General features: G+C 70.2%; 59 protein-coding genes and 2 pseudogenes (1 of these 61 only partly in view). 33 read left to right on the top strand and 28 right to left on the bottom strand.

The window, feature by feature from the left end; genetic code table 11:
* The 4 genes from OG562_RS34880 to OG562_RS34865 all read left to right on the top strand — a co-directional run.
* Positions 1–428, top strand: partial view of a hypothetical protein gene (locus OG562_RS34880; protein WP_266405265.1) — the 3' portion only. It extends 199 nt beyond the left edge of the window; 428 of the gene's 627 nt are visible here — the last part of the coding sequence; the start codon falls outside the window, past its left edge; the stop codon is at positions 426–428.
* Entirely contained in the window at positions 425–2167 is a 1743-nt protein-coding gene (locus OG562_RS34875) for a relaxase/mobilization nuclease domain-containing protein (RefSeq protein WP_266405263.1), read from the top strand. Before OG562_RS34880 ends, OG562_RS34875 begins: the two co-directional genes overlap by 4 nt.
* A gap of 431 nt (positions 2168–2598) precedes the next feature.
* Positions 2599–3042: a hypothetical protein gene (locus OG562_RS34870; protein WP_266405261.1), complete on the top strand. Its 444-nt coding sequence runs from the start codon at positions 2599–2601 to the stop codon at positions 3040–3042.
* Between the two features lie 80 nt (positions 3043–3122).
* Entirely contained in the window at positions 3123–3815 is a 693-nt protein-coding gene (locus OG562_RS34865; protein WP_266405259.1) for a hypothetical protein, read from the top strand.
* An 89-nt stretch (positions 3816–3904) separates the two neighbouring features.
* Here the strand turns inward: OG562_RS34865 and OG562_RS34860 are convergent, their stop codons facing one another.
* From OG562_RS34860 to OG562_RS34845, 4 genes are all read right to left on the bottom strand, one after another.
* On the bottom strand, positions 3905–4309 hold the full coding sequence (locus OG562_RS34860; RefSeq protein WP_266405257.1) for a hypothetical protein: 405 nt from the start codon (positions 4307–4309) through the stop codon (positions 3905–3907).
* 274 nt (positions 4310–4583) lie between these two features.
* The gene (locus OG562_RS34855; RefSeq protein ID WP_266405255.1) at positions 4584–5402 is read right to left on the bottom strand and encodes a DUF317 domain-containing protein; all 819 of its coding nucleotides are present in this window, start codon (positions 5400–5402) and stop codon (positions 4584–4586) included.
* A 15-nt stretch (positions 5403–5417) separates the two neighbouring features.
* The gene (locus OG562_RS34850; RefSeq protein WP_057608360.1) at positions 5418–5708 is read right to left on the bottom strand and encodes a hypothetical protein; all 291 of its coding nucleotides are present in this window, start codon (positions 5706–5708) and stop codon (positions 5418–5420) included.
* An 81-nt stretch (positions 5709–5789) separates the two neighbouring features.
* Positions 5790–6161: a DUF317 domain-containing protein gene (locus OG562_RS34845; protein ID WP_057608361.1), complete on the bottom strand. Its 372-nt coding sequence runs from the start codon at positions 6159–6161 to the stop codon at positions 5790–5792.
* Positions 6162–6667: 506 nt separating this feature from the next.
* Here OG562_RS34845 and OG562_RS34840 point away from each other — a divergent pair.
* Positions 6668–7300, top strand: coding sequence for a DUF2461 family protein (locus OG562_RS34840; protein WP_266405253.1), 633 nt, complete (start codon positions 6668–6670; stop codon positions 7298–7300).
* A gap of 2 nt (positions 7301–7302) precedes the next feature.
* On the opposite strand, the pseudogene OG562_RS34835 reads toward OG562_RS34840, so the two are convergent.
* The 4 genes and pseudogenes from OG562_RS34835 to OG562_RS34820 form a co-directional block, all read right to left on the bottom strand.
* Positions 7303–7613 (bottom strand): annotated as a pseudogene (locus tag OG562_RS34835) (hypothetical protein); the annotation flags it as partial.
* A 318-nt stretch (positions 7614–7931) separates the two neighbouring features.
* Positions 7932–9719 carry a serine/threonine-protein kinase gene (locus OG562_RS34830; protein ID WP_266405249.1) on the bottom strand — a complete coding sequence of 596 codons (1788 nt, stop codon included), beginning with the start codon at positions 9717–9719 and terminating at the stop codon, positions 7932–7934.
* Positions 9720–10113: 394 nt separating this feature from the next.
* Positions 10114–10941 (bottom strand): sugar nucleotide-binding protein, encoded by an 828-nt coding sequence (locus OG562_RS34825; RefSeq protein ID WP_266405246.1) that lies wholly within the window; start codon positions 10939–10941, stop codon positions 10114–10116.
* A gap of 11 nt (positions 10942–10952) precedes the next feature.
* Complete coding sequence (locus OG562_RS34820; RefSeq protein ID WP_266405243.1) at positions 10953–11774, bottom strand: bifunctional 2-polyprenyl-6-hydroxyphenol methylase/3-demethylubiquinol 3-O-methyltransferase UbiG; 822 nt, start codon at positions 11772–11774, stop codon at positions 10953–10955.
* A 2104-nt stretch (positions 11775–13878) separates the two neighbouring features.
* On the opposite strand from OG562_RS34820, the gene OG562_RS34815 reads away from it, so the two are divergent.
* Together OG562_RS34815 and OG562_RS34810 are read left to right on the top strand one after the other, a co-directional pair.
* Positions 13879–15192: a hypothetical protein gene (locus OG562_RS34815; protein WP_266405240.1), complete on the top strand. Its 1314-nt coding sequence runs from the start codon at positions 13879–13881 to the stop codon at positions 15190–15192.
* A 151-nt stretch (positions 15193–15343) separates the two neighbouring features.
* Entirely contained in the window at positions 15344–16867 is a 1524-nt protein-coding gene (locus OG562_RS34810; RefSeq protein ID WP_266405238.1) for a gamma-glutamyltransferase, read from the top strand.
* On the opposite strand, the gene OG562_RS34805 is transcribed toward OG562_RS34810, so the two are convergent.
* The 18 genes from OG562_RS34805 to OG562_RS34720 form a co-directional block, all read right to left on the bottom strand.
* Entirely contained in the window at positions 16833–17642 is an 810-nt protein-coding gene (locus tag OG562_RS34805) for a hypothetical protein (RefSeq protein ID WP_266405236.1), read from the bottom strand. The two genes, OG562_RS34810 and OG562_RS34805, sit on opposite strands and share 35 nt — an antisense overlap.
* Positions 17639–18157: a hypothetical protein gene (locus OG562_RS34800; protein WP_266405234.1), complete on the bottom strand. Its 519-nt coding sequence runs from the start codon at positions 18155–18157 to the stop codon at positions 17639–17641. Before OG562_RS34800 ends, OG562_RS34805 begins: the two co-directional genes overlap by 4 nt.
* A 47-nt stretch (positions 18158–18204) precedes the next feature.
* Positions 18205–18693: a hypothetical protein gene (locus OG562_RS34795; protein ID WP_266405231.1), complete on the bottom strand. Its 489-nt coding sequence runs from the start codon at positions 18691–18693 to the stop codon at positions 18205–18207.
* 29 nt (positions 18694–18722) lie between these two features.
* Positions 18723–19595 (bottom strand): DUF317 domain-containing protein, encoded by an 873-nt coding sequence (locus OG562_RS34790; RefSeq protein ID WP_266405229.1) that lies wholly within the window; start codon positions 19593–19595, stop codon positions 18723–18725.
* Complete coding sequence (locus OG562_RS34785; RefSeq protein WP_266405227.1) at positions 19592–20821, bottom strand: ATP-grasp domain-containing protein; 1230 nt, start codon at positions 20819–20821, stop codon at positions 19592–19594. The genes OG562_RS34790 and OG562_RS34785 overlap by 4 nt, the downstream gene beginning before the upstream one ends.
* Positions 20822–20873: 52 nt before the next feature.
* Entirely contained in the window at positions 20874–21176 is a 303-nt protein-coding gene (locus tag OG562_RS34780) for a hypothetical protein (RefSeq protein WP_266405225.1), read from the bottom strand.
* 32 nt (positions 21177–21208) lie between these two features.
* Positions 21209–22444, bottom strand: a complete 1236-nt coding sequence (locus OG562_RS34775; RefSeq protein ID WP_266405223.1) for an MFS transporter — start codon at positions 22442–22444, stop codon at positions 21209–21211.
* On the bottom strand, positions 22441–22920 hold the full coding sequence (locus tag OG562_RS34770; RefSeq protein ID WP_266405221.1) for a regulator: 480 nt from the start codon (positions 22918–22920) through the stop codon (positions 22441–22443). The genes OG562_RS34775 and OG562_RS34770 overlap by 4 nt, the downstream gene beginning before the upstream one ends.
* Entirely contained in the window at positions 22917–23759 is an 843-nt protein-coding gene (locus OG562_RS34765) for a winged helix-turn-helix transcriptional regulator (RefSeq protein ID WP_266405219.1), read from the bottom strand. The genes OG562_RS34770 and OG562_RS34765 overlap by 4 nt, the downstream gene beginning before the upstream one ends.
* Before the next feature lie 43 nt (positions 23760–23802).
* On the bottom strand, positions 23803–24216 hold the full coding sequence (locus OG562_RS34760) for a hypothetical protein (RefSeq protein WP_266405217.1): 414 nt from the start codon (positions 24214–24216) through the stop codon (positions 23803–23805).
* 10 nt (positions 24217–24226) lie between these two features.
* Complete coding sequence (locus tag OG562_RS34755; protein WP_266405215.1) at positions 24227–24670, bottom strand: hypothetical protein; 444 nt, start codon at positions 24668–24670, stop codon at positions 24227–24229.
* Positions 24667–25149 (bottom strand): hypothetical protein, encoded by a 483-nt coding sequence (locus OG562_RS34750; protein ID WP_266405213.1) that lies wholly within the window; start codon positions 25147–25149, stop codon positions 24667–24669. The genes OG562_RS34755 and OG562_RS34750 overlap by 4 nt, the downstream gene beginning before the upstream one ends.
* 98 nt (positions 25150–25247) lie before the next feature.
* A complete protein-coding gene (locus OG562_RS34745) occupies positions 25248–25562 on the bottom strand; it encodes an SH3 domain-containing protein (protein ID WP_266409677.1) in 315 nt (104 codons plus the stop codon).
* A gap of 181 nt (positions 25563–25743) precedes the next feature.
* Positions 25744–26487, bottom strand: coding sequence for a hypothetical protein (locus tag OG562_RS34740; protein ID WP_266405211.1), 744 nt, complete (start codon positions 26485–26487; stop codon positions 25744–25746).
* An 18-nt stretch (positions 26488–26505) separates the two neighbouring features.
* Positions 26506–26874, bottom strand: coding sequence for a hypothetical protein (locus OG562_RS46075; RefSeq protein ID WP_323187586.1), 369 nt, complete (start codon positions 26872–26874; stop codon positions 26506–26508).
* A gap of 338 nt (positions 26875–27212) precedes the next feature.
* Complete coding sequence (locus OG562_RS34730; RefSeq protein ID WP_266405210.1) at positions 27213–27698, bottom strand: hypothetical protein; 486 nt, start codon at positions 27696–27698, stop codon at positions 27213–27215.
* Positions 27695–28237 (bottom strand): DUF4913 domain-containing protein, encoded by a 543-nt coding sequence (locus tag OG562_RS34725; RefSeq protein WP_266409676.1) that lies wholly within the window; start codon positions 28235–28237, stop codon positions 27695–27697. Before OG562_RS34725 ends, OG562_RS34730 begins: the two co-directional genes overlap by 4 nt.
* 249 nt (positions 28238–28486) lie before the next feature.
* Positions 28487–29242, bottom strand: a complete 756-nt coding sequence (locus OG562_RS34720) for a site-specific DNA-methyltransferase (protein ID WP_112438327.1) — start codon at positions 29240–29242, stop codon at positions 28487–28489.
* Positions 29243–29757: 515 nt separating this feature from the next.
* Here OG562_RS34720 and OG562_RS34715 point away from each other — a divergent pair.
* The 9 genes from OG562_RS34715 to OG562_RS34675 all read left to right on the top strand — a co-directional run bounded on the left by OG562_RS34715 (position 29758) and on the right by OG562_RS34675 (position 38871).
* Positions 29758–30882: a C40 family peptidase gene (locus tag OG562_RS34715; protein ID WP_266405201.1), complete on the top strand. Its 1125-nt coding sequence runs from the start codon at positions 29758–29760 to the stop codon at positions 30880–30882.
* Positions 30883–31018: 136 nt separating this feature from the next.
* Entirely contained in the window at positions 31019–31333 is a 315-nt protein-coding gene (locus tag OG562_RS34710; protein ID WP_011031268.1) for a DUF6112 family protein, read from the top strand.
* The gene (locus OG562_RS34705; RefSeq protein WP_266405199.1) at positions 31333–32022 is read left to right on the top strand and encodes a hypothetical protein; all 690 of its coding nucleotides are present in this window, start codon (positions 31333–31335) and stop codon (positions 32020–32022) included. The genes OG562_RS34710 and OG562_RS34705 overlap by 1 nt, the downstream gene beginning before the upstream one ends.
* A gap of 36 nt (positions 32023–32058) precedes the next feature.
* Positions 32059–33429 (top strand): ATP-binding protein, encoded by a 1371-nt coding sequence (locus OG562_RS34700; RefSeq protein WP_266405196.1) that lies wholly within the window; start codon positions 32059–32061, stop codon positions 33427–33429.
* Between the two features lie 81 nt (positions 33430–33510).
* The gene (locus OG562_RS34695) at positions 33511–34983 is read left to right on the top strand and encodes an SCO6880 family protein (protein WP_266405193.1); all 1473 of its coding nucleotides are present in this window, start codon (positions 33511–33513) and stop codon (positions 34981–34983) included.
* Positions 34984–35083: 100 nt separating this feature from the next.
* Complete coding sequence (locus OG562_RS34690; RefSeq protein ID WP_266405190.1) at positions 35084–35545, top strand: DUF6238 family protein; 462 nt, start codon at positions 35084–35086, stop codon at positions 35543–35545.
* Between the two features lie 28 nt (positions 35546–35573).
* A complete protein-coding gene (locus OG562_RS34685; RefSeq protein ID WP_266405165.1) occupies positions 35574–37088 on the top strand; it encodes a VirB4 family type IV secretion system protein in 1515 nt (504 codons plus the stop codon).
* Positions 37089–37144: 56 nt separating this feature from the next.
* Positions 37145–37675 (top strand): hypothetical protein, encoded by a 531-nt coding sequence (locus OG562_RS34680; RefSeq protein ID WP_266405162.1) that lies wholly within the window; start codon positions 37145–37147, stop codon positions 37673–37675.
* Between the two features lie 278 nt (positions 37676–37953).
* The gene (locus OG562_RS34675; protein ID WP_266405160.1) at positions 37954–38871 is read left to right on the top strand and encodes a hypothetical protein; all 918 of its coding nucleotides are present in this window, start codon (positions 37954–37956) and stop codon (positions 38869–38871) included.
* Between the two features lie 1377 nt (positions 38872–40248).
* Here OG562_RS34675 and OG562_RS34670 read toward each other — a convergent pair.
* Positions 40249–42336 carry a hypothetical protein gene (locus OG562_RS34670; protein ID WP_266405157.1) on the bottom strand — a complete coding sequence of 696 codons (2088 nt, stop codon included), beginning with the start codon at positions 42334–42336 and terminating at the stop codon, positions 40249–40251.
* Between the two features lie 396 nt (positions 42337–42732).
* On the opposite strand from OG562_RS34670, the gene OG562_RS34665 reads away from it, so the two are divergent.
* The 11 genes and pseudogenes from OG562_RS34665 (at position 42733) to OG562_RS34615 (ending at position 50134) form a co-directional block, all read left to right on the top strand.
* Positions 42733–43191 (top strand): hypothetical protein, encoded by a 459-nt coding sequence (locus tag OG562_RS34665; RefSeq protein WP_266405154.1) that lies wholly within the window; start codon positions 42733–42735, stop codon positions 43189–43191.
* Positions 43188–44057 (top strand): annotated as a pseudogene (locus OG562_RS34660) (hypothetical protein); the annotation flags it as partial. The gene OG562_RS34665 and the pseudogene OG562_RS34660, both read left to right, overlap by 4 nt.
* Positions 44058–44251: 194 nt before the next feature.
* Complete coding sequence (locus OG562_RS34655) at positions 44252–44749, top strand: hypothetical protein (protein WP_266405151.1); 498 nt, start codon at positions 44252–44254, stop codon at positions 44747–44749.
* Between the two features lie 99 nt (positions 44750–44848).
* Positions 44849–45277, top strand: a complete 429-nt coding sequence (locus tag OG562_RS34650; protein WP_266405148.1) for a hypothetical protein — start codon at positions 44849–44851, stop codon at positions 45275–45277.
* The gene (locus tag OG562_RS34645; protein ID WP_266405145.1) at positions 45274–46119 is read left to right on the top strand and encodes a relaxase/mobilization nuclease; all 846 of its coding nucleotides are present in this window, start codon (positions 45274–45276) and stop codon (positions 46117–46119) included. The genes OG562_RS34650 and OG562_RS34645 overlap by 4 nt, the downstream gene beginning before the upstream one ends.
* 12 nt (positions 46120–46131) lie before the next feature.
* Entirely contained in the window at positions 46132–46827 is a 696-nt protein-coding gene (locus OG562_RS34640) for a hypothetical protein (RefSeq protein WP_266405143.1), read from the top strand.
* Positions 46828–46850: 23 nt separating this feature from the next.
* On the top strand, positions 46851–47606 hold the full coding sequence (locus tag OG562_RS34635; RefSeq protein ID WP_266405140.1) for a hypothetical protein: 756 nt from the start codon (positions 46851–46853) through the stop codon (positions 47604–47606).
* A complete protein-coding gene (locus OG562_RS34630) occupies positions 47603–48253 on the top strand; it encodes a hypothetical protein (protein ID WP_266405137.1) in 651 nt (216 codons plus the stop codon). The genes OG562_RS34635 and OG562_RS34630 overlap by 4 nt, the downstream gene beginning before the upstream one ends.
* Positions 48254–48267: 14 nt before the next feature.
* The gene (locus OG562_RS34625) at positions 48268–48477 is read left to right on the top strand and encodes a hypothetical protein (RefSeq protein ID WP_266405134.1); all 210 of its coding nucleotides are present in this window, start codon (positions 48268–48270) and stop codon (positions 48475–48477) included.
* Positions 48478–48950: 473 nt separating this feature from the next.
* Positions 48951–49334 (top strand): hypothetical protein, encoded by a 384-nt coding sequence (locus OG562_RS34620; RefSeq protein ID WP_266405131.1) that lies wholly within the window; start codon positions 48951–48953, stop codon positions 49332–49334.
* Positions 49331–50134 carry a DUF317 domain-containing protein gene (locus OG562_RS34615; protein ID WP_266405128.1) on the top strand — a complete coding sequence of 268 codons (804 nt, stop codon included), beginning with the start codon at positions 49331–49333 and terminating at the stop codon, positions 50132–50134. Before OG562_RS34620 ends, OG562_RS34615 begins: the two co-directional genes overlap by 4 nt.
* A gap of 38 nt (positions 50135–50172) precedes the next feature.
* Here OG562_RS34615 and OG562_RS34610 read toward each other — a convergent pair whose 3' ends face one another.
* Positions 50173–50355, bottom strand: coding sequence for a hypothetical protein (locus tag OG562_RS34610; protein ID WP_266405126.1), 183 nt, complete (start codon positions 50353–50355; stop codon positions 50173–50175).
* A 148-nt stretch (positions 50356–50503) separates the two neighbouring features.
* Here OG562_RS34610 and OG562_RS34605 point away from each other — a divergent pair, with 148 nt between their 5' ends.
* The 6 genes from OG562_RS34605 to OG562_RS34580 all read left to right on the top strand — a co-directional run bounded on the left by OG562_RS34605 (position 50504) and on the right by OG562_RS34580 (position 56784).
* Positions 50504–51322, top strand: a complete 819-nt coding sequence (locus OG562_RS34605; protein ID WP_266405124.1) for a DUF317 domain-containing protein — start codon at positions 50504–50506, stop codon at positions 51320–51322.
* Positions 51323–51395: 73 nt separating this feature from the next.
* Positions 51396–51908, top strand: a complete 513-nt coding sequence (locus tag OG562_RS34600; protein ID WP_266405121.1) for a hypothetical protein — start codon at positions 51396–51398, stop codon at positions 51906–51908.
* Positions 51905–52300, top strand: coding sequence for a DUF317 domain-containing protein (locus tag OG562_RS46070; RefSeq protein WP_323187585.1), 396 nt, complete (start codon positions 51905–51907; stop codon positions 52298–52300). Before OG562_RS34600 ends, OG562_RS46070 begins: the two co-directional genes overlap by 4 nt.
* A 307-nt stretch (positions 52301–52607) precedes the next feature.
* Positions 52608–54398: a type IV secretory system conjugative DNA transfer family protein gene (locus OG562_RS34590; protein ID WP_266405119.1), complete on the top strand. Its 1791-nt coding sequence runs from the start codon at positions 52608–52610 to the stop codon at positions 54396–54398.
* The gene (locus OG562_RS34585) at positions 54395–55666 is read left to right on the top strand and encodes a DNA cytosine methyltransferase (protein ID WP_266405116.1); all 1272 of its coding nucleotides are present in this window, start codon (positions 54395–54397) and stop codon (positions 55664–55666) included. Before OG562_RS34590 ends, OG562_RS34585 begins: the two co-directional genes overlap by 4 nt.
* Positions 55666–56784: a DnaB-like helicase N-terminal domain-containing protein gene (locus OG562_RS34580; protein WP_266405113.1), complete on the top strand. Its 1119-nt coding sequence runs from the start codon at positions 55666–55668 to the stop codon at positions 56782–56784. Before OG562_RS34585 ends, OG562_RS34580 begins: the two co-directional genes overlap by 1 nt.
* Positions 56785–56803 lie beyond the last annotated feature (19 nt).

The following is a 56803-nucleotide window of genomic DNA, read 5'->3' as shown; positions in this document are numbered from 1 at the left end:
CGACCGAGAGCCGCAGCCACCGCGAGCGCGCTGTGCGCGCTCGTCAGCGTCCGCGTCAGCCTCGCGCCACGAAGCGCCTGCACCAGCCCAACACTCGTTTCAACGAAGAAGAGTTCGCGCTGATCAAGTCCGCCGCCGCCCGATGCAACCTGTCCGTCGCCGGGTTCCTCGCCCGCGCCGCGCTCGCCGCAGCCCGCGACCTCGACCGAACCAGCGCCGAGATAGCCGACGAACGCGAAGTGATCACAGCCCTGTTCGACAGCCGGCGTCGGCTCGGCTGGGCCGGCAGCAACCTCAACCAGGCCGTCAAGGCACTCAACTCCGGCGCGGACGCTCCCCAGCTCGATGCGGCCGTCGCCGCCGTACGGCGGGCCGCCGACACCGCGCATGCAGCCGCCACACGCCTGATCGAACGCCACGGCGCATGATCCCCAGCGTCAACAACGTCGGATCACGGACCTTCGGCCTCCTCAAGTACCTCTACGACACGGGCAAGTACGAGGACCACACCGACCCCCGCCTCGTGGCCTCCTTCGACGGCATGGCCCCCGACCCCGGCCGCGACCCGAACGCCACCCTCGAAGACCTGCAGCAGCTCCTGGACCAGCCCGTGATGGCCCTGCCGAAGCATGCCCGCCCGGCCAAGCACGTCTGGCACACCTCCGTGCGCGCGACGGCGGACGACCGGATCCTGTCCGACGAGGAATGGGGTGAGATCGCCCGGCGGATCGTGGCCGCCACCGGCATCGACCCCGGCGACGGGCAGCCCGGCTGCCGCTGGGCCGCCGTACGCCACGCCGACGACCACATCCACATCGTCGCCACCCTGGTGTGCGAGGACGGCAGCCGCCCCGACGACTTCCGCTCCGGCAAACGCGCCCAGGCCGAGTGCCGCCTCATCGAGAAGGAACTCGGCCTCCACCAGGTCGCCTCCGGCGACGGCACCGCCGCCCAGCGGCCCACCAGCGCCGAACGCCACAAGGCCGAACGCCAGGGTCGCGAGCGCACCGCCCGCGAGGAGCTGCGCGAGACGGTACGGCGCGCGGTGTCCGGTGCGAGGAGTGACGAGGAGTTCTTCGACCGGCTCGCCGCCGCCGGTCTCCTGATCCGTAAGCGCGCCGCGCCCTCCGGAGACCTCCTCGGATACAAGGTCGCTCTGCCCGACGACCTGAACAAGGACGGCGAGCCGGTGTTCTACCCCGGCGCGCGCCTGGCCCCCGACCTGTCGCTGCCCCGGATCCGGGAGCGCTGGTCCGGCGGCACCGGGGCCGAGCCGACTCCACGGAAGGAGGACATGGTCCGTACGGGGCCCGGTGCACCGGCCTCCGCCCGCCGCGGGACGGCATCGGCCGCGTGGCAGGCCGTGCTCATCGTCGAGCACGGCGACGACGCGGTCGCCGCCGCCCACATCGCCGCCGCCGGCGAGGTCTTGGACGCGCTCGCGAAGACCTCCGCCGCACACACCCGCCGCGAACTGCGAGACGCCGCAACAGCATTCGAGCGGGCCTCCCGCTCCCACGTGCGCGCCGTACGCGGGCACGACCGCGCGATGCGGCAGGCCGCCCGCGACCTCGTCCACGGCGGGCCCGCCCTCGGCCGTGGTGAGGACGGTGCCACCACCGCGATGGCGATCGACATGCTGTTCTTCCTCATCACCGCCGCCGCCCACTGGCACGCGAGAAAGGGCCATGCCCAGCAGGCCGAAGCCGCCGCCCAGGCGGCCGGGCATCTGCGCACCGCCTACCGGGCCGCCGCCGCTCAGCCGCTCGGCGTGCTCTACCAGCGGGGCCGACGTCTGAGCCGGCCGGTGCTCCAGCGGCAGACCGTGCTGCTGCGCGAAGCGCTGCCGGGGCTCGCGGAGCGGATCCTCGCCGAGCCCGGCTGGTACGCCCTGGCCGCGACCATCGCGGAAGCCGAAGCCGCCGGCCACGATCCCGCCGCTCTTCTGTCCGCTGCGGTCGGGCGTCGTGAACTCGGCACCGCGGAGTCGGTGAGCGACGTGCTGGTGTGGCGGATGCGGCGGACGGCCGATCTGCCCGCCGACGCCTCGCCCCTGTCCGAGAGCGGCACCGCTGGGGTCCAGTCCGCAACTCGCAGGACGGCCACCCAGACTTCCGCGCCCGGCCGCCGCCGCAGCGGGGAGGAGACATCGGGCAAAGCCCGGTGAGCTCTGCCAGCCGGGGTGCAGCCTCAGCGCACGACCGGGAGCAGGCGTACCGCCACCGCCCCGCTCGCGACCCAGCATGGCCGTACGCCACAGCGGACCCCGGCGGCGTTCAGGCCCGCGTTGTGGGTCACGGGCGCTGTGCACACTCAGGAGGAACGCAAGGGCGCAGGTGCGGCGACTCGAGCCAGTTGGCGACGCGAAGTTGGGCGGTCGAAGCCGACGTGGCGTGTTCGGGCACGCCGAGGGGACAGCACTCATCCGCTCGGAGACACGCGCCGTGCCCACTCGTCATCCGCGCCCCCAGGAGGCGGAAAACGCCTGATGACCTGCTCGAAGGCGACTGTGGACTTTGTGAATTGAAACCGCCGGGGGCGTGGGGCACGATCATGAAGCGCGCATGACGAGGTGACGAGGTAGAGGAGGACGCCAGGGTGTTTCAGCGAATACGCCGCCGGGCCAAGGAGCCCAGCGAGGAACAGCGCCGGTTCTTCGAGCTGTCGGCGCGGCTGCAGAACGAGGTCCCGCCCGGGATCGGGGTGCCGCCGGCCGAGCCGGAACACATCGAGCCGACCGCGGTGGTGGACGACTTCCTTCCGCCGGAGTTGCGGGTACCCAGCCACGACCAGGTCGACGGCACCATGATGCCGTGGAAGCAGCCGCTCGTCCTCGACGGCGAGATGGTCGCCTGCGCCGAGTGCGGCGCGTACCGGGACTGGCTCATCCTCTCCACCCGCGACCAGATCTGGCTGCGGTGCCGGGTCGGTCACCAGCAGCAGGAAACCCGCCTCGACACCGCCTGGTTCAACCGGAACCGCGGACCGGCGGACGCGACGCACGCCACGTTCGAGGACTGCCTGCGCCACCTCGGGCACTGACCTCCACTCCCTACGACCCCACCGGGCCCGCGGGCCCGCACTGACCACCCGTCGTCCAGCACCAAGGGGTCAGTTCCGTCATGCGCGTTCGCGTCGCCACCACCGTCCTCGGCATCACCGCCGCCCTCCTCACCGTGGCCGCCTGCTCCACCGACACCACCGGCGCCAAGCACGCCACCGCCGCCACCGCTCGGACCGGGTCGCCGGCCGACACAACCCAGGCTGCTCCGCTGACGTCGGCCGCGCTGGAGACGCGCCTGCTCGACCAGCGCGACCTCGGCAGCGGCTACCTGCGCAATCCGGAGCGCCCCGCCCACCACGACGACGTCACCGTCATCGGCTGCCCAGCCCTGAGCGAACTGGGCGGCGACGCGGCCACCGGCGCCACGCTCACCTTCCCCCGCAAAGCGAAGACGGCCTTCACCTACGGCGGCAGCTCCTCAGAGTTCTCGGAGGAGTTGTACAGCGACGGCGCGACCAAGCTGTCCGACGGCATCGGCCGGATCTTCGACGCCATGACCGGATGCCCTACCTACCAGGTCGTCGCGGGCGGCACCCCGATCGACATCGCTTCGCAGAAGCTGCCCGCGCCCCACGGCCTCGGTGACGAGCAGTGGAGCCAGCTCCTGACGTTCTCCGCCGGAGGACGGAGCACCGTGGTCAAGCAGACCGCGATCCGCGACGGCAGCCTGCTGCTGATCGTCTCCGGCTCCCCGGCCCTCGTCGACCGCCACCTCGACAAGGCCCTCACCAAGGCCACGGCAGCCAGCTGACCGGCCTCGACATACTGCTGCCCCCGACCAGGACGGTCGGGGGCAGCAGTGCTGTGCTTGTTCCGCTTTGACGGACACCAGTGCGGTGGTCAGGCTGCGGTTCCGTACATCCAGCGGCGAACCACGGTGTAACCGTCAGGAAGCTCGTTCCCCGTCAACTCCCTATACCTCGCCTTGGCCTCTTCGCTGGCGTGCTGACCGGGAGGGAGCCTTCTGAGGAAGGGGTCGCGGTCAGGGGCAGGCGAGGACTGGCGAGGCTGCTCCGTAGCTTCATCGTCGGAGGCCGGTTCATAATCCGCGATGTCCTCGACCTCATGCCTTGTGGAGCCCTGCCTTGCGAGGTAAGCGACCACGGCCAGACTTACGCTCAGAGTCACACCGCCGATGACGCGGATCTTCGGCTTGTGCTTCGCGTACCAGCTCTTCGACTTCTCGTCAGAGGGCGCGGGCTCGCCATCTGCGGGAGTGCGTTCACCAGGCGTGGAGTCGTCCATGTGCACACATCTATCGGACCCAGCCGCTACCTGTCAGGCAATCAACCGACATCACCCGATCCGCTTCAATACACCGAGCAGACCCCCGCTTCACCGCACTTCCCCGCCTTGGGGCCGGAGACGATCACCGGGCAGGCCCGACACCCTGTACTCGTCGCCCCGGTCGCCGTCCTCCGACTCGATGGCTCGCCCGAGCCCCGGAGGGAAATACCAGAAGCCCGGCCCCTGTTCGGGGACCGGGTTTCTTCCGTCTGGTTAGGTGCGCCGTCGATGGCTAGGCCGGCGCCCGCAGCAGTCGCTCCCGGGTGGCCTCGGGCAGCACCTGGCGCAGGACCGGTGCGGTCGAGCTGAGGGAAGTGGCGAAAGCTGCCACGAGGTCGTGCGGGGCGCTGGCTCCGAAGGAGGCCGCCCACAGGCAGGGGGCGCCGAGCGCGGGCTCGGCCCATGCCTGCCATCCGACTGGTCCTGGCTCGTCGGCCTCGGTCGTCAGGGCGCGCGGGTCGGCGTCCTGGATGAGGGGCGGTACCTCGCCGAGGCTGATGTGCGAGGTGAACGTCGGGTCCGTCGCTGCCGCGTCGGGCTGGTCGATGTCGCGGAGCCAGCCGTGTGCGGCTACGGCGTCGAGGACCAGTTCGGGTCCGGCGAACGGCACGGCGGGCTGGTCTCGGGCGTCGAGCGCGACGAGGAAGTCGGCCACAGCCTCGCCTGGGACGTCGGTGGTGAAGTAGCACGACCACGACGCGAGCGGGCTGCTGGTGTCCGCGCGGGCGGAGATCTGCCAGGCGATCGGCAGGTCTCCCAGGTGGAACGGCTCGTCCGCCAGGCTCCACTGCGCCCATCGGAGGGTGTCGGAGCTGATGTGCAGAACGGTGCTGCGCAGGACCTGGCGGTCCTGGGGTTCCTCGTCCGGCTCATGACGTCCGCGGACAATCGTCAGGCTCGTCCAGCCCAGACCGGAGAGCGTGTCGGCAACGCCGTCGTAGAGGCATCCGTCGTCACCGGCCAGATGCCGGGGGCCGACCCAGAACGCGGGCTGGCCGCCGGGCGGAATGGACGGGTCGGGCGGGAAGTCGGGGTACAGGGGCGCCTCCAAGGGGTCGGTGCGGGTCTAGTTGCCGCCGGCACGGCGGCGGGGGCGGCGCGGGGGTGCCTGGACGGGGCCCTGCCAGGTCAGGGCGATGGCGACCTCGGGCGGCAGATGTCCGAGCTGTGCGTCCTCGTCCCGCCCCTCGGCGAGGTAGACGACGGTCCGGCCGGTCTCATCCACGGACTGCACGACCTGCGCCAGGCGGTGCGCCATCGGAAAGAAGGGGTTCATGGCCTGGCGGACCGGAGCATCCCGGTCGCAGGCTGACAGCAGGTCGATGAGATCACCGACGGTCATCTCCGGGGTCGTCACGAACAGCCTCCTGGGGTGAGCGGAAACAGTGAGCGGTGAAAAGGGCGGGGCCCGACATCTGACCGGCCGCCCGGGCGAGAACTACTCGTGGGCGCGCTGTCGTACACGACGTGAGGTCTCCAGCACACGCGCCACGGCGGCGGCGACGATGTCGGCCGGCGTCTCGATGTCGAACGACAGGTGGTAACCACGCACCTTGGCCGTGCCGGACACAGCGATCTTCCATCCCTCACCGTCCGTACCGGGACGGCCGAGCGGGAACCAACCGAGGTAGAACCGGCCGTCCTTCGAGCTGACGTGCACGTCCGCACGGTCGTCCACAATCAGGTGGAAGTCCTCTGCGGAGAACTGGTCCATCACCAGCGTGGGCTGGCCGGGTCCGAGCTGCCACTCACGCAGCCGCAGGGCTTCAACGGTGGTAGCGAAACCGGAGCCCACGGGCGCTACGGTCACGGGCAATCACCTCTCTGACCTGGGGTTTCTTGCAAGGTCGTCTAGGTTGACATGCCCTCACGCACGTTGGCCAGTCTTTCCGCGATCTTTCCTGTCTGCCCCCGGCGAACTGCTGTCCTTGGACAGCGAATCCAGTCGTCCGCCCCGCGCTGACCTGCGGCGACTAACTTGATTGACAAGGGCGTCGGTGAGGCCGTCCCCGCTCACCACCGCTATGACCTGCGACGACTACGTTGGATGGCAAGGAACTCCACGGACTGGGTTCGATGTCGGCGGACAACTGCTGTCCTTAGACAGCTGTGGGATCTCAAGTTCGGCTGCACAATCTCACCGCCCGCTTCATATCGGCTGCACTCTCCGTGCTTCTCGACGAACTCGCCCATCGCGAACGGCACATCGAACTCGCCGGTGAGCCCCACCGCAGCACCTCCCACCTTGTCTGAGATTACGCCTCCCTACCCGTCTCACTCTCGGCGCGCGGATCACGGGTGAGCTAACCTGCGCGCATGGGCGGACAGTTCACCGGCTGGCCGGAGCAGTCCATGGACGTGTTGTGGCAGCTCCAGGGCGAGCCGACCCACGCGACCCGCGAGCGCTACCGCGCGGACCGCGAACGCCTGGTCCGGCAGCCGATGATCGCCTTGCTCAACGAGGTCGCGGACACCGACCCCCGGTACGAGGACTTCTCCGTCTGGCACTACCGCACCAACTCCTGGTGGTGGCAGCACCAGTGCGCGGTGATCCGGCTCGGCCGCAAGATCGAGATCGGTCTCCGGTTCTCTCTGGACGGCCTGCGGATCCAGGGCGCCTGGTGGTACCCCGATCCCGGCCAGGTGGACATGTTCCGCAAAGCCGTGGCCTCCGAGGGGAGCGGCCGCGAACTGTCCGCCATCGTCGCGGACTTGCGGAAGAAGGGCTACGACATCTCCGGGGACGTGATGAAACGCCCCCCGCGCGGCTATCCGACGGACCACTCCCGTACGAACCTGCTGCGCCACCGTTCACTGATCGCCGCCCGTCCCCTCGGCTGCGAGCAGTGGCTGCACACCCCCGAGGCGGTCGACCGGGTCCTCTCGGCCGCCGCCGACCTGGACGCCCTGCTGATGTGGCTGGTCCGCCACGTGAAGCGCGCCGCCTGACATCACGAGGGCACCACGCGGCACGAGAGGAACCACACCCGTGCCGCCGGCCCCCGCACTCTGGCGGTGATGCGCACGTTCAGCGCCGACCGGTCGTCCATCGCCCGATAACCGTCCGGCATCTCGGCCAGGGGGACGGCACCGTCGAAGACGGGCCCCGGAGAGCGCATCCGCCAGGAGTTTGGGAATGCGGGCGCGGACCGGGGCGATGCCCCCGCGCAGCGTGATGTTGCGGTCGAACATCAGAACGACCTCCGCATTTCCCGCCGTACGGCACCCCCACACAGCCGACCGCACAGCCGTCCCGGGTGATAGCGGGCCGTGAGACACCGCAGGTCAGCGATCTGCCCGTCCGGAGCGGCCTCAGCAAACCTGGCGGGGATGCACCGCGAGCCGAGACAACCGCAGATGAAGCAGCGTGAGACACCGCGAGAAGTCGCAGATCACAGCCTCGGCGTATGCAGCGAAGCGCGAGACCTACACAACTGTGGGATCTGCGACACCCCTCTCTATCGCTCACGTGTTGGTGCTCGAAGCAAGGGCCGACACACCCTCGAACCTCTGGTAGAGCCTCCAACAGCCTTGCAGGAGCTCTTCGACGAGATAGGCCATCCGCACCTGCTCCGGAAAGTTACGCGGTGATGGTGTCCAAGAGCTCCAGCGGAACGGGCGCACGTGTGCTCACGGCGTTAATCAGCTCGGTGCCGAACGGGCCCGGGTGGGGTTTTCCGAAACATTCGTACGCCAAGTCCAGCAGCACCTGGTGGCTGACAGGCGGGTCGGGGATCGCTGCTCCCCGGGCACGCGCAGTCGTTCCGTCGAGCGGAGCCCGCCGGTGGACAGCTCTTTCATGTAGGCGGACCCACCGGTCGGCGCGCTCGATGGCGCTGGACATGAGGGTCCGGCCGTCTTCCTGGTCGGGCTCGGACTCAGGGAGGTAAGCGGCCTCTTCCTTGCGGGCCCATTCCAGGAAGTGTCCGGCCCCGGCCGGATCGGACCAATGGGTTCCCCGGCGGAACGAAATGGCGGCCAGGCCCTGGATGAAGGCCCACTGGAAGGAGAGCATGGAGAGCGTCCTCATGGCCTCGTCCATGTCCCTGTCCGACGCGTTCTCGGCGATATGGATCAGGGCCTGCTCGCGTGCGACCGGATCCGAGATTCTGCCCAGCCAGGACATGGCCAGCTTGGTGTCCCCGATACAGATCATCAGCTTGGCCCACGCCTGGTCGGCCTCCTTCCCGGGCGGACGACTCCGGACCGCTGCCATCTCGCGGTTCATGTCGAACCTCGGCAACTCGGAGACCTTGCGCGCGAACCACTGGATGTGACCGAACCGTTCCGTCGCTGCGGCCACCAGGCTCGACACCCTTCGCGGCGCCAAAGTGTTCCAGCACAGGGATACCTCGCGGAGCGCGGCCATGAAGGCTGCCGGATCGGATTCCAGCTCCCACATCCGTGACTCGGCGGCCTCCACCAGCTCCAGAGCGAGCGCGGGACTCACCCGGGTCGCCAGATAGGCCGCTTGGGCGAGAGTGAAGACTTCCGTCGAGGTCCTGACCCGCGCCAGGAGCCCGGCCACGAGTGGGCCCTCGATCGGGTGGCCGCCGAGCGCCTGGGCCACGGGGAGGATCCCGCCGGGCAGGTTCCGGATCCGCGACAGCACCGCCGACACCTCCCGCGCTGAATTCGGGCGCCGTGCCGGGTCCTTCTGCAGCAGCGCGGCTACGAGCCTGTCCAGTTCGAAGGGGGCATCGGCGCGCCGGCTCCGTAGTGGAGGTGCCGTGACCTCCAAGTGCTGGCGCATCAGGAAGTGCTGGTGACCGCTGAAGGGCGGGGACCCGGTGAGCAGCGTGTAGAGCACGCACCCGAAGGCGTACAGATCGCAGCGGGCATCGACCTGGGCGCCGCGCCACTGTTCGGGAGCCATGTATGCCGGGGTACCGAAAGCCTGTCCTGTCACCGTTAGGCCGGTGGTCGAGTCGGCGGTTCGGGCGATGCCGAAGTCGCAGATCCTCACGCGTCCGTCGGTCTCGCGGAAGAGGTTCGCGGGCTTGAGGTCCCGGTGTACGACGCCTTCCTCGTGCGCGGCGGCGAGTATTTCGGAGATCTCCAAGGCCAAGTGCACGGCCTCGTGCAGCGGCAGGCCCCCGGGCGTCCGGTCGAGCAGCGAACTCAGGTCCGAGCCCTCTAGGAGTTCCATGACGATGAACGGCTGCCCCGCGTCCTGACCTGCGTCGTACACGGGGACGACTCCCGGGTGCCGTATCCGCGAACCGATCCGGGCCTCGCGGCGGAACCGGGCCACAGCCTCCTCGTCCCCCACCTCGGCCAGCAACAGCTTCACGGCCACGAACGCACGCGATTCCAGGTCGTGGGCCTTCCACACCTCCCCCATGCCTCCGCGGCCGATCTGTTCCACCAGGGCATATCTCCCCGCCACCTGCTCGCCTGCCCGCACAGCACCCCCAAGTCCCGGCCCACCCGTCCGGAAGCGTACCCATGACCGCCCGCCCACGGCTCCCAGAAGGCGCACCGAACGCCTGGCATAGTTCCCGCGTCAGAACCGACCTAGGAAATGGCCACGCTCCTGAGACAGAAGCATGGCCATCGGTGTGAGACAGAGCAGAGATCGGCAGGTCACAGCATTGGTGCATGCCGAGCGCAATGAGATCCCACAACAGCGAATCCAGTCGTCCGCCCCGCGCTGACTTGCGGCGACTAACTCCAGTCGCTGCTATCGAACCGAGTCGTGCCGCATCCGGCGTGCCCAGAACCACGAAGCGAAGGAGGGCCGACGCCATGCCATCGGCCTTTCAGGCTGTGGGGACGAGGAACTGGTGCGCGCCCCGCAGCGTGGTGCGCAGCTTGCGCTGCGTCGAGCGGCTGTCGAGGCGGATTTCGAGGGGCCCGGGAAGGGTGCTGTCGGCCCGCAAGCCGGTGGCCAGTCGCGATGCGTCGAGTCCGTCGCGTCGGGCGATGAGCACGCCCAGTTCGTGCCGGCTGAGAGCCTGGTTCCCGCCGAGGTGGTGGACGCCGGTCGTGTCGCCCGACGCGAGTTCGAGGAGCGCTGCGGCCAGATCACTCGCGTGGACCGGGCATCGGAAGTCATCTGTGAAGAGGACGCCTTCGCGGGTGCCGGTGACCAGTTCGTGGACAGTGCGTTCGTGCTCGGACTGTCCGTCGCCGATGATCAGCGAGGTGCGGGCCACGGCGGCGTCCGGATGGAGCAGAAGCACCGTTTCCGCGGCGGCCTTCGCCGCTCCGTACGGGGTGATGGGGTCGGGCCTGCAGTGTTCGTCGTAGGGAACGTGACTCTTGCCGGAGAAGACGGCGTCGGTGGAGACCTGGATCATTCTGCTTCCGGCCTTCGCCGCGGCGATCGCGAGGCGGACGGGTCCCTCGGCTGTGACTGCCCAGTCCGCCCCGCCGCTCGATGCATTGACGATGACGCGAGGGTTCACCTCGGCCACGACCGCTTCCACGCTCCCTGGATCCCGCAGGTCGAGGCGGCGCCAAGTAACCCCCGGAGCAATGCCGGGCCTGGTCGTATAGGTCGCGGCCGTCGGGCGCCCCGCCGATAATGCTTGCCGGACCAGCTCGGTGCCCAGGAACCCGGACCCACCCACGATCAGCAGCGTCATGAGGCGGCACCCTAGACCGGGCAGGGCCCGGTGATGGCGAGAATGTGGGCGGAGGCATCGGTGAGGGCAGCGTGCGGGTCCGCGATGCGCGCCGCGGAGAGGGCCGCTTCGTACATGTCCGTGCCCATGAGGTTGGCGCTGGTGTACTTCTCGATGGCCTTGACCGCCACCCAGCCGGGTCCTTCGATTCCGTAGAGGCGGGGATCGGTAAGACCGGCCTCCGTGACCTCCGCGCTCAGCTCGGCGGAGGTCTGGAAGTAGGCGACGGTGAAGCCGCGCTGTCCGGCGTAGCGCCCCTGGGCCAGGGTGTCACGGACCCCGTCCTGGATCGCGGCCTCGGTGATACCGGTGGTCGCGATGTAGTCGAGGAGGGGCGAATACCGGGAGATCGCCGCCGCGGCGATGAGTCCGCCAGGCCGGGCCACGCGTGCCGCCTCCGTCAGCGCGGAGATCCGGTCGGTCTTGTCGTGGAGGTGGTAGAGCGGGCCGAGAAGCAGAACGACGTCGTACGTCCTGTCCGCGGCGGTGAGGCGGCGGGCGTCGCCCAGCTGGGCCGTCACGCCGTCGATGGCGGCTGCCTGGGCGACGTGCTTGGGGACTGGGTCCACGACGTGCACCATGTAGCCGTCGTCGGCCAACCACCGGGCGTGCGTTCCGGGACCACCGCCGACATCGAGCACGCGGGCCGGCGCCGGCGGGAGGTGGCGGCGCAGTAATTCGCGGGTGCGCGCGAACTCCAGGGTGCCTGTGGCAGTGGTCTGCAGCCGTGCGGCTTCGTCGGACCGGGTGTAGAAGTCGATGATCTCCGGGCGCACGGCAGGGTTGCTCGTCATCGGGGCGTCCTCGTCAGGAGGGGCTGTCGGTGTCCGGCAGGGTAGGGGAGACAGAGAAGTGATCACTTTGATTTTCGGAGGCGTGCGACGGTCCGGCCCTCACCGCCGCTGCCACAGTGCCCGGCTCATTCTGACCGTGGCAGGGCCACCCATTCAGTCCTGGATGCGAGGTTGTGGAATCGCGGCTGGTCGTGGCACACCAAGCCGACGAGGGAGCAACTACCGGGTCCGGTGGGTACAGGACGGCAAGAAGCGCACGTTGGCGGTGAGCTACGACCTGCCCAGCGCGTAGGACTGCAGGAGGACGCTGGAGGCCGAGAGCGCCGGCACGGACATCAACATCGTGAAGGTGCAGCCGGGCCAGTGGGTGCTGGCATCCATGCGTGAGCGGTCACGTGGTTGTCCGGCGGGCGCTGCTCCGGATGAAGAACACGGGGACCCGTGACCACCGTCCGGGCCGCTCGTCAATTCGTGGATGGTCTCGGCGGTTCAGATGGACCTACGCGGCCTGCGTGAACCGCTCGATTGGGTCGGTCGGCAACACCCCTGGCCACGGACGTGGACCAGATTGTGTGCCTGGTGATGCCCCTTCGCGAAACCAACCCTTCGAGCGCTCTGCGGGTTTCATCACCAGGCCGGATCGACGCACGAGGGGCGCCCTCGCGCTGGCCGATAAGCGGCGGCGCATGGATCACAGGTTCCGCAGGACCGAGGGACACCGGCCTTCTGTGAACCGACGAGGGTCTATAGCTCAACTGGTAGAGCGCCAGTCTCCAAAGCCTGTGACTGGTGGGGGTTCGAGTCCCTCTCGGCCGACATGGATATCTGGTCGTAGCTCTGGGTTGGCTGGCTCGGGGCGTTCGGTGCGATCGAAGGAGTCACCATTGTCCCCGATGACCGAGGAGACACCCTCTCCGAGCACGTCTGGAAGTGGTTCGGTATCGGCCGACACGACGAGCCCCGACCGGCAGTCACCGGCACCGTGCGTCTGCGTCGCTTCGTGCTCCTCGCCTTCTGCGCCTGGCTGTCGGCTCAATTCCTGACCGGCGGCATCTTCTAGGGGTCGTTGTCGCTCAACTCGCGATGCTCGTCGGGGCCGCCGAAATGAGGACCACGCGGCACACAGGGCATTCGCTAGCTCGGGCAGCTGTCTCGCGAGCGAGGTCAGCATCGTTACGAACAGGCTCAGAATGCCGAATGCCCCGAGGACAAACAGGGTGATGGAGTTCCAGTCCATCTGTTAAGCGCCTCCAGCTCGACGGGCCGAACTGGAAGCAGGCAGCCTCAGTCCGACCACTAACTTCGTGGTTGGTGCTGAGAGACTGCCGACGCGAGCAATCATCCAGGTGGGCGTTGCAGCGCCCGTCTTACTCTCACCCTTCAGATCGTGGCCCAGGTGCCTTCAATAAAAAATGCGCCAGAAACCGGCGGGTGCGCGCGTCTCGCAGCAGCCCGTTAACTGACCCATTTAATAGCCGACCGCGAAGACCGGTCGGACGCACGAAAGGGCAGAATGACCTGCCCTCTGTCCGCAGGAGCAACGCTACACAACAACGGCCAAGATCGCCGGAGTTGAGGTGATCTGATGCCCGACCCCGTGCCCAGCCGTGCAGCTGCCCTGGCTCGCCCCCGCGAGCGCAAGGGCGGCGACGTTCCGTCCGTGACACGCGGACTGGCCCGGCCCGTCAAGGTGTATAAGGCGGACCGGAATTGGTATCCCGTGAGACTCCCTGAAGGAGTCCAGTCAGGCCAGCTTCTACCAGCAGTCCGACTGGGAGCTGGCCTACTCGCTGTGCGAAGACCTCTCCTACTACAAGAAGTAGGGCAAGCGGTCGGGGCAGATGCTCCAGGCGATCTACTCCGCATTCGAGCGACTCCTCCCCGCCGAGGGCGACCGGCGCCGCGTACGCATCGAACTACACGAGCCCGATCCCGAGGTCAAACGCCTCGATTGGGTGACAGAGCGACTGGCTTCGTTGTCCAAGGTCAACTGCCGTTCCGAGTCATTTCGCGTCGACCTCACCAAGTCACACCAAGGAAAGGGGTGGCCGACCGGGGGCCTGTAGGTGCATGCTGGCCCGTTTCCCATCGTGAGGAGAAGTACATGGAGATCCGGTCGCTTGAGGAGTTGCGCGCCGCGGATGATCTGTCGCTGGCGTTCAATCCCTACGGGCTCGGCGGCCGTATGAAGCCCGAGGACGCTGCGGAGTTCCAGCAGCGTCAGATCGCCGACTGCGACCTGACGGCGGGTGTCGCGGCCGGAACACGCGACTCCTTCGAGCGGCTGCGCACCGTCTTCGCCTACGGCGTGCTGTGCTACGACGTGTACACCATCGTCGGCGACCAGGCGCTCCTCATCTACGAGCAGGCGTTGCGAGACCGCTTCTTGGAATGGTGCGCCGGCACCATCACCTTCCGCGTCCCCCAGGCCCCGGACGTCTCCTACACCGTCTCGTCGTACGACGACGTCAAGAAGCGTGCAGACAGGATGACGCGACAACGTGCGAAGCTGGTCGTCGACACCCAGGCCATCGAGTTCAACGGGATGCTGCACGGGCTCCGCCTGTGGGCGCGTACGGCAGGTCTGCTCCGCGGGCGGCGCAGCCGCGCGGTCGAGGAGGCGCTGGCCAGGCTGCGTAACTACGTTGCCCATCCCTCGGGCCACCATGTCGACACCCCCGTCGAGGCGGCCCGAACGGTGCGGGATCTGGCGGAACTGATCAACCAGCTGTGGGGGCAAGCCACTCCGGGTGGGCGCCTGTACCCGGCACCTCTGCGCCGGGAGGTCGCCGTGCTGAGCTGGAACGGTTCCGGGCGGGCTCGGATGGAGCCCGCCCACGCTCTCGCCGCCCCCGGTCCCATGGAAGATCAGGAGGACGACGAGTACCAGCACGTCGTGGTGCGCGCCATCCCCTTCGTACCGGGCAGTCGCTGGGACGATGCTCACTGGGCGGAGTTCGACACCCGCTACGAGACCACGCGGTTCCCGACGGATTATCTGTGGGGGCCGGGCACCCGCGAGGAGGCGCACGCGTGGCTGGAGCAGGAGCGTCCTGAGGGGGACAGCGTCGACTTCACCGACCGGGTGTTTCTTGTCCAGGACCACGGTCGCCTGCTGCCTCCAATGCGCCCTGCCGTAGCGGCCGGGCTACCCGACGACGAGCGCCTCGGAGTCTGGCATGCCGTGCGAGCCGACTTTCCCGACGACGCCTTCGCGCACGTCCGAGGCTCCGGAGATCGCAGCGCCGGTCATGCCCGCCGCCCCGGTAACTGTCCTGCCTGTTCTGCTGAAGTCCTTGGCTCCGGCTCCTACGACCAAGCTCTTCGCGCTGCTGCAGCCGCTCTCGGACCAATCCAGGCGGTTCAGCTGCCCTCCGTCCGGCTCCCCTTGTCGACCTTCTGGCCCGACCGACCGTGAGCAGTGCAACGCGGGCAGGCGTGTGGACAGGCCAACAACGCCGGTCGCCTTCGGCATGGCCGTGAATGCGCCATGCCGACGGGAGTCAAGCCGATCGGCGGCCCGCCGCCCGGCGGCAGGAAGGATCCTGAGCCGTGCCAGAGTGATCCGCATGATCCCCGCACACGTCCCCGACGAGCCGCCGCTGACCTACGCCGACAGCTTCGACATACCGGTCCTGTTTCGCAACGGACCTGCAGACAAGCCCCGGAGGCAGTGGCGGACGGCCAAGCACAAGGCGTGGACCGGATCGGACGGATTCCCGGCGGCCGACGGCTGGTACGCGCCGACCACCACATGGCGGGAAATCATCAAGGCCGCCACCGAAGTCGGCCGCGACGTCACACCGCACCTGCAGAACCAGCCGCGCTACGCACACGGGGAACTCCTCGCCCGGATCTCCCCGCTGTACGCCTACCTCGGCGCGCATCCCGTGAAGCCCCGACATCCCGTGCCAGGCGCTAAGGGCAGGCGCCTCACCTGGAACCCGGTCTACGCCCACGGTACCGAGCGCAGCGCGAAGAATGCCGCCGGCTACCGGCTGGGCATGACGATGACGGAGTGGGCCTGCCGCTCGCTGCTCGGCCTCGGCCAGACCGAACACCTCGAACTCGGCGGCCCCGTCCCGGCTCTGCACAAGACGTTCAAAGATCCGAAGAAGAAGCTGCCCGACCTGTGGGGGCACCACGAGGCAGAGGAGCTGTACTGGCTAATCGAGGCCAAGGGCGGCGATGTCGGTGTCGGCACACTTCGCCAGGGGTGGGCGCAGCTGACGGCCGGCAGCAACGTCCTCGGCGCGTACGCGCACCGCACCGTCCTGGTCGGGGCGTCCGTACGACCCGGTGACGACCTCTTCCTGACCATCGACCACGACCTGCACCCCGGCCAGCCGCCGCTCGCCCCCGACGGGTCCGATACCGCCGACGACGCGGCGGGCCCCGGCAACCTGGAAGACCACCTCGGCGACAGCGACGACGCGCTCATCGGCGCGGCCCGCGCCCAGATGCTCGCCTACCTGGCGCTACGCTCGGCTCCCGCCTCACAGTTGCGTACCGTGCCCGTTCCCGCCGACCGCGCTTCCCGTCACCGGCGCTCCGGGCTGACCACGCCCCTGGAAAGCGATGGCCTCACTTTCGCCATGCGGGCCGACGCCCGCCGAGCAGTGACCGGTGCGGAGGAGCACACCCTGCGCGCCGGTATCCGCTCAATGGGCCTCGACGACTTCCTGAGCTGCCGCATCCCCGGAACTGAGGTCCACCTCGGCATGTCTCGGAAGTTGTTCGCCGCCTGCGAGCGCCTCCACGAGGAGGACCTCGCCATCGCCCGGCGCACCCCAGGACTGCGCGCCGAGGACCAGCCGGCCGCCCACCTGGAACTCAGCGACGAGGCCCAGGAAGAACAGGGGCTCACCCAGCGGCGCATCTTCCGCGAACAGCAGGAGGAAGCCCGCCCACGGCTGCGTTATCTACTCCGCGACGCCTATGAGCAGGGTGCGGCAAGCAACTGGAGTGACCTTCTACGCCGTCCCCGGGAGCCAGAACTCGACCTGGAGGGAAACGTGGGTCTCCTCGAATCGGCGACACCGGAGACATACCTGGCCGTCAGCCGCTACGAACTGCCCCCCGCCCGCGCCTAGCCCGACCCCTGGCGTGCCCGCCTCCCGTGGCGGCGAGGCCAGTCATGATGTGCCCCTTCCGCCAGGAGGCACCGAGTTCTGCGAGCCGCCCTCGAAGGGCGCCGCGCTGTTCCTCCAGGTCCTGCGAGGCGGGCGAGAGGAGATAGACGTTGTCGCGGTAGAGGCGGAATCCGAGGCTCTGCCATCCCTGGGCGATCTTGGTGTTCACGCGGTCCCACTCGGCCTGGTCTGTCAGACGCTGGCTGCTGAGGTCGGTGATGCCAGGTGAGCAGGCGATGGCCCGGCAGCCGGCCATGAGCCGGTGGATCACCTCGCAGCCAAGTACGGCCGCCAGTCCATGCCCATGCCACGGGGGATCCAGCGTCACACGGTCCATGACGAGCAGCGCGGAGCCCACGTACTCCACCAGCTCGCTGACCTCGCTGGTGAAGAAGCCCGTCTCGGGTTCGAGGAGCACCTGGGCGGTTTCGTACAGCTCCTCGGATTCCTCTTCCATCACCCGGAACGCATTCCGGCCGCGGTCGAGGTGGACCCGGTAGAACGTCATCGACCCCACGGTGGCGTCCTCGACCGTGCACGCAGGGCACTCCACGGTGACGCAGTTGCCCGTGGCCGTCGGCCCCTGGCTTCCGTCGTGCACACGCCGGCGGTGGAGGACGGACACACTCCACCGCTCCAGCGTGTCGGCCTGCGGGGTGTCCCAGAGCTCGTCGTCGTAGGAGATGCGCAGGTACAGGTCGGAGGGATCCCCTGGAAGCTGAGGCCGCTTGCTCACCCGGCAATGTCCTGCACGATGGCTTCAAGGACAGCACCCGAACCCTCGATGGGCGTGGGCATCACGACACCGATCACCGTTCGGTGCGCGGCACCGCCCGACAGCAGCGACGGCTCGGGGTTCTTGGTCACGATCCGCAGGAGCCCGTGTCCGGGAGCCTCCTCGATCCGGTAGCCGGGTTGGAGGCGAGAGAGCCATCCGTGGTCCACTGCCACCGCGGCGCCCTGTAGCGCGCCGATACGCAGGCCGCTGGTCACCCAGGCCGACCAGGCGACCTCGCTCCAGTCCGCGCCGTCGGCCTGGTCAGGAATGACGTCTGAGAGGTCGGGGTGCTGCTCAGCCACCCAGCGTGAGGGCTGCGCTTTGCGGAGGACCCACTGCCCGTCCCGGCCGACCTCGCCAGGGTCGAGCCCTGGGGTGAGGCGCATGTCGAGAGCGACGTGGCCGTCGGTGATCCGGTCGCCGTGCACCCAGACCTTGTCCTTATTGACGACCCAGTCGCAGAGCCGCTCCATTGACGCTGTCACTCGTTGTGCTCCCAGGAGAGATCCGTCGGGGGAGGTCAGCGGGTGCGGCCGACGACTGGGGTAGCCGGCTGGGTGGGAGTGCTGCGCGGGGTACGGCCAGCCGAGCGCCTGGGCCTGGACGCGGCCCAGGAGCCGGGGAACCAGACGGCGGTGTACTGCTCGATGGCGTCGCGCAGCCCGGTGGTGACGGCCCCGTCCCACGGCGGGCGGCCGGGGCGGTGATAGGTGTCGAATGTGCCGTACTGCTTGGTGTTCGGCCGGGTAGTGGTGGCTTCATCGCGGCGGTGGAAGGTCCCGTGGTCCACGAAGCTGAGCGCCACCGCGTCGATCTCGCCGCGTTCCGGGTGAACGACGGCGACACGCAGCCCTCCGTAGGTGTCTGCGTGGATGGTGCGGGTGAAGTCGATCCGCATCCGCAGCGGTGCATCGGGGATCGGGACAGCGAAGTAGGTGTTGCCAACAACGGTGTGGTCGTGGAAGGGAAGGCACAGCTCGGCGAAGAACTCGGCGGCTTGCAGGGACAAGAGAGGCTCCGGTCGAGATCTGGCTGGTCCTACAGGCGCGGGCCGGGCAGGGCCGGTCGGCTGGTGGTGCTCCAGCGCGGGACGCTGGCCGCGGGCAGCGCAGCCGGACGGCGGGAGGAGACGGCCCGCTGCACGTCGAGCGGAGTGGGAGCCGGCGGGCCCGGCGGGAGGATCGGGGTGAGCTGGGCCATCCCCTTGATGTAGCTGGAGGTCACCTCGCGCCACCGGGGCAGGGGAGCCGGATCGGCGACGCACTCGGTGACGGCGGTGAGCAGGGCGACCGGGGTGTCGGTGCTGGCCGTGGCGTACCAGACGGGCCGGTCGATGGACTTGCCCGCCCACAGCTGCCAGCGCGCGTCGCGCGTGGTCAGTTCGGTTTCCGGATCGAGGTCGCCGGTGGTGAACTCCATGCCGGCGAGCCCGTCCGGAGCCTGGACCGCGAAGACGCCCCAGCGCGGACGGTCGATCTCCCAGCCCTGCTTCAGAAGCGGCACGACCGCGAAGAAGGGATCGTGCTCGTCGATGCCGGAGATCGGCCGGGCAAGGTAAGCATCCGGCCCCTGCTCGTATGCCGTGGCCAGGATGGTGGTGAACGCCTGGACAAACTCGGTGGGAACGCGGTCGTTAAAGCAGACGCCCCACGCCGGCGGCCCGAAGGAATCCTCGTAGGCGTTGATGCGCCAGAGCCCGTCGTCCTCGCCTTCGGGCAGGTAGCCCAGGCGCACGCGCCGGTCGGGAGCGCTCACGTACACGTTGGAGTCCTCGTCGTACCGCAGGTCCCAGCCGAGGTCGAGCAACGGGGCGAGGGCGGGGTCGCCGGTTCCGGTGGTGGAGGCGAGGTGGCGCGGGGAGACGTAGACGTCGCCGTCGATCTCGTGGTGCGAATCGGGCTGTGGGTTCATCGGTCTGCCCTCGTGGTGACGGTGATCTCGTCGGCGGCGGTGTCGAGGCGTTCGGTGACCTCGGCGGTGGTGCGGCCGGTGACGATGTAGAACCCGGCCCGGGCGGTGAACAGGTCGCCGTCGGGCGACAGGACGAGCTCCTCGCCGATCTCGTGGATCCACTGCACTTGGCGCAGCCAGGGAGTGTGGGCGGCGAAGGGCTGGTTGATGTGCCGGGCGGTCAGGGTGCCGGAGGTATCCGGGTAGAGCATGCGGATGCCCGCGGCCCCGCTGCGGGTCGGGGTGAGGTCCGGCGCTCGGCCGCAGGCGAGATCGGCGGCGGCCCGGGGCAGGTCTATGCCGGTGGCCAGACGGACAAGGTGGCCGATCATGTCGCCGCCGATCCTGGCATTGACCTCGATCAACCGCGGCCGACCGTCCACCAGGCGCATCTCGACGTGCTGCACGCCGTCGGTGATCCCCAGGGCCTTGACCGCAGCAGCGGCGGCCGGGGCGACCTGGGCCAGGAGCGGGTCGGAGGCATCGACGGTGTGGCCGGTTTCGTCGAAGTACGGGGTGGGGCCCAGGTGCTTGCGGGTCACGGCGACCGCCGTGGTCGCGCCGCGGTGGGTGACGCATTCGACGGAGACTTCCGGTCCGTCGAGGTACTCCTCGACCAGGACGCCGGTGTCCTCGCGACTGCGGCTCGCTCCGGCCGAGGCGAACGCGAACGCGGCGGGCAGTTCTTCGGGCCGGTCGACGCGGATCACGCCGATGCTGCCCGCGAAGGCCGCGGGCTTGATGACCGCCGGCAGGCCGAGGGTCATCGTCGCCAGGCCAGCCTCCAGTAGAGTCCGCGCCCCTATCGAGGCGGCCGAGGGCACGCCGTGGCGGGCGAACAGAGCCCGGGCGGTGGCCTTGTTGCGACAGGCCCGCATCACCTCGACGGACGTCGAGGACAGACCGAGCGCGCGGGCGAGACGGGCGGTTGGGACGAGGTGCCACTCGTCCCAGGTGACCACGCCGGCAAGGTCATGGTGCTCGGCCAGCGCCCGGCCGCCGGCGAGCAGCGCTGCAGGGTCGCTCAGATCGACCACGGTGTGGTCGACGATGAACGGCTTCTCCCACGACGGCTCGGTGCCGGTGAGCAGGACGACGTCGTACGCGGCGGCCACCTGCTCCAGGCAGTAGCCGCGGTAGGTCTCGTCGCCAGGAGAAACGACGAGCACGAGAGGACGAGCGGACAAGAAGGGGTTCTCCGTATCGGTGGACGGCGGGACGAGGGAAGAGAGGGGTGTCTCAGGCGGCACGGCGGCGGCGCAGTTCGAACGCCGCAGCCCAGTGAGGGTGTTCGCTGATCAGGCGGCGGGCGTAGAGGGCGGTGTAGTTGTTGTTCAGCCCGGCAACCCCATGAGGGAGCTGGCAGCGCAGGTCCTCGAACAGGTCCTTCAAGCTGACTCGGGTTGCGCCGGCGGCCAGGCGGCGAGCGGCCATGCGTTCCAGGGCCCGGTAGACGTGCGGGTTATGGGCGTCGAAGGCGTGGAACTGCTCGGTGATGGTTCGACCAGTCCTGCGGTGCGATCCAAGGGCGGCAATGGACATGAAGTTCTCCACAGGCTGGGGACGCAGCAAGGTCAGGTGCGCAGGGCGGGATCGGTTCGCAGGCGGGCGAAGGCGCAGAACAGACCGAGGGCCTGCAGCGCGGCACAGACGGTGATGACGTGGCCCAGCGCGTCGGGCGGAGTGAGCGCGGTGAGCACGCCGGCGACGGGGAAGGGCAGCAGGAGGATGAGGATGGTCGCCGACAGGGTGCTGCCGAACTTCTCCGGAGGGATCACGCGGGAGCGCAGGGTGCGCAGGACGACCGTCATGCCGCCTTCGCCCGCCATGAGGACCGCGACCAGGACCAGGTAGGACCGGTAGTCGGGAGCCTGAGCAGCGGCGAGACAGCCGAGCGAGGCGAGGGCGGCGCAGGCGGCGCCGACCGGCCACAGGCCGAGGCGGTCGAGCGCGAACCGGCAGAGCGTGACGCTGAGGAGCGTCGCTGCGGCAGCGGCGGACCAGACGAGGCCGACTGCGGTGGTGGACTGCCCGAAGTGCTTGACGACGATTACGGGACCGGCCGCTTGAAGAAGGCCGGTGGCCAGGTTGGACAGGGTCAGCCCGGTCACGAGCCAGCCGAGCGCGGGAAGCGAGCGAATGGTGCGCCACCCGGTGAGCAGTCCGGCCCTGGACCTCCCCTTCGGCGCACGGGCCGGTGCCACGGGCGAGTGCGGAGTGCGCAGGGCAAACAGCGCGGCAAGCAACGAGAGCACGGTGATCACCGCGAGCATCAACGGCGGACCGGCAAGCAAGAGCACCCCGGCGAGCGCCGGACCGGCCAGGGTCGCCGTCTGGTCGATGCCGAGCAGGACGGCCTGGACACGGTGGGCCCGCCGTCCTGCTCGGCGGCCGACGGCAGCGCCCGCGGTCTCGGCCGCGATATAGCTGAACTCGGTGAGCACGCCGGTCGTCGCCGCCAGCACCATCACGGTCGCGCTCGCCACGGTGCCGGATGGGTGGAGGTGGAGCAGGACCGCGCCGACGGCGAGGGCCAGCGCCCGGCCCAGGGAGGCCAGGTGGAAGACCACCGCAGCACCGCGCCGGTCGACAACCGATCCGGCCCACCCGAACGCAGCCAGCCGCGGGATCCACTCTAGGGCGAAGGCTGCGCCCGTCAGCGCGGCGGAACGCGTCGTGGCCAGGACGAGCAGCGGGATGCCGTAGGTGGACATCGCAAACGCCAACGCATCCGTCGTGCGCGGTAGGTAGATGCTGCGCATCAGCCCGTCGGTGTGGCGTGCGGGCCGGGGTATGACCGCTTCGCTCACGCGACCGGCTCAGGTTCGGACACCCTGGCCACCTGGAGGTTGTCGGCCAGCCACTGGATCAGGAGCGTGCGGAGACGGGCCAGGCCCACCTCCGCTCCGTCAGCGCGCTCGGTGATGAGCGATGGTGCCAACAGGGCAAGGACGTGCCGAATGCGGCTGCTGAACTCGCAGACGGGGGCCGGGACGGCGTGACGCCGGGCCCAGCGGGCCATCGCGTCGTACAGGCCGGCCAACTCCATCCCAGCCTCGGTCAGTTCCAGACCGGTGCCGGGCGCGATCCGGATGAGACCGTGGGCGCGGGCCGTGTCGGATGCGCTGCGCAGTTGGTGCGTGGAGAGGTCGGGCAGGGTACCGGCCAGCCGTCGCGGCGGTATGGCGCCGTTGTCATCGATCTCGGTGACCAGGCGGACCAAGGGCCGCGAGGCAAGCAGTTCGACAGCGCGCTGCGCTTCGGCAGAGGTAAGGGGGGTGCTCATCGGCGCGGGCCTCCCGCCGGGACGGCTGCCTTCGGGCGGGCGGTCGCAGCGTGCGAGAAGAGATCCCCGTTGTGCCAGGCCGGAGGGGTATGGGGTGTCCGAGCGGGTGGGAGCGCCGTGGGGGCCGGCCGTGACTGGCTGCTGATCCACGGCCTCGTCGCGGGTTTCGCCTGCGGGTGCCCCCAGACCGGGTGCCGGGCCGCCTGGTCGAGGGGCTGCCCGGCGGCCCACGCGGACAGGGTGCCGAGAACGGGGCTCAGGCCGTCGCCTGCTGCGGAGAGCCGGTAGGGCCGGCCGGTGCCCTTGGTGTCGACGAGGCCGTCGGCGACCAGCTGCCGCAGCGGCGGGTAGATGTTGGTCCAGTCGCTGCTGGGCATCACGATCCGGGCCAGGGCCCGCCCGCTGACCTCCTGGCGGGACTTGAGCACCCACAGGATGGCGGCGGCATGGCGCCGGGTGAGCAGGGTGAGGCTGTCCTCGATCTGCTCGATCGCGGCCAGCGAGCGGTCCGCCTTCTCCAGGTGTTCCTCGGCCCACGTGACGATCATCGGCAGGACCGGCAGCAGGGCAACACCACGTTCGGTGTGGCCGTAGGTCACGTGCCGTGCGGTGTGTTCGGTGCGTTCGACGAGTCCGGCGTCGCACAGCGCCTTGAGTTTCGGGTGGAGCTGGCCGTTCTGCAGCCAGGACACCTTGGCCGCCAGCTCGCTGTAGCGCAGCGGCGGGCCGGAGAGGGCCAAGAGGATCCTCACGTTCCAGCGCGGGGTGATCATGGCGAGGGCCTCGGTGACCCGGGCGACGTCGGCGTCGGTGTCAGGGGGCAGAGCGGTGATGGCCAAGGGAGGAACTCCTGGGTGAATGAAAGGGGGGATCGCCTGCGGGTCAGCGGCTGTGCACCGGACTCGGCGCCGCAAGAGGCGGAGCCGGAGCAGGCGGCGAGGGAGCTGGCGGGACAGGCGTCGGAGCCGGGACGCGGGCCAGGCTCTGCAGGACGGCGGCGACCGACTTGGCCAGGGCCTCGCGGACGGCGACGGCTTCGGCGAGCCGGCGGGTCCCGTCGAGGAGGTGGGAGACCTCGTGCGGGCCGATCTGCCGTTCAGGGTGGATGAGCCGGGCGAGGTGGTCGCGGTGGAAGTCGATGCTGCGCTCGGCGACGGCAAGGTCGTCGTGCATGCCGAGCAGGGCGCAGAGCATGCCGGGCGGCTGGTCCTGGACGTGGGCTTCGAGGTCGGCGAGCGGTGCACCGTACAGGTCCTCGATCCGTCCAGCTATGTCGGTGGACGTTGGGTGGGGCAATCGGGGGCTTTCACGGTCGGCGGGCCCGGGCCGCCCCGGCACGCTGGGGTGCCGGGGCGGCAGACGGGGGCAGGGTTGCGGTGGCCCCGAGCTGAGCCGTTCGTACGGGCCGGGCCTGCTGGGCGGGCGGAGGCATGGTGCGCAGCAGCTCGCCGAGGGCGGCGCGGTAGGCGCCGCGGGCCTCCAGTGCCGCGTCCAGCCACAGCGCGTCGAAGCGGAGCTTGACCGCCGACAGTTCGTCCGTGTCGCGGTCCGGATCCATGTCGGCGTGGACGCGGTCGCGGACACGGGCGACCTGCTCCTCGGTGAGCGCCAGGAAGGACCGCAGTTCCAGGACCCGGGCGAGCGCGGGCGCGGCATCGTGGTCGGCAGCCGCCTCGTACAGCTCGAGTACCGGCTTCCCGAAGACCTTCTGCAGGTCGCCGTCCATGGTGCTGGCCTTGTCCCGGCTCATCGGGCGGCCCTTGCCGACCGCCACGCCGTCGCCGGTGCGGTTGAACCCGCAGGCCGGTTAGGGGCGCTGGTCTGCACCGCAGGCCCGGTGCGGGGCCGAAGGCGGGCAAGGCGCTCTGCGGCGAGGTCTTTCTTCCCCGGGGCGTTCGGGTCGAGGAGCCATCGCACCACCATGGCCCGGCCGTCGCGGGCAGTGACGGCCGCGTTCACCCGGTGGGCGAGGCCCATCGTCGGGTCGTCGACCTCGCTGGGCTGGGTCTGCAGGGCGGCGAGGAGGTCGTCCTCCGCGCGCTCCAGCACGGACTGAGCCTCGACGAGAAGGTTGTGCCACTTGACGACGTCGGTGGCGTCGGGATTCGCGGTCGGCGCGGCGGCGACCGCGGCCTTCAACTGGTCCATACCCATGCCGAAGCGCGCTTCGATCCGTTCCGTGAGCACGCCCACGACATCCGCAGAATCCTCGGATATGCCGTCGAACAAAAGGGATCTCCTGTTCTGGAAAGGCCGATGCCTGGGGGACTGTGAGAGGCGGCCGTGCTCGGCCGCTCAGCCGCTTACCGGGACGTGCTGAGTTCCGGTCAGTCCAGGCACATACGGACGTCGCGGTACACGTAGGTGCCGGAGACCCAGCCCTTGACGCCGGTCGACTTGTCCGTGAGGTAGAGCCAGTTGCCGCTCTTCTTGGAGACGGTGAACTTGTGGCTCTTGTAGAGCACGCCGAGCGCCGTGGACTTCGAGCTGGCCTTGGACCGGATGGTCACGGCCTTGGCGTGCACTGCGTACGGGAGCGGCGGCAGGTTGTGGCAGCTGACCGCGGGGAGAGCGGAGGCGGCGGTCGGTGCCGCGCTGGCGGTGGTGGCGGACAGCACCGGCAGCGCGAGTGCGCCGAGCATCGCCGCGGATATGGCAATTCGGGTGGAGCGCATGCGGAAGAAGCCTCCGTGAAGGCGTGGGGAATGTGTGGAAGGGCGCCGCGGGGGTTGTCCCGGCGGCTGTATAAGAGTCCGGAGAATCGCCGGTTTGGCTAACCGGCAATCGTCGGCTATGTTGCGCCGCCCGCGTCGGGCTGAGCGCTCAGCGCGAACGGCCGGGCGGGCGCGGGGCAGGGGCCTTCACCACACCGGCCAGGCGGCTGGCGGCGGCTGCCGGGCGGACCGGCGGGAGAGGGCCGGCCTCGCCAGTGAGCCGGTCGTCGCACCACTGAAGGGCCTCGCTCACCGTGTCGAAGCCGCCCTCGCGCAGGGTGTGCGTCCAGGTGTCGGTGTCGACCTCTTCGACCACAACGCGGAACGGCGACGGGGCGCGTTCGTCCAGGGCACGCAGTGCCACGACGACGACCATGTCGTCCGGGTCGTCGCTGGTGTAGGAGTAGCCCATGGCGTAGTGGTCGCCGTCGCCGGCGAGGCGTCGCTCCAGTGCTCGCGTGGCCTCGTCAGCCGGCGGCGGGCCCAGCTCGGGGTCGAGGCCGATGACATCGTGCGGGCAGCCGCGGTGGATGAGCCAGGACTGCGCCATCGCGGGCAGCGGCAGCGGGGCCTTCTCGAAGCTGAACGTCCGCTTCTCGTGGTCCCGTTGCAGATGCACGGCGAGCACCTGGGGCATGCCGGGGTGTCCCCAGGTCGCCGTGCGGTCGAACAGGACGTAGTAGCTGTGCGGACCGTCGTGATGTTCGGCGAGGGGGACGAGCATGTCCTCGTGGACGCCGACCTTGCGGTAGAAGTCGAGGTACCTCTCCTCGTCGGCGTCGAGGTCGTCCAGATCGAAGTCGACTTGGGGGATGGACTTCCGGACCGGCGCCGGTTCGGTGGGAGACAACAAGGGGCCTTTCGGTGGAGTTCAGCGCCGCTGCGCCGGAGTGGACGGCGATGTGCCGGGGCGAGCTGGGACCTTCGGCGTCTGCGTCGTGGGGGCCCGGCGGGCGGCGAACAGCGCGGCTCTTCCGGCGTCGGTGAGCGCGACTGGCTGGCCGGCTTGTACGGGGTGGCCGGTGTCCCGGGCGACCAGGCCGGCGTCCTCCAGCCGCCGCAGCTTGGTGTGGGGGATGCGGGTGCCGGAGGCGGCTGTGACGGACATCCGGCCGGTCAGCAGGTGTTCGTAGAGCTTGGCGCCGCCGGAGATGGCGAGCAGCGCCGCCTGGTCGTCCGTCGAGAGCTGCTGCGCGACGGACGCTGCTGCGGCTTCGATGGGCTCCAGGACGGCGAGCACATCCCGGCAGCGGCGTCCCGCGCGTCGGCAGCCTCTTCCAACTGGTCCACGGTGCGGTCGATACGCGTGAACAGAGCGCCGTCGACGTCGAACTCGCCGCTGGACAGGCGGTTGAGGAGGCGCAGATGGAAGATGACGCCAGTCTGGGTCTTGGCCAGCTTCCGGTGCCGGTCCACCAGTTGGGCGTGCTGCTCGTCGAGGACGCCGCGGTCGCGGTAGGCCCACAGGGTGTCGATGTCGTGCCCGGTGGCGGCTTCGAGGCGATGGTCGAGCGGGGAGACCGCACGCCGGGAGGGTGTCGGCGCGGGTTCAGGGGGCATAGGCGACGCTCCGTGCGTTCAGCGGGTGGGATGGTGCGCGGGGTTCGGTGCGGGACGGGGCAGACCCGGTGGCGCAGTGGGCGGCGGACCGGGCCGGGGCACGGGCGCGCGGGCGGCCAGTTGCGGGGAACGGGAGCGTGCCGCGTGGGTGCGGGCGCTCAGTGGCCGGCGAGTCATGCCCAGACGGCGGCCGACCTCGTCGTAGACGTCGTTGCCCGCGCGCGGCCGGATCGCGACGACGTGAATCTCCTTGTGATGGGCGGACTCCGCGGGCGCCGACCGGACGGCGTAGACGACGCGCCAGTCCTTGCGGGAGTCCACGAACAGCTTTCGACAGCCCTCCAGGTCACCGTCGAGGCGCAGCCCGAAGCGCTGCGCGTTCACGACTTCCTGCAGGTAGGCAAGGGTGAGGTCGCGTATGTCGCTGGGAGCCTGGAGGAGATCGGTCAGCGCGCGCGGATCGAAGCTCAGTCCGAAGGCGGGCTGTCCCTGTCCCGCGGTCATGACGCCGGCTCGTCCTGGTCAGTGGCTTCCGCCGTGGCCGCCGTCTCCGTCCGTACGGACGGCGGCGGGCCGGGCAGGAGACGGTGTGCGGGCCGGTCGGGAGAGGTCATGCAGGCCGACAGCGGGCCGCCCGGTGCGCGGATCGCCGCGACGGCGTGGGTGAGGAAGTCCCGGTGCCACACGAACAGACCGGAGAGCCCGGCTTCGGGGTCCTTGTGCTGCTGGTAGGCGAGCCACAAGGCATGGAGCCAGGCCACGACGTCGTCGTGCTCCTGCCACTGCAGGCACCAGGGCGCCGCGGTGGTGACCTCCGCCCCGTAGACCGGGAGGAAGAAGTCGTCGACCCAGTCGGACAGGGCGTCGAGTTCGTCCTCGCGTTCCTCTCCGTCCAGTTCCAGGATCGGGCGGGGCTCCGGTGGAGCGGCGGCCGGCGGGCCGCCGAGTCCCGGCATGCCGAACGCGGCGAACGGTGATCCACTCGGCGACGGGGCGGACGCTAGGTGGTCGAGCTGCTGAGCCTGTTGCGCCGACTGCTCCATGAGCCGTCGCACGCTCGCCTCGATTCCCTCCAGCTGTGGATCCGGAATACGAATCGGCTCCAACTCTCCATCGTCGGCAGGTTTTGCGGATTCGGGCATTGAGAAGTCGGCCTCCTACGAGACGCGGAATGAGGGAAGTGCGGGGGCGCCCTCGCGCGGCGCCGCCGGCGGATAGCACGTTCCTCCGGCGGTATTTCGCCTACGGCTGCGGTGGGAGCTGGTCGCCTTGGCGACGGGCAAGGACGCGGCTCAGGCGGTGAGAACCACGTCGTCCTGCGTGAGGGTTGCGCGGATCGTCTCGGTGAGCCGGTCGGCCGCAATCGACGCGTAGTGCTCGGTCTTCTCCACGCCGATGAAGTCCCGGCCTTCCAGCAGGGCGGCCACGCCCGTGGAGCCGGAGCCGGCGCAGAAGTCGAGGACCGTGCCGCCCTCGGGGCTGATCTTGACCAGCTCGCGCATCACCTCGACCGGCTTCTGCGTGATGTGCTGGCGCTTCGCGCCAGAGGGCTGCGAAGCCGAGTACATGCCAGGCAGATAGACGGGGTTGCGGGAGCCATCGATCGGCCCCTTGCTGGCCCAGACGATGAACTCGCAGTTCTGGGTGAACCGGCCCTTCTGGGGCCTGGCCTGCGGCTTGTGCCAGGCCAGGACACCGCGCCACAGCCATCCGGCCGCCTGGATCGCGTCCGTCGTCGTCGGGAGCTGGCGCCAGTCGGTGAACAGCAGGGCCGTCCCGCCGGTCTTGGTAAGGCGGTGGGCTTCGGTCATGATCTGCGTCAGCCAGAACGAGTAGGACCTCTGGTCCATGTTCTCGCCAGTGAAGTCGGCGAGGTCGTTCTTGGCGTCGGCGGAGGTGTACTTCTGCTTCGCGGAGCGCGTGGTGCGCTCCTTCGCGGTCCGGCCTCCGCTGTTGTACGGCGGGTCGGTGATGACGGAGTCGACGCAGCCGTCCGGAAGGCCGGAGAGAACGGCCAGAGCGTCGCCCTGGTGAAGGGAAAAAGGCAAAGAGGAACCCCGATTCGGGTTGCGGAAACGCGGAGGGAAATAGCCGCCTCGCGCAGGAGTCCTCGCGGGCCGGAAGTGGGCATGCAGAAGCCCAGGGCCGCAGACCGAGGAGGGCGAGGGGGAGTCCAAAAACTGTAGAGGCGAAACCGCCGACGACCAAGAAGTGCCCTGTCGAGGTATCGGTTTCCGGCACCTCACGCCGACTTTTTGGTCAACCGCCGATCCGCGCCTACTGTTTTTGAACCGCCCGGCGCACACCCCCGCTGGCCACTCCCCTGCCACACCTCACGGAGGTACCCCTTGCCCCGGCACACCTAGCTCACGGCCCGGCCACGCGGAGCGAGCGGCAACTCGCCCCGCACCGGCCCGCCCCGATCGCCTACCCCGGCTGCCGCGCCCTTCCGAGACGCCTCGCGCACGCGGTATGCCGGACACCGCACCCCCAAGGACACGTACATGACGTCTCGCTACCCACCCATGCCCGAAGCCGCTGACCGGCGAGCGGTCCGCTCGGATTGAAGGGGCTCGCCGCCGGCATCGGCGTCGTCTTCCTCTCCCCGATCCTGATCGCCGGCACCGGCATGATGCTGGCCTCCTCGGCCGACGCCGTGCAGAGCAGCGGCTCCTTCAGCAGCTGCCTGAGCGACATCGACAGCGACAAGGTCACCGAACAGGTCACCAAGATCCTCGACGGCGCCTTCGGCAAGGACGTGCACGTCGAGGGCCTGGACCTGCCCGCCGAGCAGGTCCCCAACGCCCAGACGATCGTGGCCGCCGGCCTCTCCCTCGACGTCCCCAAGAAGGGACAGATCATCGCGCTCGCCACGGCGATGCAGGAGAGCCGACTGCGCAACCTCGCCTACGGCGACCGCGACTCCCTCGGCCTCTTCCAGCAGCGCCCTTCCCAGGGCTGGGGCAGCGCCGAGCAGATCCGCGACCCCACCTACGCGAGCGAGCAGTTCTACAAGCACTTGCTCAAAGTGAGCGGGTGGCAGCAGATGACCGTCACCCAGGCCGCCCAAGCCGTGCAGAAGTCCGGCCTGCCAGACGCCTACGCGCAGTGGGAGAAGCTCGCCACCGCGCTGCAGGGCGCCATCGCCAAGAGCTTCCCCGGCGGCGGTGACGCGGACGGCAAGGACACGGACCAGGACAAGCAGTCGACCACGACCGGCTGCGCGCCGGGCCAGGACGGTTCCGGGTTCGGCCGCATCCCCGAGGGGAGCGTCCCGAAGGGTTACTCGATCCCCAAGGACGCCGATCCGAAGGCGCGCAAGGCCATCATCTGGGCGATGCAGCAGCTCGGGACGCTCTACCAGTGGGGCGGCTCCTGCACGAAGTCGCATGGTCCTGACCCCATGGGCCGCTGCGACTGCAGCTCGCTGATGCAGCAGGCGTACGCCCACGCCGGAATCACGCTCACCCGCACGACGTACACGCAGGTCAACGAAGGCAAGGCGATCTCGCCCGCTCATCTCAAGCCCGGTGACCTGGTCTTCAGCCGCGGCACCGCCGCCCGGCCCGAGCACGTCGGCATGTACATGGGCGAGGGCCTCGTGATCGAGGCGCCGCGCACCACCAAGCCGGTCCGGATCACCCCGATCAAGGACTGGACGATTCTCGCCGCCCGCCGCGTCCTCTGACGCCGCCCCCGCCAGGCATCGCCCCGGGCGCCCTGGCCCCACGGCCACTTCCGCGCCCTTCGCGCGCCCCCCTCCGCTTTCGCCTTCCCCGCCGGCCCTCACTGGGCCCGCGTATGCAAGGAGCCCCACCACCCCTATGTCCGTCCCCCTCGCAGACCGCGTCATCCAGCTCGCCTATGACCCAGGAATTTCACCCAAGGGCGGTGGCCTGCCCGGCCTGAGCGTGCTGAAGAACGTCGTCAACTCGATCAACATGTTCGGCATCATCGCCGTCGTTGGCGCCCTCGCCGTCTCGCTCGGCGTCTGGGCCTGGGGCCACCACACCGGTGGCCACCAGGCTGAGGCCAACGGGAAGAAGGGCGCCGTGGTCGCCGCCGGCGCCGCCCTCGGTCTGGGCGCCGCGAACGGCATCGTGGCCTTCTTCTCCGGCCTGGGCTCGCAGGTCCACTAATGCGGAAACGATCCCCGTCCCTCTCACTGTCCTCGTACGGCTCGGGGTGGTCGGCCAACCGGCGCATCGCGATCGTCGCCGCCGCCGCCGTCCTGCTCGCCATCGCCGGGGTCGTCGCCCTGCTGACCGGAGGCGGGAATAGCCACCAGGCTCCGGGCGCCGTGGCTCCTGCCCCAACCGGCAGCCCGTCCTCCTCCGAGGCCGCCCCGAAGCCTTCCTCCGGATCCGGGTCGGTGCCCAAGCCGCCGCAGATCTCCGAGCCGATCGCCTACGCCAAGGCAGCGGCCCAGATGCTGTGGTCCTACGACACCCGTGACACCAGCCGCGACCAGCAGCTCGCCGGCATGCGCGCCTGGATGACCGCCGAGACCAAGTACGCCGACTGGGCCTCGGTCTCCGGCCAGGTTCCTGACCCCGTGCTGTGGTCACGGATGGCCGACCAGGACCAGCACGCCACCGCCCACGTCACCGAGGGCCACTACCCCAGCGCGTTCAAGCAGGCCCTGGCCGAGGACCCGTCCGCGATCACTGAGGCGTACATCTACGTCGTCACCGTCAACGGCAAGCAGACGCTCAGTTGGAAGAAGGGCGGCGGAGGGGCCGAGGAACGGGCCGTGACGCTCGCCGTCCAGTGCCGCCCGAACCACGACTGCACCCTGGCCGCCATCGCTCCGAGCGTCACGCAGTGACCCGCGCCTGAGACACGAAAGGAGGAGTAACTCCCCGTGGGCTTCTGTGATTACCCCCTGGCCGACAAGTTGTGCACGGTCGGCGACGCGGTGGATTTCGCCTCGGACCCCGGCAAGGCCATCGGTGACTGGATGGCGAAGTCCGCCGGTGAACTGGCCGCCGCCGCAGCCGACCTGGCCGCCGAGGCGGTCGACACCACCACGAAGGTGGATCTGAACGCCGGATGGTTCCGTGACAACTACGAGATGCTGCTGCCACTGGGCCTGGTCCTGCTGGTCGCCACGTTCTGCGCACAGCTGGTCCGGGCCGCCATCCGGCGCGACGGGCAAGCGCTGACACAAGCGTTCACCGGCACCATGAGCGGCGTCCTGTTCGCCTTCTGCGCCATCGCCCTGACCACGGTGGCCGTCGAAGTCGTCGACGCCGTCAGCGACGGCCTGTTCAAGACCGCGCACCTGAACATCGAGTCAGCCGTGCGCCGTATCGTGAAGGTCAACCAGATCGGATCGCTGTCCGGACTCGGCTGGCTCGTCCCGGTCGTCGTCGGGCTCGGCGCCGCCATCGGCGCCTTCCTCTACTGGTGCGTGATGATGGTCCGCAAGGTCGGCATCCTCGTCATGGTCACCCTCGCCGTCTTCGCGTCCGCCGGCGGCGGCTGGGAAGTCGCCCGGCGCTGGCGCAAGGGCTGGATCGAAGCCACCGCCACCCTCGTGGTCTCGAAGCTGCTGATGACCGTGATCTTCGTGCTCGGCATCGCTGCCATGGGCAAGACCGAGGCCGAGGACGGCATCGCCGCCCTCGCCGACGTCATGTCCGGCATCGTCATCATGATCCTGGTGCTGCTGTGCCCGTACGCGGTCTTCAAGTTCGTGCACTGGGCGGCCGACGGGACCGACGGGGAGTCCATCCACCGTGCCGGCGGCGCCGGTGCGCAGATCGCGAAGGCTCACGCCGAGAAGGCGGCCCGCAAGGCCGCCGCTGCTGCGGCCACCGCCGGAACCGGTGGCGCTGCCGCCGGCGCGGGTGCCGCACCGCAGGGCCCCGACGGCGGCGGGTTCCCCGGCGACATCGCTGCCAACCCGACCGGCGGAGGCGGCGAGGGCAAGGAGGGATCGCAGAGCGGCGGAACGGGTGCCTCGCCCGGCGGCGACGCGGTCAAGTCCGGCTTGGAGAAGGCCGTCCAGCCCGCGCCGACGAGCGTGTCCGACGACACCAGTGGCCAGGTGGGCGGCAGCCCGGGGCCTGGCGGATCCGGTGCGAGTAGCGCGTCTGGGCAGAGCGGCGGATGGCAGTCCACCCCGCCGACCACAACCCCGCCGCCGCAGGGGGCACCGCCGTCCTCCGGCACGCAGAACGCCCCGTCCAGCGGGGCGAGCGGGCCCCCGCCGCCTCCGACCGGCCTCTGATTCCCTGACCGACTCCCGGGGGCGGGACGTGCACGCGCCCTCCCGCCCCCGGGTTCCACCCGCGCCTCCAGGACCTGCCCCTTGACTGATCTTTCCGTCGCCCCGGTCACGGTGAAGTTCCCGCACCGGAGCCGCCGCGGCATCCTCCTCGGCCTCTCCCTGCCTCAACTCGTCCTCGTCTCCTGCATGCTGGCCCTGCTGCTGATGACGGTGATCTCCACCGGGCTTCTCGGCGCCGTCGCCCTGGCACCGCTGTGGGCGGCATCCGGGGCACTCGTCGCGATCCGCCGGCACGGCCGCTCCCTGATCGACTGGGCGCCGATCGTCATCCGGTATGCGCACCGTCGCCGCACCGGCCAGACCCTCTGGCTTGCTCGGCCCGTCACCCGGCCCCGGCAGGACGGCGTCCTCCATCTGCCCGGCACCGCCGCTTCCCTCAAGGTGGTCACCCCCGGCGACTCCGCCAACGGCGCCGCAGCCGTCCACGACCCGCACCAGCAGACCCTGACCGCCGTCGCCTGCGTCACCAGCCGCGCCTTCGCCCTCCTCGACCCCCTTACCCAGAACCACAACGTGAGCAGCTGGGGACGCGCGCTCGCGGGCATCGCCCGCACCGGGCACATCGCCACCGTGCAGGTGCTGGAACGCACCGTCCCCGACTCGGGCGACACCCTCACCCGCCACTGGACCCACAACGGGCAGCCACAGACCCCCGTCGCCGGACAGATCTACTCCGAGCTGGTCTCCTCTGCCGGCCCTGCCGCCGCCCCGCACGAGACCTACCTCGCCATCTCCCTCGACCTCAAGGCCGCCCGGCGCCTGATCAACCAGGCCGGCGGAGGGCTGCCCGGGGCGTTCACCGTCATGCAGCAGACCACCGCGTCCATCGCGCAGGCCGCCCGCAACGCAGGTCTCCAGGTCACCGGCTGGCTGAGCGCACGGGAAATCGCCGCCGTCATTCGCACCGCCTACGACCCGAAGGCCCTCGCCGCGCTCCAGCAGTGGTCCGAGACCGGCCGCGCCGAAGCCGACCCCGCAGCCGCCGGTCCCGTCGTCCAGTGCGAGGAGTACGACCGCCTCGCCACCGACAGCGCACGGCACGCGACGTACTGGGTGGAGAACTGGCCGAGGACCGAGATGGGGGCCGGGTTCCTGCACGGGCTGATGTTCACGGCCGGCGTGCGCCGCAGCCTCTCCCTCATATACGTGCCGCAGGGGCTCGAGTCCGCACTGCGGGACGTCCAGCGCAAGAAGGCCGCGATCATCGCCGACGCCAACGAGCGCGCACGCCGCGGACAGGTCGATTCCGAAGAGGACTCCATCGAGTACGCCGACGTCAAAACCCGCGAACGCCAGCTCATCGCCGGGCACGCGGACGTCGCACTGACCGGCCTGGTCACCGTCACCGCCGAGACCGACGCCCTCCTGGACGCCGCCTGCGCACAGATCGAGACCCACGCCGTCACCTCCGGCGTCGACCTCCGACGGCTCAACTACCAGCAGCCCGACGCCTTCGCCCTCACCGCGCTCCCGCTGGCCCGCACCGCCCTGTGAACCAGCCGCGCTCGTGCGCGCCCTGACCCACCGCACTCCGGTTCACCCGCGCCGGGTCGCCCCTCACTGCCCTGCCTACCGGCAGGAAGGACCACCACCTTTGACCTCTCCTAAGCGCCCCGACGACGCGCACCCCTACCTCCGCGCCGCGAGCGCCGGCATCCGCCACCACGCACGGGCCTTGGCGCCGTCGGACGCGGATCCGCCCAAGCCCGGAGACCGTCTGCACCTTGACGTGCTGCACGCCCACCTCACCGCTCTGCTCCAGCTTCTGGACCGGCTCGCCGACCACACCCGGCCCCCGCACCCGGTCGCCGGACGTCACCTGGCCACCGCCCACACCAGGCTCTGGCAGGCCACCAGCGAAGTCCACGCCGCCTTCCACCTGCTGCCTGGCACACCCCAGGCCGACGCCGAGACAAGCGCCTGCCATCCAGAGCGGCTCCCCGAGGGCCCGCCCGTGCTGACGATCTGCCAACGCCACCTCGCCGCCGGACACGTAGTCCGCCGCAAAACCACCCCCACCGACCTCCGGCCGCACACCACGGCCTGCGTGCGATGAGCACCACCCGCAGAATCGAGGGCCCCCGATGAGCCACCGGCCCGCCCGTCGCGCCCGCCGCGCGTCCGCCAGCCCGCTGTTCACCCCTCACGGCACCGACCGCGCCAGCCGCAAGGCCGCCCGCCGCCAGCTCGCCGAGGCCACCGCCAAAGTCCGCGCCGAAGCCAGCGCCCACCAGAGCGAAAGCACGCCCGCCGAGCACCAGATGCCCGCCCCGCTCTACCCACCGAGCGGACGCCCCGGGCCCTCCTCCTCTCGCGGGAACCGGCTGAAGCTGCCCGCCCACCGCATGACCACCGCGGTCGCGGCTGGCGCCTATCCCTTCCTCGCCGAAGGCGGACTCGGCGCCGAGGGCATCTACATCGGCCGCGACGTCCACGCCGAAGCATCATTCGTCTTCGACCCGTTCGCTCTGTACGGCAAAGTCGAGGGATTCACCAACCCCAACCTTTTGCTCGCCGGCGTGATCGGCCAGGGCAAGAGCGCCCTCGCCAAGTCCTTCGCGCTGCGATCGGTCGCCTTCGGATACCGCGTCTACGTCCCGTGTGACCCGAAGGGCGAGTGGACTCCGGTGGCAGAAGCCCTCGGCGGCCGGTCCGTCGCCCTCGGTCCCGGACTGTCGGGTCGCCTGAACCCCCTGGACGCGGCCCCGCGCCCGGAGAGCGTGTCCAAGGCCGACTGGGTCGGCGAGATCCGCAAACGACGCCTGCTCCTGCTCGGCTCCCTTGCCCGGACCGTCCTAGGCCGGGACCTGATGCCCATGGAGCACACCGCCTTGGATGTCGCCCTCGACGCCGTCGTCACCCGCGCCGCCGATACGCACCGCACCCCGCTCCTCGGCGACGTCGCCGCCACCCTCAACAACCCAAGCGCGCTCGACGAGGCCGCCGGGATGATGTCGGGCCAACTCGGCGACGCAGCCCGCGACCTGGCCCATGCCATGCGGCGCCTGGTCCACGGCGACCTGGCCGGCATGTTCGACGCCCCCTCCACCGTGAGCTTCGACCCGAACGCGCCGATGCTCACCATCGACCTGTCCCGTCTCGGCGGATCCGGCGACGACACCGCCCTCGTCCTCGCGATGACCTGCGCGAGCGCCTGGATGGAGTCCGCCCTCTCCGACCCGTCCGGCGGCCGGCGCTGGATCGTGTACGACGAGGCGTGGCGGCTGATGCGGCACGTCGGCCTGCTCCAGCGGATGCAGGCCCAGTGGAAGCTCTCACGCGGCCTCGGCATCGCCAACCTCATGGTGATCCACCGGCTGTCCGACCTGCTCACCGCAGGTGACGCCGGATCACAAGGCCGGGCCCTGGCCGAGGGACTCCTCGCCGACTGCAGCACCCGAATCATCTACCGCCAGGAGACCGACCAGCTCCACGCCGCGGCCTCCCTGCTCGGCCTGACCTCCGTCGAGATGGACGCTATCGCGCACCTCAACCGAGGGCGTGGCCTGTGGAAAGTCGCAGGTCGGAGCTTCATTGTTCAGCACCTCCTGCACAGCCACGAACTGGCGCTCTTCGACACCGACGCCCGTATGCACTGAGGACCAAGAGGCCCGTGAGGCCAGACTTCCAACGCGACTTGATACCGAGCGCCGAGGTGCTCCAGCTTATCGGCGCGCTCAATGCGATGAAGGACGAACTGCTCAACACTGCCCAGCAGTGGGAGCTGCTGGACGAGAACGGACACGTACCGGCCACGCCTTCCTACGCCGCGCTGCTCCAGCACGCCACCGACGCACAGGACCTCTCCCGCGATGTCCTCCGGCTCACTGCTGACTTCGCCCGGAGCCCACACCACACCACCCGCGCCGGCAGCACCGTTCTGAAGCATCTCGGCACGGCGGCGACCATGTCGAGCTACGCAGCCCCGCACTTCACCGAGACTGCGGAGTGTGCCCTGGCCCTGCCCCGGTCTGCCAACCCGACCGACCGGCACTACCTCGCGAATCGCATGGTCATCGACCACGCCTCAGCCCGCGCCTTCCTGCGGCGCACCTCGGAATCCCTTCGTGACGCGGCCAAGGAACTCGACGACCACCTCGGCTTCCAACGCTTCCTCGCGACGCTCACCCGTCAGGAAGGCCCGCCGCCGCCCCCGCCACCTAGGCCGGGCGGTCGCCACCGCTGACCGCGCCTGCCCCGAAGCCCGATCCACCCACATCCCAAGGAATGCTCTGAACCGCCCCGCTCATTTCAGCGACGCCGACTGGGCCGAATACCAGCAGTGCCAGGCCGAGCACGACGACCTCATGGCGCAAGTCGCCGATCGTGCAGCCCAGCTGGAAGACGACCTGATCGCCGCCTACGACGAGTACGAACTCGACTCCAGGCCGGTCCCGAAGCCAGAAGCCGACCTCGCTCGCCGAACGCCTCCGTCACACCGACCGGCGTCCCTCAGGAGAATCCGTGGCCGCTGACGAGGCGAACGCTACGGCCGCCCGCGCGACTCCGATCGCGCCACTTCCTGACCACCGCGACGTGAACATGCCGTGGTGGCAGGAGCTGTGGCGTCGCCACGCGCACATCACCACGCCGCTGCGAGCGCGCGGACTGCCATGCGACATCGAGTTCGGCCTCAGCGCCTACATCGTGCGCGTCTCGCTCCCTGACGACAACTACCTGATTATCAGTCCGCCGCAGGAACCGTCCTCCGAGCGTCCGCCCGGCGACCCCGAGGGCTGGATCGCGACCCGCGAGCACCCCGACGACCAGACGCTGTTCGAGGTCCTCTACGACTCGGCCCCCTCCGACGCCCCCGGCGCTCGTCGGCGGCCCGAAGCCCGCCACGGCGGCAGCGCCCAATCCTTGATCGAGGCGATCGATCACCGCCTCGCCCAGCTCGGGCTGCTACCGCACCCCGTTCTGGCCCACGAAAGCCCCCACGTGCACCCGCCCCAACTGACGCCCCCGTCCCAGGACGTCCCCGGCACACCAGACCGTCGCCCCGCCTACGTCTACGGCGACGCGCTGCGCGAGCTGACCGACCGGCTCAACGGAGCCGAGTCGCACGCGGATGCCGCTGCCCTTTTGCATCAGATCCTGGAACCCACCGACGGCCTGCTGGCACAGCTCGGCGAGTTCTTCGAAGCAGCCGGCGAGAAAGCCAAGGAAGCCAAGGAGGACGACGGCTTCGACCTGTCCTACGACCTCGCCGACGCCGCTGCCGAGATCCGCAGCCTCGGAGAGGTCCTGCACGTGGCCGAGGACCGGATGCGGGCCTTCACCTCGCTCGCGCCCGCACCGCGGCTGCCCTCCACCCCGGCTCGTGCACCGTCCCTTCCGCCGCGAGCTCCCCGGTCAGCGCCGCCACGGCACACGCGCTGACGCCGTACCGCCGCCTCCCTCCAGGAACACATAACCTCACCCCGCACCGATCTGTCCGCCTTCGCCACCGGCCTCGCCGGCCGCCTGCCGGGCATCTGGACCAGCGATTATCAGCGCCACGCGCAGTACGCGGACTAGTTCCCCCCGTACCGAGCAGCTCTGGGACACCGGTCTTGTCGACTATGTCGTCAGCCAGTACGTCCTCACCCACGACGCCGTGCTCCACAGGCCGGCCAACCAGCGGCTGTACGTGACCGACCGGCCCCGGTACCCGCACCAGGTCGTCGTCGCACCGCTCGCCCCCGTCGGCATGAACATCAAGCCGCACCACTTCGACGCCGTCGAGGAACCCAACGGCATCGCCGTTCCCAAGGATCCTGCCCGGGCGGCGGCTCGAGTCGTCCGGCGGGTGCTGCCCCGCTACAAGCAGGCCGTGCAGGCAGTGCTCACGAACGTAGCCCGAGCCTCCGCACCGGCCCGGCCCGCCATAGGTCGACCAAGTCCTCACCCTGACCCTGTACGGCGACGGAGCCCTCGGCGCACCGTACGAGAGCGTGCCGGTGGACGCCCGCATCACGCTGTACGCCCACGGCTTCCAGTACCACCCGCACCAAGCGGCGTTCCTACTTCCCGACGCCTACGGGGACAGCGGTCGCGCACTTCGCGTCCACGGCGTGGTCCAGCAGCTCACGGCCAAGGGCATCGATGTGAACGTCCGCCATTCGGCGCCCACACCAGCACGGCCCTTCCGCTGGCATCGCCGAAGACTGCCCCAACGACCGCTCGTACGCGCTGATTCTTCCCGCCCCGCAGATCCCTGGAGCCCTCATCCGCACCGCTCGCCGTACCCTGCCGCTCCTAACCGGCGCCGCCTGCCTCGCCCTGGCCAGAGCCGCGGGAGTCATCGTTCTGATGACTCCCCCGGCTCCCAGGTCGCTACAGCTGCGGCATGCTACTGCCGGGGATGGGCCCATCCCGCAGCGCGGATCTTGTTACCTGGTGGTGTCAAGGCTGCTCGCATCCACTCCTCCGCTCGCGCGACGGGCTGTGCCTCATGGCGAACGGCGACAGCCAGGGCCCATCGCCAAAGGGCAGCTTCGGTCGGGCGCGTCCGGCGGTGTCCCCGAAGACGGGCCCTCAGCGACTGGGTCGTACGGCCGCAGTATCGGGGCCGGTAGGCCGCGTCGAGCATGAGGTACAGGGCGGGGCCAAGTGGCAGCCCCGCCGTGGGGTCCGCAGGACCGACCGCCCAGGCGACGACTGGGTCCGCTGGGGCACTCGGGTCCACGAGTGCCTTCTGAATCGGGGTGGCGGCGAGGATGAGGCGCCAGCGTTGGGCGATTGATTGGTCTGCGGTGAGCGTGTGCGGAGGCATCGTCACACCTCCCGCCGGTCTGCATCGCGAAGCCGTGTGGGCTGGGTCCCGGTCGGCGGACGCACGTCGAGCAGTGCTTCCTCAAGGTCGCGCAGGTTTTGATGGACTTGCTTCCAATCCGCCCGACCACCCATCGGATGCTCCGTCAGCGGGAAGGGAAAGTCCGCGGCTTCTGCCGTGAGGCGGTCGACGACAGCGCGGGCCTCACCGATGGTGTGGAGGAGGTTGATGCGGCTCTTCTCGTTCCGTTCCTCCCGCGTGATCTTCTGCTCTGCCTCCCGCTTCTTCTGTTCCTGGCGGCGCTTCGTCTGCTCGTCGGCAGCACGTTCCGGGTTGGCCTGCGTGAACAGGTGCTTCTCGAGGAGGATCTCGTGGGTGGCACCGTCCGGGATCGGCTCGCCGGCCTCATCGACGTGGGCGTATGTGTAGTGGGCCTGAACCGATTTGCCTTCGCCGGTGCCGCCAGCCTTGTTGGGGTCGAAGCTCTCTACAACGGTCTTGGCCTGCCAGCGGCCCAGGACCGTTGAGGTCCACGGGGCGAGAACGACGGGCGGCGTTGCCCGGTACGGCACACGGCCATCATCGACCTTGCTGCCGGTGTCGCGCGTCAGCACGGCGTCTGCAATCAAGGCGGTGCCAGCGAGCACGGTGAGGGTGTGCTGCGCATTGGTGTCGCCGTCATCGGCGAGCTTGCGCAGCCGCTCGGCGCTGGCCGGCACGGGCTCCCAGTCGCCGAAGACACCCGGGTACAGGACGCCTCCATTGCGCCAGGCACGTCGGGCCACGTCGGTGGTGGCCAGCTTGGCAGCCCGCCAGGGCATGTCGATGAGCACGCCAAGGAACCCGGCGTAACGGTCGTCACGGACCTGCCCGAAGCCCCGGTCGCTGCGAATGAAGCGCTTGGCCTCGTCGAAAATCCTGTACCGCGTCAGGGTGTGGACGATCAGCACGGCCCGCCACAGAGGGTGGATACGGCCGTCGGGGCCGTACATCGGACCGCTGTCCCACCCGGGCACCAGGGAGGTGATCTGCTCCGCCGTCAGTTCCTCGTCGGCGACCAGTGCAGCGAACGCCGGGCTGACCATCTGCCGGTGTAGGAGGTGGTTGACCATCCGGCGGGCAGTCATGGCGTCCTGGGCTGCGTCGCTCCAGCGGTTGATGCTGATATGCCGGGAGCTCTGGGCCGTGGCGACGGCAGCTGCGAGCACGTCGTCGGCGTCGTCCTCGCTGAGGACGGCGCCCACGATCAGGCGGACCGGTACGGCGCGGGTCTGGAGCTGGCGCAGGGTGGCCATGGTCAGGCCGTCGCGTGCCAAAGCGGCGTTGTGGCGCTCGGCATCGCGGTTGTATGCGCGGCGGCGCGCGGTTCGGGATGCGGCGAAGTTGTTGCCGAAGGTGGTGACGATGGTGCGGGTTTGCTCTGTGGGGCTTGTCGCCTCCGGGTTGTAGTGGCGGGCTGCGGCGGCACTGACGTGGCGCGAGGTGCCGTCGATAAGTGCGGCGGTGAGCGTCAGCGGGCTGTTGTCGGCGTAGTGGGACTCGGTGAGTACCGCCTCGACCGGGGTCATCACACCGTTGCTGAGGATGGAGTCGCTGTAGTCAGCCCCCTCCTGGCGCAGCGTCTCGCGTGCCACGTCCTCGACGACTTTGCGTGCATGGGCGGGGCTGTCGTACTCGATCTTGAGCTGTGCCAGCAGCTCACCGGATGCGTTCCGGACACCGGTGGGAGCTGGTGCTGGCGGGGCCTTGACCTGACCGGACAACCGCGGGTTACCGAGGACTGTGGAGAAGCTCTCTGCGTCGAACAGTCCCTCAAGTACGAGGAGCTGCGTGGCTCCCGCATAGAAGGAGTTAAGCCCGTCGACGTTGTCCTTGTGTGTGGCCAAGATGGTCAGGCGCGGGATGTCGAGGAAACCGCCGACCGCGACCTCGATCGCCTCGTCCGAGAGGTTGATGCGCGGATTGTTGCGCATGGCCCGGCGGAGCTGGCCGAGTTCCTTGGCCTCCGCAACCGGAAGTGGGCCGGGGACGCGATCGATCTGGACGAGATCGCCGTTCTCGTCTGTCAGCTGTACAGATGTGGGACTCACTGATGAGACCTCGCTCGTCAGGTGCCCCGCCGCGGTGCGCGCGGGACGTGGAGACCGCACGTGACATTCCGGAGGCAACGAGGTCATTGAGAGACGGGGCCGGTTTTCAATCGGCTGTCTCAGGACCCCCTGCAGATCTGCTGCCAGCACACCAACCTGTCGCGATGTGCCCCGCCCGTTCCTGATCACGCACTCTGCTCAGGACGCAGAGTAGTCGTACCCGGCGGCAGGCGAGCGCCAGTTGACGAAAGTGCCGCCTGGAATTCTGTGGCATCGCACCCCACCGCCGCCCGGCCCTGCCCGTCACCGCGCCAGCCCGTCCCCTCACCGCGGCCCGGCCCGCGCACCGCGGCCCCTGACCCTTCCGGCCCACGCCCCGAGGAGAACCCCGCCCCCTTGCGACCCGGCACCCACTTCGCCTTCGGCGACCACGAAGAACACGGCTTCGTGGTCTCCTTCACCGCCGCCCTGCCCGCACACCTCGCCCACTGGTACCTGGAGCGCGAGCAGTTCGAGCCCGTTCCCGGAAAACCCGGCCTGTACCGGCTCAGCGAGCCCGAACGCGACGGAGTCCGCCGCACCCGCCAAGCCGTCCACGACCTGCGCCGTCACGGCTACACCGTGCAGGCCGACATCCGCCTGGACCCGTCCCTCTCGGCCAGCCCGCCACGCCCCGCCCGGCCACACGGGCTCCAGGAGCGCCGCAGTCGTCTCGCCCAGGCCGCCGCCGGCCGGTCGACGCAGCACTCCGCACCGCCCACCACCTCCCCGCCAGCAGCGCGGCCGATCCCGCCGAAGCCCACGTACGCTCCGACCGTCCATCTGACGGCCGCGACCGGCGGGCGGTCCCGATGACACCCGCGAGCAGCCCGGCCCCTGACGGCCCCTTGCCGACAGCTCGCGAGCTGGCCAACGGGGCACGCGACTTCCGCTTGCGGATGGCGGTCATCGACAGCGAGAGCGAGGCGGCGCTCGACATGACACGCGACCGCTACGGCCGTACCGTCCACGCGGGCGCCGCCGCAGCCGCAGCCGCACGAGCCCACCGCGACAAGTCGCCGGTGAAGGCGTACGCCACTCACCTCGCCCCGCACGCCGAGGCCCTCCTCGATGCCGCCCGCCTCGTGCTCGACGAGCTGCCACCAGCCCGGCACCTGGTCTCGCGGCGGGCCGTCCTGGACGGCCTGGCCGCCTCAGCTGCCGAGATCCGCCGGGCCCACGACCGGCCGGCCGCCCCTGGCTCCCAGGCCGAACCCACTCATCAAGCGGCCTTGTGCCGCACCTCACCGCTTGGGTGGACCACAGCTCTATCGCCAGCCACCTCGCCGACCAGCACCACAAGGCTCCGCTGACCGACAAGGAGCAGCAGATGTGAACCGAGAGGGCCCAGGCCGCGCAGCGGCGCGGCGTGCCGGAGCTGACCAAGCCGTGATATGCCGCCGACGGGCAGTCGATCGCCCTCGCTTACCTGGTCGAGGACAACGACTCGACGGTGGTCGCGCTGCGCGGCCATCCGGGGGTACCAGGAACTCATCCGCGGCGGCGTCGAAGGCCACACCGCCGGTGACGCATCGAACGCTCTCCTCGGAGCCGTCCAGCGCGGCTACGCCGCCGGTCCGGTGGTCCGCCTGCAGGAACTTCTGGAGACGAGCAGCCAGTTCGCCAGCGCCCTGGAGACCGTGCAGGGCCGCCAGATCTCCGCCCGACTCTCAGCGCTGGGACCCGCTCACCAGCGCTGTACTCCCCGCCGCCGGCGCGGCCTTCGCCCTCGCCGTCCTTCTCGCCGCGCGCCGACAGCTCCGCCCCGCCGGACACCGGCCGCGCGGCCGACACCGCCGCCCACTCCGAGGCCGGCACAAGACGCCCTGATCTGGGCGCACCCTCACCTTCCAACCCCTTTTGAGGAGAACGAATTATGGCCGTGCGTACGCACTGGACCGTGGAGCACGCCTGCTCCCACAGCGTGGATCATGACCTGTCCAATCGCCCTGCCGACAAGCGGGCAGGCTTTGCCCGTTGGCTCGCGTCGAAGGACTGCACCAACTGCTGGAAGGCGGCGCGCGACGCCGACTCCGAGTCCAAGGACGAGTGGCTCGCGACCAAGCGTGCCGAGGAGCAGGAGGCAGCCGTCGCGTGGGCCAAGCAGTTCGACATGCCGCAGCTGGAGGGCCCGGAGAAGGCCCTGGACTGGGGCGAGCGCTCCCGCCACCAACTGATGACGGCCGCGCACACCGCGCTCGTCGTCGAGGGCACTTGGGACGAGGCGGACTGGGCGGAGCTGGAAGAGAAGGCCCGCTCCATCACCCGTGCCGGATGGTGGATCGACCAGCGCGACGCCGACGGCACTGACCTGCTCGAACTCCTCGACGCGGCCAGTGAGGCGGACCGCGGGACGGAGAACCCCTTCCGCTGACGGCGGGGCAACATAGCCGGGAAACGCCGGTTAGCCAAACCGGCGTTCCTCCGGACTATTGATGCTCCCACCCCGCCAGCAACCGCGCGGAAGGAACTCATGTCCCAGCCCCCACCCACCTCCTCGGTCTTCGCACCGACGCCCGACCCGCTCACCCCCGACCGGGACATCACCCACGCCCACTTCCAGGCCGGTGACACCGTCGTCGTCCTGAAGGGGGTGGCCGGCGGAGAACTGTGGGGCGACGCGATGCGCGTCGTTGCCCCTTCCTGGCACACCCCGACCGACGAGGACGGGTGGCGTCTGCGGGATGCGACCGGCGGCGCCCAGTCCTACGTCACCGCCCACCCCCGCTACCTCGTGCACCTCTCACGCCGCTGCCCTGACTGCCTGATCTATCTACGGGCCATGGAGAACACCCTCCTCGCACGGTTCGCCGACCGCGACGAGCTGATCGACTGCGGCTGGTACACCACCACCGCCCTGGGCCAGCTCGTGCACATCGCCGACATCCGGAGCGGCCGGTGATCCCCCGCCTGCACGAGCGGACCCACCGGCCCCACGACCCGCTCGAAGAGGCGCTGGGGCGGCCGGTTTCACCGAACGAGGGCCTGACGGAGCACACGATCGTCGCCCGCTGGCCCGGCCTGGATTACTTCACCCTGGACGACGAGCAGAGGATCTGGACGTCCGTCCAGTGGGCCGAGCACCTCGAAGACCCCTACCTGGAGCATCCGTTCGCCGCCAGCCCCGACGACGACCGGCGGGCAATCCTCCACCTAGACATCCGCCTTCACCCGGACGACCGGGAACTGACCGGACCGGAGTGGGCCGAGGTCGCTCAACGGCTCGCACGAGCCGCCGGCATCGAGATCCCCGGCAAGGAACATGGCTGCCGATGGATCGCTGTCCAGGCGCAGCCAGGGCGCCTCGATCTGATCGCCAACCTAATCCACCTCGACGGCGCGTGGCACGCTCCTCCCGCGGACAAACTGCGGCGCCTGGCACAGGAGGCGCGTCGCATCGAACAGGACCTCCACCTGATCCCTGTCCGATCCGACCCCCCTTCGCGGCCTGCCGTCCGCGCGGCGCTCACGGCGTCGGCCCAGCTCGCGACCATCCTCACGCAGCTCGCCGACGAACAGGCCGGCCCTCTGGCCGCGGTACGCGGACTCGTCGAGCACACCTCGCACCGGATCGCCCGCCAGCCGGGAGCAGCCGACACCGATACGGCACACCGCCTGGAGCTGATTGCCCGCCGCCTCTACGCCATCCAGCAGGACCTGGCCACCACCGCAAACCGCCTGGTCCAGTCCCGCGCCGTCCCGGCCCCGGACGCCGTCCGGCACAACGCCCACCGATCGCCGTAGGAGAAACGTCTCTTGCCCCGCACCGACCGCTTCCTGGACATCCGCCGCGACCCGCACTCCGACGAACTCCTTGCCCGCGGCGGCGACTCCGAGGCACACAGCATCCTCCAGCGCGCGGACTTCGTCGCCGTCGTCCGAGTCCATGAGACGTACCACCGCACCCCGACCGGCCTAGCGGAGGACGACGAGTCGCGTCTCGCCACCGGCGCCGTGGCCCGCCTGCGGGCGGCCGGATACCACGTCGACTGCGACGCGGACTTCGACACCGACTCGCGTCCGGCCAGCTACCTGCCGCTGGGATCCTCCGTTGCCCACGTCGCCGAGCGCCTTCGCGAGGCCGCCACTACGGACGAGGCGGCCGATGCGCTGACTGAGCTGACCGCCGCCCACGACGGCGTCCTCGCCGCGCTGGAGGAAGTCCTCACCGCCACCGCCGACTTCCACGACGGGCTCGGCCAGGCAGCCGACCCCTACATCGCGCGACGGCTTCGCCACCTCGCCGACGAGCACCTTCGCGTCATCCGTACCGACCTCTCCGAGACCCGCAACCAGCTCGCCGACCGGCATGCCCCGCACGCCGGCCGCAGCACCTGCACCGGGGAAGTCCCGTCAACCGAGCAAGAGCGCTCTGCCGCGTGCGCCTGCCCGCCACCGCCGCGCACCCTCCCTGCTCCGCCGCCCCCGACGGCCGCCGGACTGCGCCGCTGACTCCCACCTCGCCCAGGGACACCATGCACGACCACCACACCTCCGAGCGCCTCGCCTCGTACGCCGACGTTCTCGCCGGCGAACTCCCCGACAGTTGGACCAGCTCCCACCTGCTGGCCGACGCCAAGGACGACCTCGCCGAACTCGCCGACCGCATCTGGGACCTGGACATGGTCGCCGCCTCTCTCGCCGAGCACCCCCTGCAGCAGGCCGCCATCCTGAGCCGACAGGACGGTGCGCAGCTCGTCCTTCTGGACCGGCACGACGAGCGCGACGGCTTCCTCATCGCCGCCGTCGCCCCGTACGCCCTGCCCGACGAGGCGTTCCGCGGCGTTCCCGAGCCCAACGGCATCGCCCTGGCCGATGACCCGTTCCTGAGCGCCGAGCAGGTCGCCGGCGACCTGCTCGCCCGCTACGACGCCGCCCTCGCCCATGTCCGCCAAAACGCCCTGGGCGGCATCCAGCCCTCCCAGCCGGACCGGGTCGTCCTGACCTGGCAGCCGGACGGCAGCATCGCCACCGCCCCTGCCGACGACCGCGCCAACGCTGTCCTCATGGCTCACGGCTTCGTCCGGGACCCGCGGAGTGGCATCTACCGCCTGAGTGGTGACGACACTCAGGCCCAGGCCCGCGCCCTGCGCGAGATCGGCCCGCGCCTCGACGCACTCGGCATCGGCACCGCTCTGCAGCATCCCGCAGGCCGGACCGCGCCCACCGCCGCCGCTTACGTGCCGCCCGTCCCAGCCGGTTCCCGTACGCCGGCCACCCGGTCTCGGTGAAGCAGACGGAGCCCGACTTCTGGGTTCTGGAGTACGTCACCATCACCAAGCACCCCCGAACCGACCTGTTCGGGGCCATCGGCGGCACCGACAAGGCCGCGGACATCCTCCAGCGAACCGGCGGCTTCCTCTCCGCTCCCGGACCGCGCGGGGACTATCACCGGCTTCCACACGGCCTGCCCGTCGAGCAGCAGAGCCGGAAGGCGACCGCAGCCTCGCACGCCCTGCTCGCCGCGGGGCACAGTGTCCACCTCGACCCCACGCTGAACATGCTGGTCGCACCGGACGGTGAACGTGAGGCCGCCCTGCGCTACCTGGCGAGCCTCGCTGAGCGAGCCACAGCCGCCACAACCAGCAACGAGGTGGCCGAGGTCCTGACCGAGGTCGCTGCCCCCGTCCTCGGGCTGCTGCCCCTCGCCGGAGAGATCGTCGTCCGCGCTTGGATCGCCGCCAGCGACTTCCAAGGGGCCGCGCCCGCCGGGGAACCCGATCCCATCGCACGGCTCGGAAGCACCGCCACCTCCATGAGCGAGGCCGCGCGCGCCATCCTCCACGCCCGCAACCACACCGCGCGCCCTGCGCAGCGGCCGGCCACTACCTCACCACCGCCGAGCCGCGCCCAGTCCGCGGAATCCCGCCGCCGCTGACCCCGGAGAACCACATGGCCAACCTGGCCGACGAATATGGCACGGACGTCGAGATCTACATCAAGGCCCTGACGACCACCATCCGCGCCGACACCCCAACGGGCGCCCCCGCCCAGCTCCACGACCTGCTGGAACACCTCGGCCTGGAACGCCACGCATACCCCACGGACGCGCCGCTCTACAACTGGCACACCGTGCCCGAACACCTCGACGCCGGCGAGTAGAAGCGGCTGGCAATCCGCGCCATCCCCGTCCTGCTCCTGGCCGGGTACGAGGTCAACTGCACGCCCGAAGTCTTCGACGAATCCGCCTACCGGCAGGCCATACACGACCTGCGCTCTCGAGCGGGCCACCCTGCCGCACGGCAGCATGCACCGGCCGGCTCCCCCTCGCCTGCAACCCCGGCCCGCCGCACCCCGTAAGGCCACTGGACGGTCCCGGCACCGCGCCGGGACCGCCCACCTCACTAGCCGAGACCCGGAGAAACCCGTAGCAATCCGCACACCCCCACCGATCAGCAACCGGCTCAAGCCCCGACTCGCCACAGCCCTCTTCCGCCGCTATCTGCGCGCCTGTATTCCGACCTGCCCCGACCGCGCCTCCCCGCTGGCAGGCGCTCGCCCGGAGGCCGCCCTCGCCGAGACACAGCGCGTCGGGCACCGCCACCACCACTGACCGTCCACCGCCCCGGAGGAGCATGTCCCACCCCACCCCCTACCCGGTGAGACTGGCCGACGAGATCACCCGCCAGCTCGGCCAGCTCGCCGACCACCTCTCTCAGCTTCCCCCGCCCCAGGCCGCTCAGGTCATCGCCCGCGTGCTCGACCCGGATACCGGAGTCCTCGGCGGCGTCACCCATCTCGTCGCCACCGGCAGCGTGTTCGCCAAGGACCAGGCAGAGCGAGGCGCGCTCCCCGCGGAGGTGTGGCTCGCCCTGGGCCGTGCCTCGAACGAACTCGGCGACATCACCCTCGACCTGGACGAACACAAAGACGCTCTTCAGCGCGTCGGCGCCCAGCCCGCCACTACGGCGGCGAAGCCCCCGGCACCCGCACCGCTCGTCGTCCGGCGCCGCCGGTGAAGAAGAAGCAGTGGCAGGGCTGGGGACCCGACGAGCAGGCCGAGCAGCACTACCTCATCCAGCCCCGCGCCCTGGCCGGCGGCGGCGACGTCCGGCACGTCTCTGAGTTCCTGCGCGCCTCCGGCTGGCGGGACAAGTCCAAGACGGGCGGCCCCCTGCACATGGAGAGCCCGGACGGCACCGTCCGCATCGCCTACGACCCCTACGTCCTCCCCGGCGGGTGGACCATCCACGGCAAAGCAGACGGAGCGAACGGCGAGTGGTCCGCCCACCTGGGCCAGCAAACGCCGGTGGAGATCGTCGCCGGCCTGACCGATGCCCTCACCCGCCCCCGCTCAGCCCATGCCCCTAACGTCTGGGCCCCTCTGCAGAAGCAGAGATGGCACACGCGCTTCGAGGGCCAGGACTACATGGCGACGAGCCCCGACTGCACCGCGTGGGTGCAGTACCGGCAAAGCCCCGACGGGGCGGCGATGTGGTGGACCGGAGCGCAGGACAAGCAGGGCAACGGCTGGACGGCCAACTTCACGCCGAACACCCCGATGCACCTGGTGCAAGCCTTCTCCACCGAACTCGCCAGCCCGGACCCCGTGATGCGCCCACGCGGACGCGTGCCGATGAGCTCGCAGATCCGTACCTGGTCGGTGTCCGTGAAGCCCTCCCAGCTCAGCGCGTGGCAGCAGGCCCGCATCACGGCCGCCCGCGCCGCCACCTGGGCCCGCAACAGCGCCCGCAGCACCAGACCGCACACCAGCGCCCGTCCCTACACCCCGGCCGGCGGCGCACGCACCCGCCGCTGACCGCAATAGCCCCGCCCCGAGGAGCCCGATGCCCGCACTCACCCCGGACACCATCCGCACCCCTGGCCGAAACGCTCGCGGACCTCACCGACTACCTGCGCAAGAACCCCGACCCCGCAGAAGCCCTCGTCCTCGTCGAGCCCCTCCTCGACGAGTACACGGGCCTGCCCGTCCAGTTCGCCGACACGCTGCGCGCCCTCGCCCGCGCCGTACAGGAACACCCGGACACGCCGCGCAGGGCGACCTGCTGATCACCGAGCTGCGCACGGCCGCATGGGAACTGGCCGACCAGCACACCCTCCACTACGTGCTGGACGATCTCCGTGACCTGTACGGCAGTTCGCCGACGAGCGAGCAGGAGTGCTGCTGGTGCCGCTGAGCGAACGGCAGCTCGCCGCCTTCGCCGATAAGCACGCCGTGCAGATCCCGTACGACACCAGCCCCCGCCACCTCGCCGGCCCCGGAGACGCCCGCCACGTCACCCACGGTCTGGCCACCGCCGGATGGAACGCCGTCTCCGACCCTCTGAGCGCCGAGATCATCCTGGCAAGCCCTGACCTTCGCCACCGGCTCCAGTTCGACCCGCAGTCCCGCACCTCGGCGTGGTGGCGGCTACGGGCGGAGCCCGTCGGCACCGAACCCGGCTGGTACGCCGAGTTCGGCGAACTCGTGCCCGCCGAGGTCCTCGCCGCCTTCACCGACGCCCTCATCGCCCCGCCGCCACAGCAGCCGGCCCCGTGGCAGCAGGTGACCTCGGCAGGATGGCACCACGAGCCAGACGGGGCGCGCTCGCCGGACTCCATGTGTCACATCGAACTGCGGCCGTTGAGCGAATTCCACGACCGGTCGTCCTGGCACATCGAGACCCGCGAGCCCGGCCATGGGGAGTTTCCCGGCCCGCGCATTTGGCACGCCTACCTCGACGAGCACACCCCCGCTCACCTGGTCAGCGCGTTCCTCACCGCGCTGACCGACCGCAGCCCGCTCCAGCGCGGCACGTTCGAACGCACCGGCCACTACAGCGCCGTACAGGAGCCCAGCCCGCTGCGCCCGCAGCAGGTGGTCGACGCCCACGCCACGCGCATCAAGCACCTGCGCGCCCAGGCACGCTCAGCCCGCCGCCAGCAGACGAAACCCGCGACGATCCCGGCGCACGCCAGTACCGCGCAGCCGGCGGCTCGCCGCTGACCTGAAAGGACCCCTCCCCATCTCCCGAGACCACCACGCACACCGCGACTTCCTGCGCCACCTCGACCACTACGTGCGGGACAGCCAGAAGATCCTCGACGCCTGGGACGCCTACTCCGACGAGCACACCGGCCTCGACGGCTGGCCCTACGACGACCACGCCTACGGCATGCGCAAGAGCCAGCGCGATGCCGACACCGCCGAGGCGTTCGAGCCGCTCCGCTACGGCGCCCGGCACCTGCTGGCGACCGCCGAGACACAGCTGGCCCAGCTGCCGGAGAACACGGTGCAGAGCCGCTGGGTCTACCAGCTGGGCGTCCTGCACACGGCCTTCGACCGTCTCGAAGAACTGCACGAGCAATGGCTGCTCACCCGCGACGCCCTGCCCGCCACCGCCAAGCCCGGCACCGCCGAATTCGACGACGCCCTCGCCGAACATCACGCCGAATCCTGGAGCTACCTCGACGACTGGGCCACCCACGGCAAAGCGCTCCGGGAGATCAACACCGCAGCCCGCAAGGCCCCCTCATCCCTGGTTCCCATGCCTGCCCTCGCACCCGTGCGACGAACCGCCGCACGGAAGTGACTAGGGCCCCGACTCCCGAGACCGTCGAGGTCGGCTTCATCAACCCGCGCCACCTCGCCGGCGGCGGTGACCCCGCCTGGATCACCGTTCCCCTCCACCGTGCCTGCGGATGGAGCCACGGCAACGACCCCCTGATGCCACGCGTCCTGCTCTCCAGCCCCGACCAGAAGGCCCACCTGCGCCTGGAGCCCGACCCCGACGACCAGTGGTGGATCCTGCACCACGTCGCCGAGCCGGACCGGCCCGCCTGGTACGCCAGCTTCGGCACCCGCACGGCCGTCGAACTGATCGCCGCCTTCACCGACGCCCTCACCGACCCGGCCCCAGCCGCTGACGCGCCTTGCGACCCGTACGGAGCGCTCCGGGCAGGCCGGCTGGTCACCGTACGGTGACAACGGCCTTGCTTCCCCCGACAAGACGGCGTACGTCGAGCGGCTGGGAACACCGGCTGATCCGGAAGCGAAGCCCGTGCACCGCACCGACAGCGGGCGCAGTCTGCCGACCCTCGACCCGAACGTCGTCATCCGCCGGACGACCGGCGTGCTCGCCGTGTACGTCGCCGGCGCGCTGGAAGACCGCGTTCACTCGCTCCCGCCCGACACACCACCACGCCGACGGCCTCGATCGCCTCACGGCCAGCGCCGCCCAGGCACGGCCGCAGCCGCTAACCCTCCCTCCCCGCCCGGAAGCACATAGCCCTTGCCCCCTTCCTCCTCCAGCAGCAACACCAACGGATACGACCTCTTCCTGCGCCTCCTCCTCGGGGTGCTCGCCGTCGTCGCCCCCCTGTCCCACCTGGCCTGGCTGTCCGGCAACATCACCGCCTACCTCACCGGCACCAGCTGGGCCCCCTACCAGCCGACCAACGCCCTGCTCCACCCCGAGCAGGTCTGGTCCGACGCAGGAGAAACGTCCCTGCTGATCGGTGCCCGCATCGTCCCCGTTCTCCTGCTCCTCGCTCTCGGGGCAGGGGCTGGCGTCCTGTGGGCCCGGCACAACAACCGAAGCGGCAGCCGGAAGAAGATCACCGACATGGCCAAGGCCCGGGACATCGAGCCGCTGATGGCCAAGGCGATCACCGACAAAGCCCGCTCCCTGCGCCCCAGCCTGAAGGACAGCAAGCACATCGACGCGAAGGACACCGGCATCCTTCTCGGCAACCTGCAGGGCAGCCGCCACGAGGTACGGATGGGGTTCGAGGACGTCGCCGTCGCGATCATGGCGCCCCGGTCCGGCAAGACCACCTCGCTCGCCATCCCGTCCATGCTCGGCGCACCCGGCCCGGTCCTGCTGACGTCGAACAAGGCCGCCGGCGACGCCTTCACCACCGCCTACGAGGCAAGGGCCCGGGTGGGGGCGGTGTGGACCATGGATCCACAGCAGATCGCGCATGCCGCCCGCGAGATGTGGTGGAACCCTCTCGCCAGCGCGACCACCTTGGACGGGGCGAACCGTCTGGCCGGACACTTCCTCGCGGCCTCGGTGGACGCCTCCCAGCAGGGCGACTTCTGGTCGAAGGCCGGCAGCAACATCTTGTCCCAGCTGCTCTTGGCCGCGGCGCTCGACGAGCGGCCCATCACCGACATCATGCAGTGGCTCGCCTTCCCCGCCGACCGCACTCCGCTGGACATCCTGCGCGACCACGACTTCGCCGCCGTCGCCGCTCAGCTCAAGGGCACCGTCGAAGGCCCCCCGGAAACGAGGGACGGTATCTACGAGACAGCCCGGCAGTACGCCTCCGCGCTCCTGAACGCGGAAATCGCCGCGTGGGTGACGCCGCAGAGGGACGTTCCGGAATTCCGGCCGGAGCAGTTCGTCACGTCCACCGACACGCTGTTCCTACTCAGCAAGGACGGTGGCGGCGGAGCCTCGGCGCTGATCGCCGCGTGCGCGGACTCGGTGATGCGGGCCGCGACCGCGCAGGCCGAACGTGCCGGCGGGCGCCTGGATCCGCCCATGCTGGCGATCCTCGACGAGGCCGCCAACGTGTGCAAGATCAGCGACTTGCCAGACCTGTACTCCCACCTCGGCAGCCGCGGGATCATCCCGATCACGATCCTCCAGTCCTACCGCCAGGGCCAGAAGGTCTGGGGAGACGCGGGCATGGACGCCATGTGGTCCGCCTCGACTGTCAAGGTGATCGGCAGCGGTATTGACGACCCGGACTTCGCGGACAAGCTCAGCCGCCTGATCGGCGACCACGACGTGGAGACCACGTCCACCTCGCACTCGGAGTCCGGCAAGAGCACGTCAGTGTCGATGCGGCAGGAACGGATCCTGCCCGCCGATGCGATCCGCGCCCTGCCCAAGGGCACCGCGCTCTGCTTCGCCACCGGCATGCGCGCCGCCATGCTCGACCTCCGGCCGTGGTATCGGGAGCCCGGCGCCGAGGAACTGTCCGCGGCGTCCGCCCGCGCATCGCAAGCGATCACCGCCCGCGCCGTCGCGAAGCACGCGCCGACACAGTCCGACTTCGGGCTGGCCAGGTGATACTCGACCTCTTCGCGGGGCCGGGCGGCTGGAGCAGGGCGCTGCACGTCTTCGGCGTGCGCGACATCGGGCTGGAATGGGACGAGTGGGCGTGCAAGACCCGGGCCGCGGCTGGGCAGTTGACCATCCGCACCGACGTGGCAAGGTATCCGACCTGGCCCTTCATCGGCCGCACCCGCGGAATGATCGCTTCCCCTCCGTGCCAGGCGTGGAGCATGGCCGGCAAACGCCTCGGCCTGCTCGACCAGCCGCTGGTGCACGCGGCGGTCGAGGACCTGGCCGCCGGACGGGACTCCCGCGAACGCCTCCTCGCCGCATGCCGTGACGAGCGCTCCCTGCTCGCAGCCGAGCCGATACGCTATCTATACGCCCTGAACACGGTCGGCGAGCCCGACTGGGTCGCCATGGAGGAAGTGCCGCACGTCCTGCCCTTGTGGAAGCAGTACGCGGCCGTCCTGCGCGGGTGGGGGTTCTCCGTCTGGTACGGGATCCTCAACGCGGCCGACTTCGGCGTCCCGCAGACCAGGAAGCGGGCGATACTCCTGGCCTCCCGCGTCCGTACGGCGCAGCCGCCAACGCCCACGCATTCCCAACTCGCGGAGCCCGAATCGCTTTTCGGTCCCGGCCGCGCCCGCTGGGTCAGCATGGCCGAAGCCCTGGGATGGGGCGCGACCGACCGGCCCGTCCCTACCGTCTGCGCAGGCGGTGGGCCCGGCGGCGGGCCCGAACCGTTCCCATCGGGCTCCCGCAAGACGCTGTCCGACGCCCGGGAGCGCGGCACCTGGATGCCCCGGCCGGACGGGGTCGTCCTGCAGTCCCGTCGTGAAGGCACGGGATGGGCGGCCCGGCACGGCACACGCGAGAACCGTGCCGCCGACTCTCCCGCGCCCACGTTCACCGCCGAGGCCCACCGCTGGTCCTGGTCCCTGCGCAGCAACAACCAGGCCAACGCCACCGTCCGGTCCATCCAGGAGCCGGCCGGCACGCTGTTCTTCGGGCACCGCGCGAACGAGTGCACCTGGGTCGCCGAACCCGCCTCACCGCCGGCCGAAGAAGCCGATGCGCCAGCCGTTCCTGAGCCGATCCGGATCACCGCCCGCGAGGCCGGCCTCCTGCAGACCTTCCCCGCCGACTACCCCTGGGCCGGCAACAAGGGCCAACAGTTCTCCCAGATCGGCAACGCCGTTCCCCCGCTGCTCGCCGGCCACCTCCTCGCCCCGCACCTCGGCGTCACCCTCGAGCCCGACGACTTCACCCTCGCCGCCTGATGCCCCACGCCCCCGAACTCGACGAAGACGACCTCGACGCCATCGCACCGGCCCAGCCCGTGTTCCACGTCGAGCAGGCCCTCCTCGGAGCTCTCCTCCTCGACCCGCACCGCCTGGACGACGTGAGCGGCATCGCCGCCGACTCGTTCTCCACCGCCGCACACGCTGCCCTGTACGCCGCGATCAGCACCCTGCCACTGCCCGACCCTGCCGAGCACGCAAAGAACACCAAGTGGCTCGACCGCGTGCTCGCCACGGGACGCGAGCAGGCTCGCGGGCTGACCGCCTCGTACCTGCACACCCTCGTTCAGGTCTGTCCCTGGTCCCGCCACGCGCCTGCCTACGCGCGGATGGTCGAGGCCGAACATGCCCGCCGCCGTCTGCAGACGGCCGCCGAACGCCTCGTCCAGACCGCCCACGATGTCTCCCTCCCGCACCCCGTCCAGGCGGTGCTCGCCGAGGCCGACGCGCTCGCCGCGGTCGTGGACGACATCGCAGCCCGCTTCCCGCCCCGCGCAGGCGTACTGCCCCGAACCGCGGCACCATCGCCGCCCGTCGCGCCCGACTACACGGAGGCGGTCGAGGAGGAGCAGATGCTGCTCGCGACCGCCACCGCCAACCCTGCCGACATCGAGTCCGTCCGGTGGCTACTACCCGACGACCTCACCCTGCCCTTGCACGCCGGCCTGTGGCAGTGCCTGACCGCCCTGGCGCGCCGCCGCGAGCCCGTCGACCCCGTCACCGTCCTGTGGGAGGCCCAACAGCGCGGCCTGCTCGACGACGGAAGCGAACCGGGCGACGTGCTCCACCTGCTGACCGAACCGGCCGGTTCCGTGGAGCACTGGAGCGAGCGCGCACTGCAGCGCTCCATCCTGGCCACCGCCGATCGCACCGGCCGGCGCATCGAGGCGTACGCCGGCGACACGGCGAACACCCCGTTCCAGCTCGTCGTCGGCGCCCGCCGCTCCCTCGCCGACATCGGCGGCGTCCGCACTCGCTGGCAGCACGCCACCGGAACGGTCCCGACGCCGCAACCGCGACCGGCGCCCACCACCCGTGCCGGCCCGCCAACAACGACGGCCGCGTACACCGGCCGCGCCGCGCGAGCAACCCGATAGCACCCCGCACACGCCGGTG

This window comes from Streptomyces sp. NBC_01275, from assembly GCF_026340655.1.
Lineage (GTDB): Bacteria > Actinomycetota > Actinomycetes > Streptomycetales > Streptomycetaceae > Streptomyces.
This window is presented reverse-complemented; position numbering and strand designations above follow the sequence as displayed.

What these genes read in the sequence shown, in the direction of transcription:
- OG562_RS34875 (WP_266405263.1), top strand. Translation starts at nt 425, where the DNA reads ATGATCCCCAGCGTCAACAACGTCGGATCACGGACCTTCGGCCTCCTC.
- OG562_RS34865 (WP_266405259.1), top strand. Translation starts at nt 3,123, where the DNA reads ATGCGCGTTCGCGTCGCCACCACCGTCCTCGGCATCACCGCCGCCCTC.
- OG562_RS34860 (WP_266405257.1), bottom strand. Translation starts at nt 4,309, where the DNA reads ATGGACGACTCCACGCCTGGTGAACGCACTCCCGCAGATGGCGAGCCC.
- OG562_RS34840 (WP_266405253.1), top strand. Translation starts at nt 6,668, where the DNA reads ATGGGCGGACAGTTCACCGGCTGGCCGGAGCAGTCCATGGACGTGTTG.
- OG562_RS34825 (WP_266405246.1), bottom strand. Translation starts at nt 10,941, where the DNA reads ATGACGCTGCTGATCGTGGGTGGGTCCGGGTTCCTGGGCACCGAGCTG.
- OG562_RS34820 (WP_266405243.1), bottom strand. Translation starts at nt 11,774, where the DNA reads ATGACGAGCAACCCTGCCGTGCGCCCGGAGATCATCGACTTCTACACC.
- OG562_RS34815 (WP_266405240.1), top strand. Translation starts at nt 13,879, where the DNA reads ATGGAGATCCGGTCGCTTGAGGAGTTGCGCGCCGCGGATGATCTGTCG.
- OG562_RS34810 (WP_266405238.1), top strand. Translation starts at nt 15,344, where the DNA reads ATGATCCCCGCACACGTCCCCGACGAGCCGCCGCTGACCTACGCCGAC.
- OG562_RS34800 (WP_266405234.1), bottom strand. Translation starts at nt 18,157, where the DNA reads ATGGAGCGGCTCTGCGACTGGGTCGTCAATAAGGACAAGGTCTGGGTG.
- OG562_RS34790 (WP_266405229.1), bottom strand. Translation starts at nt 19,595, where the DNA reads ATGAACCCACAGCCCGATTCGCACCACGAGATCGACGGCGACGTCTAC.
- OG562_RS34780 (WP_266405225.1), bottom strand. Translation starts at nt 21,176, where the DNA reads ATGTCCATTGCCGCCCTTGGATCGCACCGCAGGACTGGTCGAACCATC.
- OG562_RS34770 (WP_266405221.1), bottom strand. Translation starts at nt 22,920, where the DNA reads ATGAGCACCCCCCTTACCTCTGCCGAAGCGCAGCGCGCTGTCGAACTG.
- OG562_RS34755 (WP_266405215.1), bottom strand. Translation starts at nt 24,670, where the DNA reads ATGAGCCGGGACAAGGCCAGCACCATGGACGGCGACCTGCAGAAGGTC.
- OG562_RS34745 (WP_266409677.1), bottom strand. Translation starts at nt 25,562, where the DNA reads ATGCTCGGCGCACTCGCGCTGCCGGTGCTGTCCGCCACCACCGCCAGC.
- OG562_RS34730 (WP_266405210.1), bottom strand. Translation starts at nt 27,698, where the DNA reads ATGACCGCGGGACAGGGACAGCCCGCCTTCGGACTGAGCTTCGATCCG.
- OG562_RS34725 (WP_266409676.1), bottom strand. Translation starts at nt 28,237, where the DNA reads ATGGAGCAGTCGGCGCAACAGGCTCAGCAGCTCGACCACCTAGCGTCC.
- OG562_RS34710 (WP_011031268.1), top strand. Translation starts at nt 31,019, where the DNA reads ATGTCCGTCCCCCTCGCAGACCGCGTCATCCAGCTCGCCTATGACCCA.
- OG562_RS34705 (WP_266405199.1), top strand. Translation starts at nt 31,333, where the DNA reads ATGCGGAAACGATCCCCGTCCCTCTCACTGTCCTCGTACGGCTCGGGG.
- OG562_RS34685 (WP_266405165.1), top strand. Translation starts at nt 35,574, where the DNA reads ATGAGCCACCGGCCCGCCCGTCGCGCCCGCCGCGCGTCCGCCAGCCCG.
- OG562_RS34655 (WP_266405151.1), top strand. Translation starts at nt 44,252, where the DNA reads ATGGCCGTGCGTACGCACTGGACCGTGGAGCACGCCTGCTCCCACAGC.
- OG562_RS34650 (WP_266405148.1), top strand. Translation starts at nt 44,849, where the DNA reads ATGTCCCAGCCCCCACCCACCTCCTCGGTCTTCGCACCGACGCCCGAC.
- OG562_RS34635 (WP_266405140.1), top strand. Translation starts at nt 46,851, where the DNA reads ATGCACGACCACCACACCTCCGAGCGCCTCGCCTCGTACGCCGACGTT.
- OG562_RS34625 (WP_266405134.1), top strand. Translation starts at nt 48,268, where the DNA reads ATGGCCAACCTGGCCGACGAATATGGCACGGACGTCGAGATCTACATC.
- OG562_RS34620 (WP_266405131.1), top strand. Translation starts at nt 48,951, where the DNA reads ATGTCCCACCCCACCCCCTACCCGGTGAGACTGGCCGACGAGATCACC.
- OG562_RS34580 (WP_266405113.1), top strand. Translation starts at nt 55,666, where the DNA reads ATGCCCCACGCCCCCGAACTCGACGAAGACGACCTCGACGCCATCGCA.